Genomic DNA, 57,671 nt, shown 5'->3' with positions numbered 1-57,671 from the left:
CCCAGGGGCACCGCGAGAACAATGGTGATGAACGCGGCGACGAGGACCAGCGACAGCGTGTCCATCGCGTCGCCCCACAGCCCGAGGGAATCGATCAGGGCCAGGCCGACGAAGGCCAGGACGCCGGGCAGCAGGCCACGCAGCCAGCACGCGATCACCGCGAAGATGCCGGCCATCAGCAGTGGCGCCCCGCCGCCGAGGACGGCGTCGACGCCCTCGTACATCGCGCCGAGCACAGCCTTGACGATGTCGAACACCCAGGTCAGGTGGGACTGCAGCCAGTTCACCAAATCCTCGACCCAGTCGCCGAAGTGGACCCTAGGCACGGGCGATCACCTTCTTCCCGCCGTCGCGCGGGTTGTCGCACGGCGCGGGCTCCCCGGTCTCCTCGCCGAGGAAACCGACCAGCCGCTGCCTCGGTACCACGCCGATGAGGCGGTTGCCGTCGTCGACCACCGCGACCGGGTGGGACAGCCGGGCGCTGATCGCGCACAGTTCCGCGAACGAGGTGTCCGCGGTGGCGGTCTCGCAGCCGCAGCCGGGGGCGTCGCCCGTGACCGACGCGTCCATGACCGCGCCCGTGGTGAGGACGCGGGAGCGGTCGACGTCCTGGATGAAGGAGGCGACGTAGTCGTTCGCGGGCCGCAGCAGGATGTCCTCGGCCGTGCCGGTCTGGACGATGCGGCCGTCGCGCATGACGGCGATGCGGTCGCCCAGGCGCATGGCCTCGTTGAGGTCGTGGGTGATGAAGACGATGGTCTTCTTCAGGCTCCGCTGGAGTTCGAGCAGCTGGTCCTGCATGTCGCGGCGGATCAGCGGGTCCAGGGCGCTGAACGACTCGTCCATCAGGAGCAGGTCGGCGTCGGTGGCGAGAGCGCGGGCGAGGCCGACGCGCTGCTGCATGCCGCCGGAGAGCTCGTCGGGCCAGGACTTCTCCCAGCCTGCGAGGCCGCACAGGGCCAGCGCCTCGCCGGCGCGCTGCTCGCGCTCGGCGCGGGGCACGCCCTGCACGGCCAGGCCGTAGGCGGCGTTCTCCAGGACGCTGCGGTGCGGGAACAGCGCGAAGTGCTGGAAGACCATGCTGATCTTCGTTGCCCGGACCGCGCGCAGCTCCCGGTCGCCGAGCGCGGTCAGATCCTGGCCGTCGAAGCGGACCTGTCCGGCGGTCGGCTCCAGCAGGCCGTTGAGCATGCGCAGCAGCGTGGACTTGCCGGATCCGGACAGACCCATGACGACGAAGATCTGGCCGGGTTCCACGGTGAAGGAGGCGTCGATCACAGCGGCTGTGGTGCCGTCGGCACGCAGCGCCTCGCGGTCGGCGCCCTGCCTCAGCCGCTCGACCGCGTCGTCCGGTCGTCTGCCGAACACCTTGTAGAGCTGTGCGGCCTCAAGTCTGGCTGACACGCGTGCCTCTCGTCGTGTGGGGGTGAGGGAACGAGGCCGCGCCTGCCCTCGGCCGACCAGCGCAAACGCGGGAGTGGTTCAGTTCACAACCAGTGCGTAGGATCGCCGCCGGTGCTTCACATCGGTGGGGGGGGACGACTGTGGAACGACCGGACGACGGACGCGCGTCGGTGCTGCGCTTCGCGACGGAGCTGGTGGCCTGGATCGCGACGCCCTGGGCGCTGTGGTCGTACTCCTGGCCGCTCGCCGTGCTCGCGGTGCTGGTGCTGATCGGTCTGCCGACCGTCTTCTCCACTCCGGGTGACAAGGCGAACGTGATCGTGCCGGTTCCGGGCCCGGTCACGATCCTGCTCGTGCTGCTCCAGCTCGCCGCGGCCCTGGTGTCGGCGTGGTGGGTCTGGCCCGTGTGGGCGGCCGTCCCGGTCTCCCTGCTGGCGGCCGCTGCCCTCGTCACGGAACGCTCGCGCTGGCGCTGGCTGCTCGCCGGGGGGTGACTGTCAGTGCCGTACGGCATGATGCGAGGCGTGACCGGACGACTGATGCTCCTCGACACCGCCTCGCTCTATTTCCGCGCCTACTTCGGCGTGCCGGAGTCCGTGAAGGCCCCGGACGGCACCCCGGTGAACGCCGTGCGCGGGCTCCTCGAATTCATCGACCGCCTGGTCAAGGACCACCGCCCCGAACACCTGGTGGCGTGCATGGACGCCGACTGGCGCCCTCAGTGGCGGGTCGACCTGATCCCCTCCTACAAGGCGCACCGCGTCGCAGAGGAGCACGAGGTGGGCCCGGACGAGGAGGAGGTGCCGGACACGCTCTCCCCGCAGGTGCCCGTCATCGAGGCCGTCCTCGACGCCCTCGGCATCGCGCGCGTGGGCGTCGAGCCGTACGAGGCGGACGACGTGATCGGCACGTTCACCGCGCGGGCGAAGGGCCCGGTCGACATCGTCACCGGGGACCGCGACCTGTACCAGCTGGTGGACGACGCGCGCGGGGTGCGCGTGCTCTACCCGCTCAAGGGCGTCGGCACGCTGCAGCTCACCGACGAGGCATGGCTGCGCGAGAAGTATGGGGTGGACGGCGCGGGGTACGCGGATCTGGCGCTGCTGCGCGGCGACCCGAGCGACGGCCTGCCCGGCGTGCCGGGCATCGGTGAGAAGACGGCCGCCAAGCTGCTCGCCGAGTTCGGGGACCTAGCCGGGATCATGGCCGCGGTCGAGGACCCGAAGGCGAAGCTCACACCGTCGCAGCGCAAGCGGCTCGACGAGGCGCGGCCGTACGTCGCCGTGGCCCCGAAGGTCGTCAAGGTCGCCGACGACGTCCCGCTGCCGGACGTGGACACGGCCCTGCCGCACGCCCCGCGCGACTCGGCGGCGCTGGACGAGCTGGCGGTCCGCTGGGGACTGGGCGGCTCACTGCAGCGTCTGCTGACGACACTCGGGATGTGACGATTCCGGCGACGCGCACTCGTCAGGTCTTTATGGGAGAGGTGTTGACCGGGAGAAGATGCTAACTTAGGTAAACCTAAGCTTGGGAACAGGGAGGCCGCCATGGCAGAACGCCCGGCACGGAAGCCGCGGAAGGCCCAGTCCGCGCAGGTCGTCCGCACGGAACGGCTGACTCCGCACATGCAGCGCGTGGTCCTCGGTGGCGAGGGTCTGGCCGAGTTCGCGGCGGACACCTGCACCGACCACTACGTGAAACTGCTGTTCCCGCCGACCGAGGGCGTTGCCTACCCCGAGCCCTTCGACCTGGAGCGCATCCGCGAGGAACTCCCGCGCGAACAGTGGCCGGTGACCCGGACGTACACCGTGCGGGCCTGGGACCCGGTCCACCGTGAGATGGCGCTGGACTTCGTGATCCATGGCGACGAGGGCCTGGCCGGCCCCTGGGCGGCGCGTGTCCAGCCGGGCGAGACCGTGCACTTCATGGGCCCAGGCGGTGCCTACGCCCCGGACGTCAGCGCCGACTGGCATCTGCTCGTCGGCGACGAGAGCGCCCTGCCCGCGATCGCCCGCTCCCTGGAGTCGCTGCCCGCCGGCGCCACGGCGCACGCCTTCGTGGAGGTCTCCGGCCCCGAGGAGGAGCAGAAGATCGAGTCCGACGTGGAGGTCGTCTGGCTGCACCGCGGGGGCCGGCCCGTCGGCGAGGCGCTGATCGAGGCCGTACGGTCGCTGCAGTTCCCGGAGGGCCGGATGCATGCGTTCGTGCACGGAGAGGCGCACTTCGTGAAGGAGCTGCGTCAGCTGCTGCGTTGCGACCTGGCGATCCCGCGCGAGGACCTGTCGATCTCCGGCTACTGGCGGCTCGGTCACAACGAGGACGGCTGGCAGGCCTCCAAGCGGGAGTGGAACGCGCGCATCGAGGCGGAGCAGGAGAGCGCGGCGCCCGCCGCGTGAGACGTCCGAAGGGGCGGCACCTCGCCGAGGTGCCGCCCCTTCGCCGTTGCCGTCGCGGCGACGGATGTGCTCACACCGACCGCTGGTACGACCGGAACGTCCGGATCGACAGCCACACCGCCGCCACCGCTAGGGCCAGCAGCGCCCCGCCGCGGCTGAGCACGTCACCCCAGTCGGGGTGCTCGGACAGTGCCGAACGACCTGCGACCATCGCCCAGTTGAGCGGGTTGAAGTCGGCGATGTGCCGCATCCAGGACGGCATCTGGGAAGGCGCCATGAAGGCACTCGAGAGGAACGTCAGCGGCAGCAGCAGGAAGGTGTTGATGCCGATGATCGACTCCCGCTCCTGCACCAGCATGCCCAGAGCGTTGGACAGCGCCCCGAAGACGGTGCCGAGCAGCACGGAGGCGAGGACCAGGATGGCGATGCCGCCGATGCCGCCCGGGTAGTCGGCGCCGCCCGCCAGTGCGAGCAGCACGATGACGACCGACTGGAACGCGGTGATCAGGCCGTTGTTGACGACGTTCCCGTTCATCAGCGCGGCCCGGCTGACCGGAGTGGTCAGGAAGCGGTTGAGGGTGCCCCGCTGGATCTCCTCCAGAGTGCCCATCCCGGCCCACATGTTGGAGCTGAGGGCGCTCATCACGACCACGCCCGGCACGAGGTAGTCGAGGTACGTCGTCGTCCCGAAGCCGCCCAGCTCGACGACCTTCTTGAAGAGGTTGCCGAACAGGAACAGCCAGATCACCGGCTGGATCAGCGTGATGACCGCGTACGCGGGCTGCCGGGTGAACACCATGAGCTGACGCTGTGTCATGTACCAGGTCTGGGAGACGGCCGTGCTCATCGCGCACCTCCGGCGAGGACGGGGTTGTCGGTGGCTTCGGCGTCGGCCTCGGAGTAACGGCGGCCGGCGTAACGGAGGTAGACGTCGTCGAGGGAGGGCCGGGCGACGGTCGCGGCGGCGACCCTGACCCCCGCTCGCTCCAGCGCCCCGAGCAGTGCGGGTACGGCGGCCGCCCCGTCGTCGGCGCGGACGCTGACGCGGCGTCCGTCGATCAGTACCTCGTGCATGCCGGGCAGACCGCCGAGGGCGCCTTTGAGGAGCGTACGGCCGGCCTCGCCGACTGGCTCCCGCAGCTCCAAGTGCACGGCGTCGCCGCGGAGTTCGCCCTTGAGGGAGTCCGGGGTGCCCTCGACGACGACCCGGCCGCGGTCGACGATGGCGATGCGCTCGGCGAGCCGGTCGGCCTCCTCCAGGTAGTGCGTTGTCAGCAGGATCGTCAGACCCTCCTCCCCCGCCAGCCGGTCGATCTCGTCCCACATCGCCGTGCGGGCCTCCGGATCCAGGCCGGTGGTGGGTTCGTCGAGGAAGAGCACCTCGGGCCGGTGCACCAGGCCGAGGGCGACGTCGAGCCGGCGGCGCATACCGCCGGAGTAGCCCTTGACCGGACGCTTCGCGGCGTCGGCGAGACTGAAGCGGTCGAGCAGTTCGTCCACCCGCCTGGCGAGGGCGGCGCCCTTCAACCCGTAAAGCCTGCCCTGCAGTTGGAGGTTCTCACGGCCGGTGGCGACCGGATCGGCGCCGGAGCTCTGGGCGACCACGCCGATCGCGCGGCGCACCCGGTCCGGGTGGCGCAGCACATCGTGCCCGGCGACGGTGGCGGTGCCCGAGTCGGGCTTCGCGAGGGTGGTGAGGATCTTGACGGTGGTGGACTTGCCGGCGCCGTTGGGTCCGAGGAGTCCGAAGACGGTGCCCGGTTCGACGGTGACGTCCATGCCGGACAGGGCGGTGACCTCACGGGCGTAGGTCTTGATCAACTGGCGCGCCTCCACTGCGGGCGCACGGGTAGCACTCACGGCTGCTCTCCTGAATGAGCGGATGACAAACAAGCGGATGACAACTGATCCGTCCGCATGAAGAGCGCCGGGCTATCCTGGGTGTGCCGCACCTCGATCGCCTGGAGCCGCTTCACGGCGGATTCAGTTCGGGGTTCGAGACCCCGGCCCAGCTGCTGCAACAGCCCGGCCGGGGTCTGTTTCGTCAGGTGAACTCCGGTGACAGCTCCCCCGTTTCGTGGAAGTGGCGCCACCCGTCGACGCCCGGCAGTGAGCCCTTCTCGATCTCCTCCAGGAAACCGCGGACCCATTCCGCCTGCGCCTCGACCATGTGCAACTGGTACTCGACCTCGACGAGGAAGAGCCGCGGGAGCGTCTCGCACAGCTTCTCCAGCGCCGCGCGGCCGCTCGCCACCTCCACCTCCAGGTTCTGCAGCCGCTCTTCGAGCAGCCGCACCACGTCGTCGGGGGGCAGAGCCCCGAGCAGTGACAGCGCGGTCTCGAAGATCGGGTACTCCTTGGCCGGGACGGCCAGCAGATCGGACAGCCAGTCGGCCATCTCCTCCCGCCCCGCCTCGGTGAGCCCGTAGACCGTGCGCTCGGGCCGGTTTCCCTGCCGCTCGACGTCCGCGACCTCGACGAAGCCGTGCTTCTGGAGGTTCTGCACGACCGTGTAGAGCGAGCCGTACTTGATCTTCGTGCTGACGTCCTTGCCACGTTGGCGCAGGGTCTGGGCGATCTCGTACGGATGCATCGGCTTCTGCCAGAGCGTGACCATCACGGCGAGCGCCAGCGGGTTGCTGAGCTTGCGACGCTTCATCGCCACGACCGATCACCTCGCTTACGAATATCCGTGACCGAACATATCGCGACTCTCGGACAGACGTCAATACACACGATGTATCGCGTTTCGATGCGCACAGCAAGGGCGTGAGGACTTGGGCCCGTCGCGGACATGACCGCGTGACACGCACGAAACAGCCCGTCCCTAATTTCTGTCGCCTGACAGGAACCCGCACCACTCTCCGCTCCCCGCGCCGAAGGCAGGTGCCGCCGTGACGACAACCACCCCCTCCGACGTACGCCCCGACCCGCCGCACCCGCCCGACGACGGCTCGCTCGCAGAGTTCGGCTACCGCCAGGAACTGCACCGCAGCCTGGGCAGGTACGCCTCCTTCGCGGCCGGATTCTCCTTCATCTCCGTCCTGACCACCGTCTTCCAGTTCTTCGCCTTCGGGTACGCGTTCGGCGGCCCCGTCTTCTTCTGGGCCTGGCCGGTGGTGCTGGTCGGGCAGCTGCTGGTGGCCGCCTGCTTCGCGGAGCTGGCCGCCCGCTACCCGATCTCCGGCGCGATCTACCAGTGGTCCTCGCGCCTGTCCAACCTCACCTTCGGCTGGTTCGCCGGCTGGATCATGGTGATCGGGCAGATCGTGGTGGTCGCGGCGGCGGCGCTGGCCCTGCAGATGGTGCTCCCGGCGATCTGGTCGGGCTTCCAGCTGGTGGGCACCGACCCTGCGGTGACGTCTCAGGACGGCGCGGCGAACGCGGCGGTCCTCGGAGTGCTCCTGCTGGTGCTGACCACGCTCGTGAACATCGTGGACAACCGGGTGATGTCCCTGATCAACCGGGTCGGCGTGACAGCCGAGATCATCGGCGCGGTCCTCATCGTCGTGCTGCTGCTCACCCACTCGGAGCGCTCCCCCGGTATCACCTTCCACACCACGGGCGCGGCAAGTTCCGGCCTGTTCGGGGCACTTGCCGTGGGTTCCTTCACGGCGGCGTACGTGATGATCGGCTTCGACAGCGCGGGCGAGATGAGCGAGGAGACACATCACCCCCGGCGTACGGCGCCCCGCACGATCCTCACGGCACTCGGCGCCGCGGGCCTGCTCGGCGGCCTGGTCATCCTCGGCGGTCTGCTCGCCGCGCCCAGCCTGACCGACGGCCACCTGGGAGTCGACGGACTGAGCTACGTCCTCACCAGCAGCCTCGGCGACGGCGTCGGCAAGGTGCTGCTGGCCGACGTGGTGGTGGCGATCGCGGTGGCCACGCTCGCCATCCAGACCGCTGCCTGCCGGATGCTGTTCTCCATGGCCCGCGACGGCCAGCTCCCCTTCTCCCGCCGTCTCGCCCGCGTCAACCCGAGCACGGGCATGCCGAACGCCCCCGCCCTCGTCGTCGGTGTCCTCGCCGCGGCCCTGCTCCTGCTCAACTTCGTCTCCCCGGACGCCTTCCTGGCCATCGGCACCACCTGCATCGTGATGCTGTACCTCGCGTACGCGATGGTGACGGGCCCGCTTCTGATCCGCCGCCTGCGCGGCGAGTTCACCGTCGAAGGCACCGACGAGACGGGCGGCCGACTCTTCTCCCTCGGCCGCTGGGGCATCCCGGTCAACGCCCTCGCCCTCCTCTACGGCCTCCTCATGACGGTCAACCTGGCCTGGCCGAGGGCAGCGGTGTACGACCCGGCGGGCGGGCACTGGTACTTCCAGTGGTTCACGGTGCTGTTCCTCGCGGTGACCGTGGCGGCGGGCGCGGTGTACCGGGCGTACCGGCGGCGGACGGGGCCCCGGAGTGCCGTACGGGATGCGAGTGTTCAGGAGGCCGCCGCTTAGAGCGGGCACCCAGCACGCGCGCGTACGGTCAGTCGCCCTGCACGCGCGCGTGCAGGTGCATGTCGTGCCAGCCGTCCTGGTGCCAGCCTGCACTGCGCTTGGTGCCCTCCAGGGCGAAGCCGGCCTTGGCGGCCACCCGGCAGGACGCCCCGTTCGCCGTGGCATGCGTCAGCTCCAGGCGATGGAGGCCGATCTCGTCCAGGGCCCAGCGGGTAAGAGTGCTCGTGGCACGGGCGGCGACGCCACGGCCACGAGCCGCCGCCGCGGTCCAGTAGGCGACCGCGGCCAGACCCTCGTCCAGCCGGATGTCGCGCAGCGCCACGCGCCCCAGCAAGCCGTCGGTGTCAGCGTCGGTGACGGCCCACTGGGCATCCCGCTCACCGCCCCAGCTGTTCTGCCACTCCACGATCCAGCCGGCGACCTCCTGCACGGAGTCGGCGGACCTGACGTGCCACTGGTGCATCAGCGGATCCTGGAAGGCCGCATGGACGGCAGGCGCGTCCGCCGCCCGCCACGGACGCAGGAGTAGACCGTCACCGGTCGACAACACTGGCTGAGGGGCGTCGGCGAAGCTTCCGGCGGGCACGACGGGGGCGGCGGTGAAAGGCATGATCCGCATCCTGCCAACGGGCAGCGAGGAGCCCAACGGATTTTCCGACGGCTACCGGCCCACGGCTCCTCTCTCCAGACACTCCACCCGGACAAGGACCTTGTCGGGGTTCAGGGTCATCCGGGGTTCGACGCGCGGCAGTTGAAGGTCGCTCTGCGAGAGCCGCCAGCGGGCCACGATCGTGGACAGCGCCAATGTCGCCATGGTCATCGCATAGTTGTCGCCGATGCACTTGCGCGCGCCTCCCCCGAACGGAACGAAGGCACCGCGCACATGCTGCTGCTCCGGAAGCCACCGGTCGGGATCGAAGCTGCTGGGGTGCGGATTGAACCGGGCGTCGTGGTGCATGAGATACGCGCTGTAGACGAGCGTGGTTCCGGGGGGAATCACGGCATCCCCCAGCCGGGCTTCGGTGGTGGTCATCCGGGTGAAGATCCATCCGGGCGGGTAGAGACGCAATGTCTCCGTGATGACCCGGCGTGCCAGGTCGAGCCGGGGGAGATCGTCCCAGGTGGCCGTTCGGGTGCCGAGGACTTCATCGGTCTCGGCGCGCAAACGCTCCTGGAGATCGGGGTGTTGGCACAGGAGATGGGCAGCCCAGGTGAGGGCCACCGCAGTGGTGTCGATACCGGCGACGAGCAGGGTCATGATCTGAGCATGGATCTCGGCGTCGCCCAGGGCCCGTCCCTCGTCGTCACGGGTCTCGAGAAGCATCGACAGCACATCGCCGTGGGATTTCTCGTCCTGCCGGTACAGACCGATCGTCTTGCTCACTTCGGCCCACGCCCGGTCGCGAGCACGCTCGTAGCGCACGTTCGAGCGGAGGGGCAGGCGGCGCAGCAGAGGCGGGAGGACGGCCTGCTGGTAGATGCCCCGGAAGATGTCCGGAAGGCATTCCGTGACGGTCTCCACGGCGGGCCCGGCAGCGTCGGCCGTGAACAATGTCCGAGCAATTGTGCCGCTCGCGAGAGAGTACATCTCCGCGCCCGCGTCGATGGCCCGTCCATCGCTCCAGCCGACCGTGAGCGCGTCTATCTGCTCGGTCATGATGGCGGCATATTTCTGCAGGCTGGAACGAGAGAAGGCCGGCTGCAACGTGCGTCGCTGTCGCCGGTGCGCGCTGTGCGGGCACGAGGCTATGCCGTCCCCGAGCGCGTTTCCGACCCGCTCGATGATGGGTCCGCCCTTGTCGTACACCCGGTCGTTCAGGAGCACTTCCTGGACGAGCTCGGGCCGGCAGACGACGACCGCCTTTTGCGGACCTAACCGTATCTCCACCAGGTCACCGTAGGAGGAGAGGTTTTTCAGGAATTGCAGCGGGTCCCGGAGCAGGGGAACCAGATGCCCGACGAGTGGCAGTGCCCCTGGAGCAGGGGTGATGCCTTCATGGTTCGTTGCCATGACATACCAGCCTTCCTGGGCCGATCCAGATATCTCTCACCGAACGACCGCGACTACGCCGGGATGTACAGCCCTGGGCTCGGGAGCAGCACCTGAAGGTAGGCGTGCTGTTGATCCGACTCGTCCGAGGCGCCGGGAATGGTGTAGCGACTGGTGTTCCCGTACCACTGCAGGCATCCGTTGGTCCACTGCCGCATTCCGGCAGTGACCTTCAGAATCGCTTCACGGGTGGCGGGCGGCACGCCACGACTCGCCAGGAAGGGCGAGAGCTGTTCTTCGGCGGCCAGGAAGTCGGCCACCCGCGCCTCGACCTTGGCAACGGCCCGGTCGATGGCTTCCTGCAACGAGATTCCGGCGGCGTGCTGCATCACTATGACAACGTTGTGGAAGTCTCCACGCGCGTTGTCCAGGTGAACTGAATGCAGGTCGTTCTGCCAGGCGACCACATCGCTCGCGGCTTCGATCATCCTCCTGAACAGACCTGTCCCGTATATACTTTCGGGAACCTCTGTGTCCTGACTGAGTTCCACCAGATCGAACCCGAACTCCATGCCTACGGACAACCGCCTGGTCTGGGTGAAACTCTCGATGCCGGGAGGCGTGCCGCGGAACCGGTTCTCTGATTCCTCGGCGAATCCCTGGAAGAACAGATCAAGATGCCGGTTGAGCCGTCCATGAAGCGTCGGCGAAAGCCTTTCGCCGGTACGCACGGCCAAATCCGAGAGGGCCCTGGTGAGGGGCGTGCGCTCTCGCGCAGGGGCAGGGTCTTCTCCCGTATTGATGATGTCCATCAGGCGCTGCTGAACCGGAGCCCATGCTTCCGGTGCGTCATAGACCTTCAACGTGTGCAGGTCGTCCAGGATGAAGGTGAAGAAAAGCCATTCCGCACAGAGACAGAGATCACTGAACGATGCCTCTGGATAGGTCCAGGCGACGAAGCGCCCGTAGCCTGCCCGCATCCGCTCCTGGCCGCCTCCCGTCTCTGCGAGTCCAAGGCTCTCCCCGAGTGAGCGGACGTACTCCTCGATCCTCTGCAGGTGTGGACTGACAGCCGGCGGGGTGGGCTCCGCAAACGTCGGGATCATGGCGAGCACGAGGACCTCCATGTCTGGGCGTGTGATGGCGCGAACAGGACGCTCTGCCTTCGGCGGTACGCCCTTCAATCACATCGCAGTTCGGTTCACATCGGAAGTGGGCGTCCCTGATCCAGCCGCGAACGAACCGAACACACAACTGAACGTTCGACGATCGAAACTGACGTTTCCCCATCTCAAGCTGGGTGCTTGAGCAACAGCCCTCCAACGGCCGGACCAGCCAGAGCCAGCTCACCGAGGGGGCGAGCAAGGTGACGCCTCTCAGTAGACGTAGGCCAGCCAACGGGAACAAGTGATCACAGGGGGGCGCACTGGGGCGCAAAAGTGGTCACGTAAGCGCATTGGATGGGCGATAGTGCACAGGCACTGGTGAACGCGCTCGTGCGCCGGAGCCTGGCATCGCAATCCGGCGCGCAGGAGAGCGCCCGGCGGCTTTGCGACTGCACCTCGCCCCGCTGTCGGCGCCGTCTCGTACGCTTGATCGCGATGAGACGCCGTACCCCGCCCCCGCCTTCTCCCCTGCCGCAGCGCGACGGGGTGGACCCCGTGCGCGTGCGGTTGCCGCCCGGGGACGAGTGGGCGACCGTACGGGATCATCTCGTGGCGCGGCTCGCGGCCGGGGCCGGGGTGATCGACGCGATGCTGGATGCGGGGCGGATCGTGGACGCCTCCGGGCATCCCGTGTCGCGGGCCTCGGCGTATGTGCCGGGGATGTTCGTGTGGTTCCACCGGGATCTGCCCGATGAGGAGCGGGTGCCGTTCACCCTTGACGTCGTGTACCGGGACGAGCACGTGGTCGTGGCGGACAAGCCGCACTTCCTGGCCACGACCCCGCGCGGCAGCCATGTCGCCGAGACGGCCCTGGCACGGCTGCGACGGCAGTTGGGCATCCCGGCGCTGGGCGCGGCGCACCGGCTGGACCGGCTGACGGCCGGGCTGGTGCTGTTCACCGTGCGGTCCGAGGAGCGCGGCGCCTACCAGTCACTCTTCCGCGACAGGCGGGTCGCGAAGGAGTACGAGGCGGTGGCCCCGTACGACGCCTCGCTGGACCTCCCGCGCACCGTGCGCAGCCGGATCGTCAAGGAGCGCGGGGTTCTCGCGGCCCGCGAGGTCGACGGTGAGCCCAATGCCATCAGCCACGTCGAGCTGATCGAGCACCGGGCCGACGGGCTGGGGCGGTACCGGCTGGTTCCGAGCACCGGGCAGACCCATCAGCTGCGCGTCCATATGAGCGCGCTCGGCGTGCCCGTCCTCGGCGATCCGCTCTACCCCGTGGTGACCGATCCCGTGCCGGCCGGCGACTTCCGGCGCCCGCTCCAACTGCTGGCGCGGGCGCTGGAGTTCACCGATCCGGTCACGGGGGTGGAGCACCGGTTCCGCAGTGCGCGAACCCTCGGTGCCTGGAGCTCCTACGGCGACTGGGCCGGTCAGTAGCCGCGCCACCAGCGCAGGAAGCGGCGCCAGGCGCCCTTCGGGCGGGCCGGTTCCTCAGGCGCGGGAGCCGCCGCCTCCGGCGGAGCGACCGGCTGGGGCTCCGGGGCAGCGGTGGCCGGCTCGGGCTGCTTGGTGCCGATCTCCCAGTCCGTGCGCTGCGACGGGACGGAGGCGAGACCGGGCAACGCCTTGATGTCCTGCTTGCCCTTCGGCTCGAAGTGGACCGGCAGCTCCACCAGGTGGCGGTTCGAGATGGACGCCCGCCAGCGCAGCTCGTTCTCCTCACAGGCGAGTTGCACGTCCGGAAGGCGGCTGAGCAGCGCGTCGACACCGACGTCGGCGATGGCACGGCCGATGTCCTGGCCGGGGCATTCGTGAGGACCACCGCTGAAGGCGAGGTGGGACCGGTTGCCCATCATGTGGGCCGACGGGTCGGGGCGTACCCGGGGGTCGACGTTGCCCGGCGCGATGCCCAGGAGCAGGCCGTCGCCCTTGCGGATGCGCTGACCGCCCAGCTCGGTGTCCTGCTTTGCGAAGTAGCCCAGGATGGTGCTGAACGGCGGCTCGTCCCACAGGGACTGCTCGACCGCCTGCGGCACGGTCATCTGGCCGCCGTTGAGCTGGGCACGGAACCCGGGGTCGGTGAGCACCACTCGCAGTACGTTGGCGAGGAGGTTGGCGGTGGATTCGAACGCGACGATCAGCACGACGCGCAGGTGCTGGCCGACCTCCTCGTCGGTGAGCCCCGCCGGGTGGTTGATCAGATGGCTGGTGAAGTCGTCCTCGGGTGCGGCACGGCGGCGGGCCGTGAGCCGCATCAGGGTTTCCATGATGTACGCGTTGCTGGCGATGGCGGTCTCGGTGCCCTTGAGCATGTCGCGGGCGGCCTGCACGAGCCGGTCGTTGTACTCCTCTGGCATGCCGAGGATCTCGCACATCACCGCCATCGGCAGGTGCTCGGCGAACTGACCGACCAGGTCGGCGCGGCCCTCCTCGCAGAACTGGTTGACGAGGTGCTGGGTCGCGCGGTTGATGTGGCGGCGGATGCCCCGGTGGTCGATGGTCGACATGGCGCCGGTGACCGCGCCGCGCAGCCGCAGGTGCTCGTCGCCCTCGGCGTGGCAGCAGATGGGCTGCCAGGCGAGGTGCGGCATGAGCGGGTGGTCCGGCTTGCATGTGCCGTCCTGCAGCGCGGTCCACAGCCGGGTGTCACGGCTGAACAGCGAGGGGCTGCTCACCATCTGCAGGTTCTCGCTGTGGCCGAGCGCCACCCAGATCGGCACGTCGTCGTGCAGCAGCGCGGGAGCCACTGCGCCGTGCTCGGCGCGCAGCTTCTCGTACACGGCTCCGAGGTCCTCGGCCTCGGGGCCGTACAGCCGTCGCAGGCCACCGAGGCCGATGCCGTGCGCGGGGCAGCCGGGGGGTGGGCCGACCATGGACTCGTCCGTACCGGTCGGGGAGAAGGGATCAAGCGTCACGATGATCGCTCCGAAGCAGAAGTGAATCCGGTGTACAGGAGGTGGTGGAGGCCCCCGGTCCGGTGGTTCGGACGGAGCCGCACCCCTGGGGGAGGTGGTGCGGATGGACGGGGGCGGGGCCGTACGGCTCGGGGACGGGACGGGGTGACGTACGGCCCTGCTGGATCGGTGCGTGGCTCATGTGGAGGCCTTCGCCCTGGCCAGCGCGTGCAGGAAGCGCAGCAGCGTCATCAGGACGTCCCGGCTGGAGGCCCGACGGCGTGCGTCGCAGTCGATGATCGGGATCTCCTCGGCCAGGTCGAGCGCGGCGCGCAGCTCGGCGATGGGGTAACGGGGCGCGTCCGGAAAGGAGTTGACGGCGACCACGAAGGGCACGCCGCGCTCCTCCAGGCGCCCTATGACGTCGAAGCTGACTTCGAGCCGCCGGGTGTCGATCAGTACGACCGCGCCCAGCGCGCCCTCGAACAGCCCGTTCCACAGGAACCAGAAGCGTTCCTGGCCGGGGGTGCCGAAAAGGTAGAGCACCAGCTGTTCGGTGATGCTGATGCGGCCGAAGTCCATGGCCACGGTGGTGGCCGTCTTGGACTCGGAGCCGTAGTTGTCGTCGACCCCGACGCCGGCCTGCGTCATGGTCTCCTCGGTGGTCAGCGGCCTGATCTCGCTGACCGAGCCGACCATCGTCGTCTTGCCGACTCCGAAGCCGCCCACGATCACGATCTTCACCGCGGCCTGGGCCGTGTGCGGCAGATGATCCTCTGTTCGTGGTCCGGGGATGGTGTCAGAGCCTTTGAAGTCCATGCATCACCGCTTCGAGAAGGGAACGGTCGGGGAGCGCCTGCCGGACGATCGGGGCGCGCGCCTGCACCAGTTCTGCCGTCAGCATCTCGGTCAGCAGTACGGTCACCACGCTGAACGGCAGACTCAGATAGGCCGAGAGCTCGGCCACCGAGAGGGGGGCCGTGCACAGCCGGAGCATCGCTGTCTGCTCCGGGGTGGCGGAAGGCGGCGGGTCGGCGCGCGCCACGATTAACGTGACCAGGTCGATGTCGGCGCGTTCCCCGTCCGGCCCGGCGACGACGTAGAGCCGCTCGGGGGCCTTCGTTTCACCCTCTTGGCCTTCCTTGGAGGGTGTCGGGGGAGGTTCTGCGGTTTCCTGACTGGGATATCGCCGTCGGCGTTGCGGAGGAGTCATACGGTCTGCCCGTTGCGCCGGGGCGGGCTGGTGAGATGGGCCCCGATGCGGACGACGAGATCGCGCATGCGGTTGCTCATCAGACCGGGTTCGGCGACCACGTCGGAGAGCACCGCGAGGTAGGCGTTGGCTCCGGCGGCCATCAGATAGAAGTAGCCGCCGTTGATCTCGATGATGACCAGCTTCATCCGGCCGTCGCTGCCCGGGATCTCATGGGCGACGGCGCCCGCCAGGCTCTGCAGTCCCGCGCAGGCCGCGGCGACGCGGTCGGCGGCGTCCGGATCGCCCCCGTAGCGAGCGATGCGCAGGCCGTCGGCGGAGAGCACCACGATCATCTCGATGCCCGGTACTCCGTCGGCGAGATCCTTGAGCATCCAGTCGAAGTTGGCTCGCTGCTGGATCACTTGTGGTCCCTCTCGTCGTCGGCCTCGATACGGGCCGGCTCGTTGGTCGGCTGGGTGAATGCGGTCGGGTCCGGGTCGCCCTTGAGGCCCTCCCAGAACGCCTCGACCCACAGCCCGGGTTCGGTTTCCTTGGTCTCCGGCTCCGGTTCGGGCACGGGCGCCGCCCAGGCGGGCCTGCTCGCCCGGGCCGCCCGCTCGGCCTCTTCGGCGGCGGCCTGTTCGGCGAGCCGCTGGCTGAGCGGGATCTTGACCCGGCTGCGGCGCTGCGGCAGACCGCCCGCGGTCCACTCGGTGACCTCGGGGATCTCGTCCTCCATGGACACGCCGGCCGGGATGCGCGGGCTGGTGGGACGCCGCCTCTTCGGTGCGCGCTTGGGACCTTCGAGCGCACCGAGTTCGAGCTTGGGCGCCGCGGTGGCGCCGATGCCGTGGGCGAGGCCGGGCGCCTCGTCGCCGGTCACCATCACGCGCGGAATGACGAGTACTGCGCGGACACCGCCGTACGCGGAGGCGCGCAGCGAGATCTGCATGTCGAACGCCTTGCACAGGCGGCCCACGACGGCCAGGCCGAGTCGCGGGGCGTCGCCGAGTTCCTGGAGGTCGACGCCGGCCTGGGCGCGCTCCAGCATGGTCTCGGCCTTGGCGCGGGCCTCCTCGCTGAGGCTGACGCCGGCGTCCTCGATCTCGATGGCGATGCCGGTCTGCACCTCGGTCGCGATGACATGCACCTTGGTCTGCGGCGGCGAGTAGCGCGTGGCGTTGTCGAGGAGTTCGGCGCAGGCGTGGATGACCGGCTCGACGGAGATGCCGCGGATGTTGACCTTGGCGATGTTGTCGAGCGAGATGCGCTTGTACTCCAGGATCCGGGACATGGCGCCGCGCAGCACGCTGTACAGCGGTACGGGCTGCGGCCACTGGCGTCCGGGGCGGCCGCCGCCGAGCACCGCGATGGAGTCGGCGAGGCGGCCGATCAGCGCGGTGCCGTGGTCGATGCGCAGCAGGTCGTCGAAGACCTCGGGGTTGCGGCCGTGGTCCTCCTCCATCTCCCGGAGTTCCTTGGCCTGTTGGTGCACGATCGCCTGGACGCGTCGGGCGATGTTGACGAAGGAGCGCGCCGAGGAGTCCCGCAGGGCTTCCTCGGTGTCGATGATGTCGAGCATCCGCCTGACCAACGCCACCTGGGCCTTGGGCAGATCGCGATAGGAGGGGTCGATGTCGCCGAGCAGACGGACCACGTCTCTGGGCGTGTGCCCGCCGCGCAGGTACTCGATGGCGGTGGGGACGATCTCGTGCGAGAGGCGGTGGACCTCCTGTTCATGGCCGGCGATACGCCGCTCCAGGTACGCACGGTGACGGGCGCTCTCCTCGTGCAGGGCGCGCAGGGCGCGGCCGCGGCGTACCGCTTCTGCCGTCGTCGCGATCACCAGGAGCGTGGCGACGGCGCCGCACCACACGACGGCCGCGCGGGCCGGCACGGCCACCAGGGCGACGGCGGCTCCGGTCGCTGCGGCCATCACTATGGCGGGCAGCAACAGCACGCGCGCGTAAGGAAGTTCACGGCGCCCGGGAGGGGATTGAACACTCACCATGTAGGCCCTCTGAAAAAGATCGGCTGGGTGTCTGGGGAGCTTGCAAGTGGGGTACGCATGGGACTGCGTTGGATCTTCGGTATTTTTGGGAACAAGCGCACGAATACACCTCAACTCGGTGCGCTGCGGGCGAGCTTAGTCCGACCGGATCATCGCCGTGTCATATTCAGCAAGCACCTGAAATGGGACCGGACCAAGGGGTACTCTCGGCTCCATTTACACACTCAGCGGCTGCTCGAACACGATGCGTCACGGCGTTCGGGCGTACGAAAAACACCCACTGTGACGAGTGAAGATCAGCTTCCGCGATGACCGGTCAGACGCCGGCGATCCGCAGCGCCGCGTCCGCCGTGGCCTCGGCGAACACCGACACGGGGCGCTCGGGGTCGGAGCGGTGCACGAGGATCACGCCCTCGATCAGACCGAACAACAGGTCCGTACGGAGATCGAGCTCGTTCTTGGCGAGCGCGCTCCCGGCGGCCGTACCCGCGAGCAACTGCCGGTAGGCGTCCTTGAGTTCGGCGCGCACGGCATGGAAGCCGGCGAACCGCTCGGCCCGCACCTCGGGCAGCAGATAGAGACCGCCGAGGTTGTGCGGGCCGCCGCACAACAGCTCCACGTCCGTCCGGCACAGCTCCCACAGCCGGCCCTCGGGCGGGGTCGCGTCGTCGGCGAGGAGCTGTCGGGCGTAGGCCAGCGAGGGCGTGACGGTGGACTCCAGCAGCTCGGCGAGGAGCTCCTCCTTGCCGGAGACGTAGTGGTACATGGAGGCCTGCCGCATACCCGCGCGCTCGGCGACCGCGCGGGTGGTGGTGGCCGCGTACCCACGGGTGGTGAACAACTCGGCGGCTGCCGCGAGCAGTTCGTCGCGCGGCTGCAGCCCGCTGTCCGGCCGTTGCGCGGCCCGCGGCCTGCCGACCCGGCGGCCGCCTCCTCCACCCGGCGTTCCCATGCGTTCGATCCTCGCACACGGCCGGGCAGGACGATCTCCCGTGGGCCCGCCGCAGATCCGCGGGCGACCCTGGGACGGTCTCCGGGCGAGCCCCGGTCGACATTCGGGCACCTCCGGGCGCCCCCCATCCGCCTCCAGGGTCCACGGGCGTCCCAGGCCCAGCGCCAAGATCCCCCAGCAACACCGGGCCCGCCTCCGGGATCCCCGGGCACCCGAGCCTCCGGCAACAACAGGCCCGCCTCCAGCATCCCCGGGCACCCGACCCCACCTCCGGGCAACCCCACCCACCGCCAGGGCCGGGCGACCAGGGCCCACCTCCGGAGACCCCGGGCAACACCCCGGCTCGCCTCCGGGCAACCCAGGCCCCACCGCTAGGGCCGGGCGACCCGGGCCCCGCCTCCGGGCGACCAGGCCCGCCGCCAGGCCCCCGAGCACACAAGCCCCCCGGGCCCCCAGGCAACACCAGGCCCGCCTCCAGCCGCTCCGCGCCCCCGGCCCACCGCCAAGCGGCCCCAGGAAACCCGCGGTCCCCGGGTGATCCACCGATGGCTCCCGTGAGGGCTCGGTAACCCGCCGGCAACGCGCGGGCAACGCCCGCGACCCGTCCGGCTCCTAATTTCTGTCGGGCGACAGAAACCACCTCGGAAGAGACCACACCGGAGCCGGAGGTCCCGCGATGGCGACAGCGACCACATACGGAGCCCGCGATCACGCACGCGCCCAGGAGGGCACACACGCCGAGGCCATGCCCGTCGTCCCGGCCGCCGCCTGGCCCGACCCGCCGTGCGCGGCGGGCCATCTCGTCTGGGCCGAGACGGTGGCGGGCGGCAACTACACCCACCGGGTGCTGGCCCGCGGCACGGAGCTGCGCCTGACAGACCTGAACGGCGACGCCTGCGCCCATCTGCTGCTGTTCGTGGCCGACCGGCCCTGGGAGCGGCTGAATGTCGCCGACACGGTGAAGGTCCAGTGGAACGCCTACCTCGGCGAGGGCCGGCTCCTCCTGTCCGACCAGGGGCGCGTGCTCGCGAGTGTCGTCACCGACACCTCCGGACGGCACGACGCGCTGTGCGGCACCTCCAGCCTCGTACGCAACACGCAGCGGTACGGCGACGGCACCCCGCAGTCCGCCTCCCCCGCGGGCCGCGAGCTGTTCAAGCTGGCGGCCGCGAAGAACGGCCTGCAGCCGCGCGACCTGCCGCCGTCTCTCTCGTTCTTCCAGGGCGTGGAGGTGCGTGAGGACGGCGCCCTGGACTTCACCGGCTCCACCGGCCCCGGCGGCAGCGTGACGCTCCGCGCCGAACAGGACGTCACCGTACTGATCGCCAATGTGCCGCACCCCGCCGACCCGCGCCCCGACTACGTCAGCACCCCGCTGGAGGTCCTCGCCTGGCGCGCCGCGCCGACCCCGCCGGGCGACCCGCTGTGGGAGGCCACGCCCGAGGGCCGCCGCGCCTTCCTCAACACCGTCGAATTCCTTGCCGCGAGGGGGCTCGCATGAGCACGAAGACCGTGGTTCCCGCCCGCGCCGCCTGGTCGTCCATGATCCGCACGGGCCAGACGCTGACCATCACCGACCTGCACGGCAACCAGGCCGTCGACTTCCTCGTCTACGACGCCCACGACACCTCGGTCCGCTACAGCGCCCCCGACACCATCCACGCCCAGGGGAACATCTTCCTGACCACGGGCAGCGTGCTGATGTCCAACGAGCACACCCCGCTGATGACGCTGACCGCCGACGACGTGGGCCGCCACGACACGGTCGGCGGCGCCTGCTCCAAGGAGTCGAACACCCTCCGCTACGGCCACCACACCTGGTCCCAGCACGCGTGCGTGGACAACTTCCTCGCGGAGGGCGCCAAACACGGCCTCGGCAAGCGCGACCTCGTCTCCAACATCAACTGGTACATGAACGTGCCCGTCGAGAAGGACGGCACGCTCGGCATCGTCGACGGTCTCTCGGCGCCGGGCCTGAAGCTGACCCTGCGCGCCGAGCGCGACGTCCTCGTCCTGGTCTCCAACTGCCCCCAGATCAACAACCCGTGCAACGGCTTCGAGCCGACGGCGGTGGAGATGACGATCGGGGAAGCCGGATGAGCTTCGACACGCTGCTGGTCGCCAACCGGGGCGAGATCGCGGTCCGGATCATCCGCACCGCCCGCGAACTCGGCCTGCGCACGGTCGCCGTCTACTCCGATCCGGACCGCTCCGCCCCCCACGTCCGGCTCGCCGACGAGGCGGTACGGCTCGGCCCGGCGCCCGCGAAGGAGTCGTATCTCGACGCCGATCTGGTGCTGAAGGCGGCCAAGGACACCGGCGCGGGCGCGATCCACCCCGGCTACGGCTTCCTCTCCGAGGACGCGGCCTTCGCGCGCCGCTGCGAGGACGCCGGGATCGTGTTCGTCGGCCCGACGCCCGAGCAACTGCAGCTGTTCGGCGCCAAGCACACGGCGCGAGCCGCGGCCGAGGCGGCGGGGGTGCCGCTGGCGCCGGGAACGGGCCTGCTGGCCTCTGTGGACGAGGCGCTCGCGCACGCCGCGGTGATCGGCTACCCGGTCATGCTCAAGGCGACCGGCGGTGGTGGCGGCATCGGTATGTCGGCATGTCGCTCCGCCGACGAACTGACCGACGCCTGGGAGCGGGTGCAGCGCGTCGCCGCCGCCTCCTTCTCCTCGGCCGGTGTCTTCCTGGAGCGGCTCGTCGAGCACGCCCGCCATGTCGAGGTGCAGGTCTTCGGCGACGGCGAGGGCCGGGTCGTCACCTTCGGCGACCGCGACTGCTCCCTCCAGCGCCGCAACCAGAAGGTACTGGAAGAGGCCCCCGCCCCCGGCCTCCCGGACCGCGTGCGCGAGCAACTCGCGGCAAGTGCAGGCGATTTGTGCGCGTCGGTCGGCTACCGCTCCGCCGGCACCGTCGAGTTCGTCTACGACGCCGCCCGCGAGGAGGCGTACTTCCTCGAGGTCAACACCCGCCTCCAGGTGGAACATCCGGTCACGGAGGAGATCTACGGCGTCGACCTCGTCGCCTGGATGCTGCGCCTGGCCCGCGGCGAGTCCGATGTCGTACGCGAACCGGGCGCACCCCGCGGCCACGCCGTGGAGGCCCGCCTCTACGCCGAGGACCCCTCGCGCGAACACCGGCCCAGCGCGGGCCTGTTGACCCGGGTCGAGTTCCCGCCGGGCGTCCGCGTCGACGGCTGGGTGGAGACCGGCACCGAGGTGACGACGTCGTACGACCCCATGCTCGCCAAGGTCATCGCCTACGGCCCCGACCGCGCCCACGCGCTCCGGCGACTGGACGAGGCGCTGGCCCGCACCCGCGTCGACGGCATCGAGACCAACCTGGGCCTGGTGCGGGCGGCGCTGGACCACCCCGACTTCAGGGCCGCAGGTCACTCCACGGCGACGCTGGCATCCGTGACCGACCCGACACCGCGCATCGAGGTCGTCTCCGGCGGCACCCTCACCACCGTGCAGGACTGGCCGGGCCGCACCGGCTACTGGCAGGTGGGTGTGCCGCCGTGCGGTCCGATGGACGACCTGTCCTTCCGGCTCGGCAACCGGGCGCTCGGCAACCAGGAGGGCGCCCCGGGCCTCGAATGCACACTCCAGGGGCCGTCGTTGAGGTTCACACACCCGACGACGGTGTGCGTGACCGGCGCTCCGGCGGCCGTGAGCGTCGACGGGACGGCGGTCCCCCAGTGGCAGCCGGTGACGGTGCCCGCAGGTGCCGTACTGGAGATCGGCGCGCCGGCACGGCACGGCCTGCGCACGTATGTGCTCTTCGCCGGCGGCCTGGAGGTACCGGCCTTCCTCGGCAGCGCGAGCACCTTCACTCTGGGCCGGTTCGGCGGGCACGGCGGCCGGGCGCTGCGCACGGGCGACGTCCTGCACGGCGGTACGGTCACCGACGGCGCCCCGGTGCCTCCCGCGGACCGCCCGTCCTTCACCGCCGAATGGCACATACGCGCGGTCGAAGGCCCCCATGCGGCACCGGAGTTCTTCACCGAGGACGACATCCGCGACTTCTACGCCGCCGGCTGGAAGGTGCACTTCAACTCGGCCCGCACGGGCGTACGACTGGTCGGCCCCAAGCCGCGCTGGGCGCGTACCGACGGCGGCGAGGCGGGTCTGCACCCGTCCAACATCCATGACACCCCGTACTCCGTCGGCGCCGTCGACTACACCGGCGACATGCCGGTCCTGCTGGGCCCGGACGGCCCGTCCCTGGGCGGGTTCGTCTGCCCGGCGACCGTTCTCAGCACCGAGCGCTGGAAGCTGGGCCAGCTGCGCCCGGGCGACACGGTGCGCTTCGCACCGGTGACCGTCGACGGCTCGCCCCGCCCGGTCATCGTGGACGGCGGCGTACTGGCCCGTGACGGCGACATCACCTACCGCCGCAGCGGCGACGACAACCTGCTGGTGGAATTCGGGCCCATGCAGCTCGACCTGGCGCTGCGCATGCGCGTCCACGCGCTGATGGAGGCAGTGGCCGATCAGGGCCCCGAGGGCATCACGGACCTCACACCGGGCATCCGCTCGCTACAGATCCAGACCGACCCGAGCCGCCTGCCCCAGCACGAACTCCTGACCGCCGTACGGCAGATCACCGCGACACTCCCGCCCACGGACGAACTCGTCGTCCCCTCCCGCACCGTTCACCTCCCCCTCTCCTGGGACGACCCCGCGACCCGCGAGGCCATCGCCCGCTACATGGCGGGCGTCCGCGACGACGCCCCCTGGTGCCCGTGGAACATCGAGTTCATCCGCCGCGTCAACGGCCTGGACTCGGTGAACGACGTGTACGACACGGTCTTCGACGCCGAGTACCTCGTACTCGGCCTGGGCGACGTGTACCTGGGCGCCCCGGTGGCCACCCCGCTCGACCCCCGCCACCGCCTGGTGACCACGAAGTACAACCCGGCGCGCACCTGGACCGCCGAGAACTCGGTCGGCATCGGCGGGGCCTACCTGTGCATCTACGGGATGGAGGGCCCGGGCGGCTACCAGTTCGTGGGCCGTACGACGCAGGTGTGGTCGGGGTGGCAGCAGCGCGGTGCGTTCGAGCCGGGCTCGCCCTGGCTGCTGCGCTTCTTCGACCGCATCCGGTGGTACCCGGTGGACGCGGACGAACTCCTCGCCCTGCGCGCCGACATCACCTCCGGCCGCTTCGTGCCGCGCATCGAGGAGGGCACCTTCTCGCTCGCGGAGTACCAAGCCTTTCTGGACGAGAACGCCGAGTCGATCGGTGAGTTCCGGGCCCGGCAGCAGAAGGCCTTCGCCGCGGAGCGCGATGCGTGGGAGGCCGCCGGAGAGTTCGCCCGGGCCGAGGCGGCGACCGCACCGGCGGCCTCTCCGGCCGAAGTGACCGTCCCGGCGGGCGGCCGTCTCGTGGAGGCCGAATTCGCGGCGTCCGTATGGCAGTTGAACGTGGAGCCGGGCGACGAGGTGAGCGCCGGACAGCCTCTCCTCGCCCTGGAGGCGATGAAGATGGAGTCCAGGGTGCACGCGCCGGTGGACGGCGTGGTGGCGGAGATCCTGGCAAGGCCGGGCGACCAGGTGGAGGCGGGGACGGCACTTGTCGTCCTGGCCCCGGCGGCGCACTGAACGACCCCGAGGAGCAAGAGATGTCCGCTGTGAACCGTGTCCGTGCCGCCTACGCCCGTATCGAGGCGGTGGACCGTCCCGAGATCTGGATCGACCTGCGCCCGCAGGCGGATGTGGAGGCAGAGGCCCGCGCGATCGACGCCCGCGTGGCGGCAGGCGACCGACTCCCGCTCGCCGGGCGCCTGTTCGCGGCGAAGGGCAACATCGACGTGGCCGGTCTGCCCACCACCGCGGGCTGCCCGGCGTACGCCTACGAGCCCGAGGCGGACGCGCCGGTCGTCGCCCGACTGCGCGCGGCGGGCGCGATCGTGCTGGGCACGACGAACCTGGACCAGTTCGCGACGGGCTTGGTGGGCACGCGCTCACCCCACGGCGCCGTGCGCAACGCCCATGACCCTTCCCGCATCAGCGGCGGCTCCAGCTCCGGCTCGGCCGTCGCCGTGGCCCTGGGCATCGTCGACCTCGCGCTGGGCACGGACACCGCGGGCTCGGGCCGGGTCCCGGCCGCGTTCAACGGCATCGTCGGCCTCAAGCCGACCAGAGGCCTGGTCCCGACCACAGGTGTGGTCCCCGCCTGCGCCTCCATCGACTGCGTGACGGTGTTCGCCCGCACCCTCCCGGAGGCCGAACAGGCGCTGTCCTTCATGACCTCCCCACCGGACCGCGAGCTCCCGCCGCTCCCCCAGCGCGCCCCCGGCCCATGGCGCATCGCCATCCCGCCACGTGAACAGCTCGGCGAACTGGACGACGGCTGGGCACAGGCGTACGACGCGGCGGTACGGCAACTCGAAGGCGCCGGGGCCGACATCCGCACCCTCGACCTGACCCCCTTCACCGAGGCTGCCGCGATGCTCTACGAAGGGGCGTTCGTCGCCGAGCGCTACACGGCAGTCGGCACCTTCGTCGACAAGGCGATCGCGGACGGCACCGCAGGCCTCGACCCGACCGTCGCCGGCATCATCATCCGCGCCCGCGACCTCCCGGCCCACCAGCTCTACGCCGACACCGACCGCCTGGCCACTCTCCGCTCCCGCGCCTTGACCGAACTGGCAGACGCGGACGCCCTGCTGCTGCCCACCACCCCGGGCCATCCGACCCTCGCCGAGGTGGCCGCCGACCCCCTGGGCGCCAACGCCCGCCTGGGCCGCTTCACCAACTCCACCAACCTCTTCGACCTGGCGGCGGCCGCCGTCCCGGCGGGCGAGGTGAACGGACTGCCGTTCGGCGTGATGCTGATCGGCCCGGCGTTCACGGACGACCGCCTGGCACGGATCGCCGCACTGCTCCAGCCGGACACCCAGGTGGCCGTGGTGGGCGCACACCTGACGGGCCAGCCCCTCAACCCCCAACTCCTCGCCCTGGGCGCCCGTTTGGACCGTACGACCACGACCGCCCCCGCCTACCGCCTGCACGCCCTGAGCACGACACCCCCCAAGCCGGGCCTCGTCCACGTGGGCGAGGGCGGCACAGCGATCGAGGCGGAGGTCTGGACCCTCCCCGCGGAGGGCCTGGGCCGCCTGCTGACAGCACTTCCCCGCCCGATGACCCTGGGCAGCGTGCAACTCGCGGACGGCACCCACGTCCCCGGCTTCCTGTGCGAACCGTCCGCCCTCACGGACGCCGAGGACATCACGTCGTACGGCGGCTGGCGGGCATATCTCAGCCGCTAGACGAAGACAGGCGTCAGCCCGGCGCACCCCCGCGGTCCCGCAAGCCGCGTACGGCGGGAAGGGGACGTGTCGGGGGGTGCCCGCCCGCAGCGGCGGGCGTCCACCCCCGAGCACAACCCCACCGGACAGCACCGCCCGACCGAGGACGGACACCCCCCGGCGCGGCCCCGACCCCCAACACACCCGCAGGCGCTACGCGCACCCCATCAAAGCCGCAGATGCGCCGCAGGCATCAGGGGCGCGAGGCTGTATCGACATGCGACTCCGTCGCGTGAGCGCGACCAGCCAGAGACGACACGCAGCCGCCCGACAACCTCACCCCACCGACGAGTAGGCCACAACCCCCCGCAGCAACAGATCAACCGCCTTGCGGGCGTTCTTCGCGACCGTGGAGCCCTCTCCTCCGGACACGGGAGCCGCCGCCGAAATCTGCCCCAAGACGTCGATCACCTGCTTGCACCACCGCACGAAGTCCCCGGCCGGCATCTCGGCCTCCCGCAGCACCTCGTCGAGACCCTTGCCGCTGGCCCACATGTACGCGGCCCAGGCGAACCCGAGGTCCGGCTCCCGCTGTCCCACGCCCTCGGTCTGCGTGATCCGGAAGTCCTCCTCCAGGGCGTCCAGCCGCCCCCAGATCCGCACCATCTCGCCCAGCGCGGCCTTCGCCTTGCCGGAGGGCAGCTTCGGCGCCATGGCGTCGTCACCCACCCGCGCCTCGTACACCAACGCCGAGACACAGGCTGCCAGTTCGGCAGGACCGAGCCCCTCCCACACCCCGGCCCGCAGGCACTCACTGGCCAGCAGATCGAGCTCGCCGTACAACCGCGCCAGCCGCTTCCCGTGCTCGGTGACCTCGTCGCCGCGCAGGTAGTCCAGCTCGGTCAACAGCGCCACGATCCGGTCAAACGTCCGCGCGATCGTGTTCGTGCGGCCCTCGATACGGCGCTCCAACTGCGAGGTGTCCCGCAGCAGCCGGTGGTACCGCTCCGCCCAACGCGCATGGTCCTCACGCTCGTTGCACCCATGGCAGGGATGCGCCCGAATCGCGGTCCGCAGCCGCGCGATCTCACGGTCGTCGGCCGCCTGAGACCGCTTCTTGCGGGCCCGCTCCGGCGGAATGTGCCCGGCCTTGGTGCGCAGCGCGGAAGCGAGGTCCCGACGCGACTGCGGCGACCGCGGGTTGAAGGACTTCGGAATCCGCATCCGCTCCAACGCCTCGACCGGCACCGGGAAGTCCATCGCAGCCAGCCGCTTGACCTGCCGTTCCGCAGTCAGCACCAGCGGCCTCGGCCCGTCATGGTGCTCAAAGCCACGATGCCCGTTCGACCGCCCGGCCGGCAGCCCCGGATCCAGCACCAGCGCCAGACCGGCGTACTTGCCCGTCGGCACATGGATGACGTCACCCGGCTTGAGCTTCTCCAGCGCGACGGCGGCCTCGGCACGCCGCTCGGACGCACCCTGCCGGGCCAGCTCGGTCTCCCGGTCCTTGAGCTCGCGGCGCAGCCGCGCGTACTCCTCGAAGTCGCCCAGGTGGCAGGTCATGGAGGCCTTGTAGCCCTCCAGTCCCTCCTCGTTGCGCTGCACCTGCCGGGAGATCCCGACGACCGACTTGTCGGCCTGGAACTGCGCGAACGAGGTCTCCAGCAGCTCACGCGACCGGTGCCGCCCGAACTGCTCCACCAGGTTGACCGCCATGTTGTACGACGGCTTGAAGCTGGACCGCAGCGGGTAGGTACGCGTGCCCGCCAGCCCGGCGAGGTGCTCGGGGCTCATCCCGCGCTGCCACAGGACGACGGCATGCCCCTCGACGTCGATACCCCGACGCCCCGCACGCCCCGTCAGCTGTGTGTACTCACCGGGTGTGATGTCGGCGTGCTGCTCGCCGTTCCACTTGACGAGCTTCTCCAACACCACCGAGCGGGCGGGCATGTTGATGCCGAGCGCGAGGGTCTCGGTGGCGAACACGGCCTTGACCAGCCCCCGCACGAACAGCTCCTCGACGACCTCCTTGAACGTCGGCAGCATGCCCGCGTGGTGGGCCGCGATACCGCGCTCCAGGCCCTCCAGCCACTCGTAGTATCCGAGGACGTGCAGGTCCTCGGTGGGGATGGCGGCGGTGCGCTCCTCGACGAGGGCGCGCACCTTCTCCCGCGCCTCGTCGTCGTTGAGCCGCAGCCCGGCGTACAGACACTGCTGTACGGCGGCCTCGCAGGCGGCACGGCTGAAGATGAAGGTGATGGCGGGCAGCAGCCCCTCGGCGTCGAGCCGCTCGATGACCTCGGGGCGCCCCGGGGTCCACACCCGCGAACGCTGTCTGCGCTCCCGCTCCCGGTCGGCCTCGCGCATCGCCCGGCCCCGTCTGCGGTCCTGGTACGACGGCCGCTGCGCCTCCATCCGGGCCAGACGCGTGAGGTCGGGGTTGACGGCCTTCTTGTGGCCCTCGCCCTCCTCGAACAGGTCGTACATCCGCCGCCCGGCGAGCACGTGCTGGAACAGCGGCACGGGCCGGTGTTCGGAGACGATCACCTCGGTGTCGCCGCGGACGGTGTCGAGCCAGTCGCCGAACTCCTCGGCGTTGGACACGGTCGCCGACAGTGACACGAGCGTGACCGACTCCGGAAGGTGGATGATCACCTCCTCCCACACAGCCCCCCGGAAGCGGTCGGAGAGGTAGTGCACCTCGTCCATGACCACGTATCCGAGGCCGAGGAGGGTCTGCGAGCCCGCGTACAGCATGTTCCGCAGGACCTCGGTGGTCATCACGACCACCGGGGCGTCGGGGTTGATGCTGTTGTCGCCGGTGAGCAGTCCGACCATGCCGTCCCCGTAACGACGGCACAGGTCGGCGTACTTCTGGTTCGACAGCGCCTTGATGGGTGTCGTGTAGAAGCACTTCTTGCCCTGCATCAGGGCGAGGTGGACGGCGAACTCGCCCACGATCGTCTTGCCGGAGCCGGTGGGCGCGGCAACCAGCACACCCTTGCCCGCTTGGAGCGCCTGGCAGGCCTCTATCTGGAACGGGTCGAGGCCGAAGTCGTACATCTCGCGGAAGGAGGCGAGCGCGGTGGCCTGCTCGGCAGCGCGCCTGCGAGCAGCCGCGTACCGCTCAGCCGGGGAGAGGTCCTCTGTCATCGTGCTTTCGAGCGTACCGGGCCGCACTGACAACAGGACGATCATTATCCGTTCCGGCCCCCTGGGGACTGTCCGCGCACAGCACAAGGGCCGGACGGTTCTTCCGTCCGGCCCTTGCTCATGCCGTTGCCTCGGGGTGGGGCTCAGGTGACGTCGTCGTAGCCGTTGACCCGCTCGGTGCTCGACTGCTCGGGCAGCGCCCGGCTGGCGGACACCGTCTCCACCTCGCCGATGTCCTCGGGGGTGAGGTCAAGGTCGGACGCCTCGTCGTCGGCGGGGCCCTCGGCCTCGCGCCGGGCCTTGCGCCGGTCGTTGAGCAGCGAGAACGCCGCCGCTCCGAAGTACAGGACCCAGATCGGCCCGGCCAGCGCCAGCATGGTCAGCGGGTCGGTACTGGGCGTGGCCACAGCCGCAAAGATCGTGATGCCCATGATCATGCCGCGCCACCAGCCGATCATCCGCTTCCCGCTGAGCACCCCGGTGAGGTTCAGCATCACCAGCAGCAGAGGTAGCTCGAAGGAGAGTCCGAAGACGAGCACCATGCGGACGATCAGGTCCAGCAGGTCGTCGAGCGGCAGCTGGTTGTCGAGATCCGCGGGCGAGAAGTCGAGGAGCACCTTCGCCATCGTCGGCAGCGTCTTGTACGCGAAGAAGGCGCCACCGAGGAAGAGCGGGACTCCCGTCCCGACGAACGCGTAGGCGTACTTCCGCTCGTGCTTGTGCAGTCCCGGGGCGACGAAGGCCCACAGCTGGTACAGCCAGATCGGCGACGCGAAGATCACGCCGGCCATCAGGGAAACCTTCAGGGCGAGCGTGAAGGGGGTCAGCAGGCCGTTCAGCACGATGCGGGCACAGGTGCCGCTGCGCTGTTGCGCCAGCTGAGACAGGGTGGACTTGCAACCCACCGAGTCCAGGATCGGGTTCGTGAAGAACTCGATGATGTTCTTGTAGTAGAAGGCAGCGACGATCGTGACGACGACGATCGCCAGCATCGCCTTCGCGAGCCGGTTGCGGAGCTCACGAAGGTGATCCACGAGCGGCATCCGCCCCTCGGGATCCTTCTCCTTCTTGCGGGCAGACTTGAGCAACCCACATCCTCATCTCGTGCGGCGGGCCGGGGGTGTCCGGCCCTGCTTCAGCGCTTGGTGGTGTCCGTCGGCTCGCTGACCGGACGCGAGCTGGTCACGTCGCCGGGGGCGGCCTGGATGGTGCGCTGAGCCGGGGGCTGCTCGTCGTTGGGCGGGCCGGCCGGGGTGGCCGTGCTGCTGCCCTCTTCCTTCATCGCCTTGGCCTCGCTCTTGAGGATGCGAGCGGACTTGCCGAGCGAGCGCGCCATGTCGGGAAGCTTCTTCGCGCCGAAAAGCAGGACGACGACGATGAGGATGAGAATGATCTCGGGGGCGCCGAGCCTTCCGAACATAAGTCTTTACCTTCTCACCGAGGCGGCTGGGGTGGGATGCTGTCCGGCCGGTCGGACAAGTGTCCGATCGACCGTGCTGGCAGCGATCGTAACGCTCAGGGGTAAACGTGAGGCAATCCCCGTGCGTACTCCCGGTCAGCGGTCCGGGCCTCGTTCTCCGGGCCGCGACCAGCAGCGTACCCGCCAGGGTGGCCCCGGTGACAGGTCGAAGTGACCCAAACCGCCTGGGGCACACCACTCACATGCCCCGCACAGCAGTACTCAGAGGGAGTCCACGGCGCGGGCGGTGCTCACGGCCGCCCGCTCGAGGTCCTCGGCGGCCTGGTTGATACGGCGCGCGGAGTCCGTGACCTGCCGGCCGAGGCGCTGTGCCTCGACGAACACCCGCACGGCGAACACCCCGAGCACGGCGAGACCCAGGAAACCCACAGCTACCGCGAACATCGGCCAGAACATGACGCCGAGCCTAGACGGTCCGCAAGGTCCTCACCCCGCCGCCGGTCAGCAGCTCGACGATCCGCTCCCCCGCCGGCTTGCGGACCGAGGCGCCGCAGTCGGGGCAGGTGAAGGAGTAGAAGGTGGAGCGGCTGGTGGCGCCGATCGCCAGGCGCAGGGCCGCGGCGGCGAGCTCGAAGCTGCCGCGGCAGTCCGGGCAGCCCGCCCTGAACGTCACCGGGGTCACGCTTCTCATCCCGGCGAAGGCGGCCGCCACCGACATGCCCCCCGCACCAGACACCGACGACTCGCTCAAAGCCCCTGCTCCTCTTCCCTAGGTCGATCGCCTCCGGGGCCCCGCGGCCGACGCCCCTTCCGGCTCACTCCCGCCTGCCGGACTACCCGTCCTGAACCGCATGCCCTTCGTGCGGGCCCTGCGCGTCGACGCCGTCGTACGCCGCCAGCGCCTCACGGGCCGCCCGGCGGGCGCTGTCGGCGAGCTCGGGCGGCGAGACGATCCGGCCGTCCCGCCCTAGCCGCAGCGCCAGCCGCCGCAGAGACGCCGGATCCGGGGTCCGCAGGGTGATACGCAGCCCACCGTCCGCAAGCTCATCCGCGCTGTCGTGCGGGTAGTACTCGGCGACCCAGCGGCCGCCCGGGCCGACCTCGACGACGACCTCCGGGTCCTCGGCGGCCGGTTGCACCAGCGCCTCCGACAGGTCCCGCAGCTCGATCTCCGGGGGTGCGGACGGCTCGTCCAGGATCCTGATCTCGGCGACCCGGTCGAGCCGGAAGGTACGGCGCGCCTCGGAGCGCCGGCACCACGCCTCCACGTACGTGTGCCCGACGCTGACCAGCCGGATGGGGTCGATCTCCCGCTCGGTGAGCTCGTCCCGCGCGGGCGAGTAGTAGCGGATCCACAGCCGGCGGCGCTCCGAGATCGCACGGTCGACGTCGGCGAAGACACCGCCCTCGGACTCGAAGGTCACCGACAGCCGGGAACTGGCGCCCGCCGCCTCACCGGCCGCGGCCTCCAGCTTGGCGTTGGCCCGCAGCAGCGCCTGCCGGTCGCTCTCCCGCAGCCCGGGCAGAGTGGACACCGCGCGGGCGGCCACCAGCAGCGCCGTCGCCTCGTCGGCGGCCAGCCGCAGCGGCTCCGCTGTTTCTTCGCCGAGGGCAGCAGGGTTGTGCCACCAGATGCGCTCGCCGTCGGTGTCGATGTCGAGCAGGTCGCCGCCGCGGAAGCTGGTGCCGCACATGGGCAGCACGTCCAGGTCGGAGACCAGCTCGTCCTCACTGATGCCGAAGGCGCGCGCGACGTCCTCCACGCGGGCCCCGGGACGCTCCTTCAGATACGTCACCAAGGAGAGCATCCGCCGGGTCTGGTCGATGGCGTTCACGGGCCTGACCGGTTTGCCTGCCACTGTCCTGCTCGCTCCCCCTCAGCCCTTGGCCACGGCACGCAGCCGGTCCACCACGTCCGCGCGCAGCTCGGCCGGCTCGAGGACCACCACGTCCGGCCCGAACTCCACCAGCCAGGCGTCCAGCCCGTGCCCGTACGGAATCTCCAACTCGTCCCAGCCGTCGCCGAGTTCCCGCACCGCGATGGCCTTCGCCCGAAGGGGGTACCCGGCGCCCGAGCGCAGCCGGATCAGGGCGGAGCGGTCGGCGGTCTCCCCGGCCCAGCTCGCCACGGTCTCCCGGACGGTGACGACATCGGGAATCTCAGCGGTGAACCGGCCGCTGCGGCTGCGCACCTTGCCGGTGATCCGCGACAGCCTGAAGACCCGCTCCGCGCCCCGGTCGCGGTCCCAGCCGGCCAGGTACCAGTGGCCACGCCAGCACTCCAGCGCCCACGGCTCCACATGCCGGGGCTCGGGATGGGCGGCGGTGGCCTTGCGGTAGTCGAAGACCACCGGACGGCGATCGCGGCAGGCCAGCATCAGCGGCTCGAACGCGACCTCGTGCACAGGGATACGGGGCTCCAGGGCGCCGTGCGCCTCATACGGGTCGACGTCCTCGGGCAGCCCCGCCGCGCGCAGCTTCTGCAGGGCGCCGCTGGCCGCACCCGCCAGCCGGGCCTGCTGCCACACCTTGGCGGCGAGACCGAGAGCGGCGGCCTCCTCGGCGTCGAGCGTGATGGGCGGCAGGCGGTTGCTGTCACGGCGGGCCAGATAGCCCACCTCGCCGTCGAGGTTCTCCACCGTCTCGATGACCAGGCCGAGTTCGCGCAGATCGTCCTTGTCCCGCTCGAACATCCGGCTGAAGGAGTCGTCACTGCCTGCTTCGAGGTAGGCCTCGATGGACTCCCGAAGCTCGCGCTTGCTGAGCGGCCGCCGCGTCCCGAGCAGACACAGCGCCAGGTTCATCAGCCGCTCCGCCTTGGCAATGGCCATCGACGCCCTTCGCCTCCCTATGGTGCTTACGGACGATGACCGTACCGCCCCCGGGTGGCGTGGCAAAAGCCGAGGGCCCATGCCCGAGCAGGCATGGGCCCCAGGTGATCGGGTCCGGTCGCGTCGGCGATCAGACCGCGACGAGGTCGACCACGAAGATCAGGGTCTCGCCCGGCTTGATCGCCGGGGTCGGGCTCTGGTTGCCGTAGGCGAGGTGGGCGGGGATGGTCAGCTGGCGACGGCCACCGACCTTCATGCCCTGCACGCCCTGGTCCCAGCCCTTGATGACCCGGCCGCCGCCGAGCGGGAAGCGGAACGGCGTCCCGCGGTTCCAGCTCGCGTCGAACTCCTCACCGGTGCTGAAGGCGACGCCCACGTAGTGGACGGTGACGGTCTGGCCCGCCTGCGCAACAGCGCCGTCGCCCTCCCAGATGTCCTTGATCTCGAGGTCCGCCGGGGGCTCGCCGCCCGGGAAGTCGATCTCGGGCTTCTCGATGCTCACGTCTCTAGCTCCTGCTTGTCTGCGGAAAGGCAACACGCACAGTCTTACATCACCGAGCCGTTACATCTTGGCCAGGATGTCGACCGAGAAGACCAGCACGGAGTCCTTCTTGATGCCGCTGTTCGGCGGCGGCCGGTCGCCGTAGCCCAGCTTCGGCGGGATGACGATGAGCACCCTGCTGCCCACCTTCTTGCCGGTCAGGCCCTCCCCCCAGCCCTTGACGACCTGCTGGATCCCGAAGGACTGCAGTGCCCCCCGGCTGTACGTCGAGTCGAACTCCTTGCCGGAGTCCCAGAACACGCCCTTGTACTGCACCAGCACCGTGTCCTGCGCACCGACCACGGGGCCGTCGCCCTCGATGACGTAGTTCGCCACCAGCTTGGTGGGAGCGGCCTTCTTGGGTACGTCGAGGGAAGGCGCCGCACCGTCGGTGTTGGTGCCGACCTTGGGCAGCGCCGCGTCCTTCTGCGCCACCTCCGTGCCCTTGGCGGAGCTCTTGGCGTTGAACGTGGCCTGCACGTCCACCACGAACACCAGCGTGTCGGTGCCCTTGATGCCCGCCTGCGCATTGCCCGAGGTGCCGTATCCCCAGGTGGGCGGGACGGCCATCTGGACGCGGCTGCCGGTCTTCTTGCCCGTCAGGCCGTACCGCCAGCCGTCGATGATGCTGCCCTCGGCGAGCTGGATGATCAGGGGCGTCTTGCGGTCGTAGGAGTTGTCGAAGACCTTCGCCGTGTTCCAGATCTGGCCGAGGTAATGCGCCTGCACATAGTCGTTCTCCGCGACCGTCTGACCGCCACCCGCGATGAGCGTCTTGACCGCGAGGTTCTTCGACGGATCGCCCGTGCCCTTGGCAACGGTCGGCTTCTCACCGAACTTCGTGCCCGCCGTGATCGCCGGCAGCGGTCCGTCGACGATCTTCGGCGGCGGCGCGGCGGACGTGGCCGATGCGGAGGGCGACGGACTCGCTTCGGCCTTGCTCGAGGCGGACTTGTCGTCACCGCATCCGGCGAGTGTGACCAGTCCTGCGGGTACGGCGATGAGAAGTGAGCGTCGGCGCACGGTAAAGGCCTCGTATCGGTCGATCTTGTGGATGGCGTGCGCGCAACTCTACGGCGTGAGAAGGGCGCCGTACGGGAAACGTACGGCGCCCGTGTTGCGTTCCGGCCTTTCACCGGAACGCATTGTTCACATAGCTCACATTCCTGCGATCAGCTTCTCCACCCGGTCGTCCACGGAACGGAACGGGTCCTTGCACAACACCGTGCGCTGCGCCTGGTCGTTGAGCTTCAGATGGACCCAGTCGACCGTGAAGTCCCGACGCTGTTCCTGGGCCCTGCGGATGAAGTCACCACGCAGCCGGGCCCGAGTGGTCTGCGGCGGAACGGACTTGCCCTCGAAGATCTTCAAGTCGTTGCAGATCCGCGCCGCTTGGCCCTTCCTCTCCAGCAGGTAGTAAAGGCCACGACGGCGGTGAATGTCGTGGTAGGCGAGGTCTATCTGCGCGACCCTCGGGTGCGACATCGTCATGTTGTGCTTGGCCCGGTACCGCTCGATGAGCTTGTACTTCATCACCCAGTCGATCTCGGTGCCGATCCGGTCGAGGTCCTCGGCCTCGATAGCGTCCAGCGTGCGGCCCCACAACTCCAGGACCTGCTCGACGGTGCCGGTGCGGATACCGCGGCGCTCGCAGAAGTCCACGGCCTTCTCGTAGTACTCGCGCTGCACCTCGAGGGCGGACGCCTCGCGGCCGCTGGCCAGACGCACCTTGCGCCGGCCCGTGATGTCATGGCTGACCTCACGGATCGCCCGGATCGGGTTCTCCAGGGTCAGGTCCCGCATCACCGTGCCCGCCTCGATCATGCGCAGCACCAGGTCGGTCGCCCCGACCTTGAGCAGCATGGTCGTCTCGGACATGTTCGAGTCGCCCACGATGACATGCAGACGGCGGTAGCGCTCGGCGTCCGCGTGCGGCTCGTCGCGGGTGTTGATGATGGGCCTCGATCGGGTCGTCGCCGAGGAGACGCCCTCCCAGATGTGCTCGGCCCGCTGGCTGACGCAGTACACCGCGCCCCGCGGAGTCTGCAGCACCTTGCCGGCACCGCACAGAAGCTGCCTCGTGACGAGGAACGGGATGAGAATGTCCGCGAGCCGGGAGAACTCCCCATGACGTGCGACGAGATAGTTCTCGTGGCAGCCGTAGGAGTTGCCCGCCGAGTCGGTGTTGTTCTTGAAGAGGTAGACGTCGCCCGCGATTCCCTCCTCGTGCAGGCGTCGTTCGGCGTCCACCAGGAGTCCTTCGAGAATGCGCTCGCCCGCTTTGTCGTGGGTGACCAGCTCGGTCACGTTGTCACATTCCGGTGTCGCGTATTCCGGATGTGAGCCCACGTCGAGATAGAGGCGGGCGCCGTTTCGCAGAAAGACATTGCTGCTGCGGCCCCATGACACGACACGGCGGAAGAGGTACCGCGCCACCTCGTCGGGAGACAGGCGCCGCTGTCCCCTGAACGTACACGTGACGCCGTACTCGTTCTCCAGCCCGAAAATGCGGCGGTCCATGACTGAACATTACGCCCGATCCCCTGAGCTGAAACGGGGTTCGACGGCACGGTTTGGATCATTTTCCGATGAAGCCGCAACCACCGCACTCCCCACGGGAGCTGCAAGGACCCGCCCGGTGGCCAGCAGAACCAGCAACGACACCGCCCCCGCGACACCCGGCACGGCGAAGCCCCACACCGCGCCGCCCCACTCGACAACCGGGCCCGCCAGGCCCGTTCCCACCGAGGAACCCACTGTGAACGTCGTCACAATCCACGAGAACGCCTCGGTGACCGTACCCCGCGGCGCATGCCGGTCGACCAGGACGAACGCACACGCGAGACACGGCGCAAGAAACAGCCCCGCAACCCCCGCGAGCACCGTCATCACCACCGGACCCGGCATCAGAGTGAGCGGCACATAACACACCGCCAGAAGCGCCACCAGCACCCGCAGTCGCCGCTCCGGCGCACCACTCCACTGCCGCGCACCGTACGCCGTACCGCCTACGAGCGCGCCCAGACCGATCGCCGCCATCAGCCAGCCGTACACCGCGTCCCCGCCGTGACCGTCGGCATACGCCACAGCCGCGACCGCGATGGAACCGAGCGCGATCCCCACCGCCAGGAACGCACCCAGCAGCACCAGCAGTCCCGGCGAGCGCAGCGCGCCCAGCCAGTGCGCCTCACGCGGCGCCGAACGCCACGCACGCGAAGGCGGCGACACGACCACCGACAGCGCACCCAGCACACCGACGACATTGACGAGCACCAGCGCCACCTGCGCCGACCACAGCGACACGCACAGCGTCACCAGCAACGGGCCGACGGTGAACATGACTTCCTGGGCGACGGCATCCATCGCATACGCCGTCTGGACCTGGCCCTCGCCGCGCAGCACCGACGACCACAGCGCCCGCAGCCCACCCTCCAGGGGAGGCGTGAACAGCCCGGCGAGCGCCACGCACGCGTACGCAAGCGCCGGCGGATCGATGCCGGCGAAGGCGAACCCGGACATCGCCACCGCGGAGCCGAGCGCGGCGGGCAGCTGGACCCGCGGCTGCCCGTACAGATCCACCAGCCGCCCCAGCAGCGGCTGCCCCACGGCATTGGCGACGCCGTACACCGCCGCGAGCCCACCCGCCAGGCTGTACGTTCCGCCCTCCGCCCGCACGAACAGCACGACGGCGATCGCGGCGACCGCGCACGGCAGCCGGCCCACGAGCGTGCCCGCGAGCAGACGCGCGGCGTGCCGAGTCCTGAGGATCTCCACGTACCCCGCAGCCATGTCCGCTTCCCCTCACCCGGACCCACGCCCGAAGTTTTACGTATAACGTCCGCTCCCATACGTACCATGTGCGCTGTTCACGAGTCCAGACGAAGGAGCAGGCCCACGGTGGCACCCGGCAGCACCCGACCCACCAGCCGCGACGTCGCCCAGGCCGCCGGCGTCTCCCAGGCCGCGGTCTCCCTCGTACTCGGCGACAAATGGCGCGGCCGCGTCTCGGCAACGACCGCCGAACGCGTACGAGAAGCCGCCCGCGACCTCGGCTACCGGCCCAACCTCGCCGCCCGCAACCTCCGCCTCGGCCGCACCCGCACCGTCCTCCTCGTCGTCCCGGCACTGACGACGGAGTTCTTCGCGGGCGTCTACACCGGCGCGGCCCGGGTGGCCGCCGACCACGGCTTCGGCGTCGTCCTCTACCCCTCCCCCGAAGGCATCGGCCCCGCCCGCGACCCCTTCGCCTCCGCCCAGGCCGCCCTCGACGGCGTCATCGCCTCCTCCATGGCCGCCGACGCCCTCACCGCCATCCGCGGCGACCAGCTCCCCCTGGTCATGCTCGACAGCGACCCGCAGGGCAGTCTGGGCGCGGCCACGGTCAACCTCGACATCGCGGATGGCGTCAGGCAGATCGCCGAGCACCTGCTGGGCCAGGGCCACCGCCACTTCCTGCACCTGGCGGCGGACGTGGCCTCCTGGACCTTCGAGGTACGCGCACGGGAACTGGCCGCACGGGTCGGTGCAGTCCCGGGCACCTCGGTACGGACGGTTCGGGCACCGATCTCCATCGAAGGCGCCCTGACAGCCGCCGAAGCAGCCCTCTCCGCCCCCGGCCCCCGACCCACCGCCCTGGTCTGCGACGACGACAAACTCGCCGCCGGCGCCTACAAAGCAGCCCGTCGCCTCGGCCTGCACATCCCCGACGACCTCTCCGTCACCGGCCTCGACGACCTCGCCCTCGCCACCGCCCTCGACCCCGAACTCACGACCGTCCGCCTGGACGCCGAACTCTTCGGCGAGCGCGGCATGAAGGCCCTGCTGGCGGTCCTGGACGGGCGCGTGCCCGAGGCGGGCGACATCCCCGTCGAACTGGTCGTACGAGGCTCGACAGCACCGCCTGGCCCCTCCTGAACGCCCTGTGCCCCGGCCGCATCGACGACCGGGGCACACAGGAGCGGGATGGGGTGAGGCGGCCTACTGGCCTACTCCTCGTCCGAGCCCTCCTCCGAGCTGCTCTCGGCTTCGGTGGACGCTCCGCCAACCTCCAGGAGCCGAGACAGCTGACGACCCACGATCCGCTTGAACTTCCTCGCCTGCGGCCGCGTACGGTCCAGCACCGCGACCTCCAGACGCTCGGCGGGAATCTCCCGCTGCGTGCCGTTCGTGTCACGGGACAGCGCCTGCACGGCCAGCTTCAGCCCCTCAGCCAGGGACATGCCCTCACGGTGCTGCTGATCGAGATAGGTACTGATCTGCTCAGAATTGCCACCGACCGCAACAGAACCGTGCTCGTCCACGATCGACCCGTCATGCGGCAACCGATAGATCTGGTCACCCTCGGGCGTCTCACCGACCTCGGCAACGACCAGCTCCACCTCGTACGGCTTCTCGGCCGCGCTGGAGAAGATCGTGCCCAGCGTCTGGGCGTACACGTTGGCAAGACCGCGGGCAGTCACGTCATCACGGTCATAGGTGTAACCACGAAGATCGGCGTACCGCACACCGCCGATCCGCAGATTCTCGTACTCGTTGTACTTGCCGGCGGCCGCAAAACCGATCCGGTCATAGATCTCGCTGAACTTGTGCAGCGCACGGGACGGGTTCTCGCCGACGAACACGATGCCGTCGGCATACTGCAACACGACCAGGCTGCGACCACGGGCGATGCCCTTGCGGGCGTACTCCGCCCGGTCGGCCATGGCCTGCTGGGGTGAGACATAGAACGGCGTCGACACCGGTTATCCGTCCCTTTCTGTCGAAGTCACGCGATCACCTTCGTAAGAGCCGGTCACCCGACTACAGCAGCGCGGCCCGCGGACCGTCGGGCTGCTCCAGCCGCCGCTCCAGAATCGAACGGGCGATCTCGGAGGACTCATCCTCCGTCAGCCGACGGAAACCGTCCTCGGTGATCACAGTCACGATCGGATAGATCCGGCGGGCGACATCGGGACCACCGGTCGCCGAGTCGTCATCAGCCGCGTCGTACAACGCCTGCACCACGAGCGTGGTGGCCTCGGCCTCGGTCAGGCCGTCATGGAAGAGCTTCTTCATGGCACCGCGCGCGAAGATCGAACCGGAGCCCGTGGCCGCATACCCGTGCTCCTCGGAACGGCCACCCGTCACGTCATAGGAGAAGATGCGCCCCTTCCCGCGGTCCACGTCATAACCGGCGAAGAGGGGAACCACGGCCAGACCCTGCATGGCCATGCCCAAGTTGGAACGAATCATGGTCGACAGCCGGTTCGCCTTGCCCTCCAGCGAGAGCTGCGCCCCCTCGACCTTCTCGAAGTGCTCCAGCTCCAGCTGGAACAGCTTGACCATCTCGACGGCGAGGCCCGCCGTACCGGCGATACCGACGGCGGAGTACTCATCGGCCGGGAACACCTTCTCGATGTCCCGCTGCGCGATGACGTTGCCCATCGTGGCGCGACGGTCACCGGCCAGCACCACACCACCCGGGAACGTCACGGCCACGATGGTCGTGCCGTGCGGCGCCTCGATGACGCCCTGCGTCGGGGGCAGCTGCCGGTTGCCCGGCAGCATCTCCGGCTGGTGCTCGGACAGGAAGTCCATGAAGGACGACGACCCAGGCGTCAGGAAGGCAGCTGGTAGACGCCCGGTGCTACGAGTGTTGGCTTCCACGCGATTCCTTCCACGTAAGCAGCAGCCCGCCTTATGGCATCGGGCCGATCCTTGAACTGCCCCAGTGCGGCATTGCAGCTGAAGCACAGTACGCCTCGGACCCTACCCGTCTTGTGGCAGTGATCCACATGCTCGGGCACAGCCGCCAAACATATGCAGCAGACGCCTCCTTGAGAGGCGATCAACTCGTCACGCTCGGCTTCGGTGATGCCGTACTTGCGCCTCAGATGGTCTTGTCGCCCACGCTCGGCCCGGCATGCCTTGCAGCGCGTGGAGAGGCCATCTGACGCCGTCGCGTTGCGATGCCATTCGCTGTGAGGCTTGACCTCGCCGCACGTCCGGCAGAGCTTATGGCCGGCCGGGACATCCACGTGTTCCCGGACCGACTTCCCCATGGCCTCCCGGCGACGCCGGTAGTGCGCGGCGCTGTACTCCGCCACGCACTCCCGGCAGTGCACCTGAAGGCCGTCTCGCCGATTCTTATCCCTCGCGAACGCAGCCAGTGGCAGGTCTCGCTCGCACTTCCTGCATTCCTTCGCGTTCGGGTCGCCGGTCACACCCATCCCCCGCAGGCTTCGATTCGAAGGCTAGATGCTCAATTGACCTTTACTGGCCACCTTTTTGCACGAAGGACCTCACGAAATCCTCGGCGTTCTCCTCGAGTACGTCATCGATTTCGTCCAGGACGGAGTCCACGTCATCGCTGAGCTTCTCCTGGCGCTCCTTGAGGTCCTCGGAGGCCTGCGCATCCTGCGCCTGCTCCTCGACCTCCTCCGTGGAGCGCGTCGCCTTCTGCTGGCCGCCGCCGGTGTCCTTGGTCGCCATAACCCCTCACCCCGCTCGGTTCGACGTTCTTGATCAGACCCTACAAGCAGGGTCCGACATCGGCCCCGCAGTTGCTACAACGTACGGGGGCCACCTCGATGATTCCCGGACGTCGGGTTTTCCACCCTGCCGGGACGGGACGGTCCCGTGCGCTCCCTCAGCCGCCGGACAGCACCCTGACCAGGTCTTCCGCCGTGCGGCAGCGGTCCAGGAGTTCCTTGACGTGATTTCGCGTTCCGCGAAGCGGTTCCAGGGTTGGGACGCGTTGGAGTGAGTCCCGGCCCGGGAGGTCGAAGATCACGGAGTCCCAGGAGGCCGCGGCGACGTCGTCCGCGTACTGCTCCAGGCAGCGGCCGCGGAAGTAGGCGCGGGTGTCCTCCGGCGGCTTCGTACGGGCCCTCTCGACCTCGTTCTCGTCCAGGAGGCGCTTCATGCGGCCGCGGGCCGCGAGACGGTTGTAGAGGCCCTTTTCGGGGCGTACGTCGGCGTACTGGAGGTCGAGGAGGTGGAGCTTCGCGGCGTCCCAGTCGAGGCCGTCGCGGCGCCGGTAGCCCTCCATGAGTTCACGCTTGGCGACCCAGTCGAGTTCGCCGGCGAGGCTCATGGGGTCGTTCTCCAGGCGGTTGAGGGTGTCCTCCCAGCGGGCGAGGACGTCCTTGGTCTGGTCGTCGGCGTCCGCGCCGAAGCGTTCCTCGACGTATTTGCGGGAGAGCTCGAAGTACTCCATCTGGAGCTGGACGGCGGTGAGCGTGCGGCCGCTGCGGAGGGTGACGAGGCGCTTGAGCGTGGGGTCGTGGGAGACCTGGTGGAGGGTGCGGACGGGCTGGTCCACGGCGAGGTCGACGGCGATGAAGCCGTCTTCGATCATGGACAGGACGAGCGCTGTCGTGCCCAGTTTGAGGTAGGTGGAGATCTCCGAGAGGTTGGCGTCGCCGATGATCACGTGCAGGCGGCGGTACTTCTCGGCGTCGGCGTGCGGTTCGTCGCGGGTGTTGATGATGGGGCGCTTGAGGGTGGTTTCGAGGCCGACCTCGACCTCGAAGTAGTCGGCGCGCTGGCTGAGCTGGAAGCCGTGCTCGTGGCCGTCCTGGCCGATGCCGACGCGGCCTGCTCCGGTGACGACCTGGCGGGAGACGAAGAAGGGCGTGAGGTGGCGCACGATGTCCGAGAAGGGGGTTTCCCGCTTCATCAGGTAGTTCTCGTGTGTGCCGTAGGAGGCGCCCTTGTTGTCGGTGTTGTTCTTGTAGAGGTGGATCGGCTGGGCGCCGGGGAGGGCGGCGGCGCGTTCGGCGGCCTCGGCCATGATGCGTTCGCCGGCTTTGTCCCAGAGGACCGCGTCGCGGGGGTTGGTGACCTCGGGGGCGCTGTATTCGGGGTGTGCGTGGTCGACGTAGAGTCGTGCGCCGTTGGTGAGGATCACGTTGGCGAGGCCGATGTCCTCGTCGGTGAGCTGGCTGGCGTCGGCGGCCTCGCGGGCGAGGTCGAAGCCTCGCGCGTCGCGCAGCGGGTTCTCCTCCTCGAAGTCCCAGCGGGCCCGGCGGGCCCGGTGCATCGCCGCCGCGTAGGCGTTGACGATCTGGGACGAGGTGAGCATGGCATTGGCGTTGGGGTGGCCGGGGACGGAGATGCCGTACTCCGTCTCGATTCCCATTACTCGCCGTACGGTCATGCGGCCCTCCTTGCCCGGCGGCGCCCTCGGTCGGGGACGCTGCTCAAGTACCGCTGGCGCTCCGGTGCGTGTGCGGTGCCCGTCCCCGCACTGCGCGACTCGGCGGTACCGAAGAGCCTAGAACGGCTTTGCGCTGGTGGGGAGATCATTTGCGTCATTGCCTTGCGCGCCTCTTGTTGCGGTCTTGGCCTGAAAAACAGTCGACTGCGGGTACCCGGTGAGGGCACCCGCAGCCGCCCTGTTTTTTACAGGTACTGACCGGTGTTCGCCACCGTGTCGATGGAGCGTCCGGTGTCGGCGCCCTGCTTTCCGGTGATGAGGGTGCGGATGTAGACGATCCGTTCGCCCTTCTTTCCGGAGATTCGGGCCCAGTCGTCCGGGTTGGTGGTGTTGGGGAGGTCTTCGTTCTCCTTGAACTCGTCCACGCATGCCTGGAGGAGGTGGGAGACGCGGAGGCCCTTCTGGTTGTGGTCGAGGAAGTCCTTGATCGCCATTTTCTTGGCGCGGCCGACGATGTTTTCGATCATGGCGCCGGAGTTGAAGTCCTTGAAGTAGAGGACTTCCTTGTCGCCGTTGGCGTAGGTGACTTCCAGGAAGCGGTTTTCCTCGGATTCCGCGTACATGTGCTCGACGGCCGTCTGGATCATGCTTTCGACGGTGGTCGTCTTGCTGCCGCCGTGTTCGCCGAGGTCGTCGGCGTGCAGGGGGAGGCGTTCGGTGAGGTACTTGCCGAAGATGTCCTTGGCGGCTTCGGCGTCGGGGCGCTCGATCTTGATTTTCACATCGAGGCGGCCGGGGCGCAGGATGGCGGGGTCGATCATGTCCTCGCGGTTGGAGGCGCCGATCACGACCACGTTCTGCAGGCCCTCCACGCCGTCGATCTCGGCGAGCAGCTGGGGGACGATGGTGTTCTCCACGTCCGAGCTGACGCCGGAGCCACGGGTGCGGAAGAGGGATTCCATCTCGTCGAAGAAGACGATGACGGGTGTGCCCTCGCTGGCCTTTTCCCGAGCACGCTGGAAGACGAGGCGGATCTGCCGCTCGGTCTCGCCGACGTACTTGTTGAGGAGCTCGGGGCCCTTGATGTTGAGGAAGAAGCTCTTGCCGGCGGCCTGGCCGGTCACTTCGGCGACCTTCTTGGCCAGCGAGTTGGCGACGGCCTTGGCGATGAGCGTCTTTCCGCATCCGGGGGGCCCGTACAGCAGGACGCCCTTGGGCGGCCGCAGTTCGTGCTCCTTGAACAGGTCCGGGTAGAGGTACGGGAGCTCGACGGCGTCGCGGATGGCCTCGATCTGGCCGCCGAGTCCGCCGATCTGCTCGTAACCGATGTCGGGAACCTCTTCGAGGACGAGTTCCTCGACTTCGCTCTTCGGAACGATCTCGTAGACATAGCCGGATCGGGGTTCGAGCAGCAGGGCGTCACCGGGGCGGATGTTCACGTCCAGCAGTGGCTCGGCGAGCCGTACCACCCGCTCCTCATCGGTGTGCCCGAGCACCAGGGCGCGTTCGCCGTCCTCGAGGATCTCCTTGAGGGTGACGATGTCCCCGACGCGCTCGAACTCCATGGCCTCGACCACGTTGAGCGCTTCGTTGAGCATTACTTCCTGGCCGCGCCGCAGGTCTTCGAGGTCGACGCTGGGGCTGACGTTCACGCGGAGTTTGCGGCCTCCGGTGAAGATGTCGGCCGTGCCGTCCTCGTTCGCCGTGAGGAAGACTCCGAAGCCGGCCGGCGGCTGTGCGAGCCGGTCGACTTCTTCCTTGAGGGCCACGATCTGGTCGCGGGCCTCGCGGAGCGTGTTGGCGAGTCGCTCGTTCTGGGCGGACACGCCGGCCAGGTTGGTCTGCAGCTCGACGATCCGCTCTTCGAGAATCCTCGTGTGTCGCGGAGAGTCGGCGAGCTTGCGTCGCAGGACGGCGATCTCCTGCTCAAGGTAGGCAATCTGCCCGGCCGGGTCGTCGGACCCTCGTCCCGGGCGGATGCCGCGGTTCATGTCGTCGTCGTGGGCTGCCACGGTCCTCACCTCCTCCAAGGGGAGCTGGACGCTTCCAGACCCTACCTGGGTGGGTGTCGATTGAAACCCCTAGATCACAAAGACGGTAGGGGCGTGTCCGATCTTGCCCCTTGCGCCGTTCCTCACGCCAGGGGAATACCCATTCAGCAACCTTCGAAAGCAGGCAGTAATCGGCGATGAGGTGTTCAACACCCATCGGTGTCGAGCCTAGTTGTAAACGCCGCGCACCTGCGAACAGGAGCGCGGTGGCTTGGTGCATGGCGCGCGGCGGGTCGTGGGGCTGCGCCGTGCGCCGCCGGTGGGGTGCGGTCGCCAGGACAGGCTCGTACAGCGTTTTTCGGCCATGCATGGCTTGCGCGCCGGGCCGGAGGGCTCGCTTCAGTCGGTGTGGTCTACGTCTCGCGCATCACGCAGGGACCGCCGACGCCCCGGACGGTCGTGGCGGTCGAGAGGATCAACCCTCAGGCGAAGAGGTGTTCGAGGTGCGCGGTCAGACGATACCTGCGCGGGCGTTGATTGAAAGCCGGAATACCCGGCGAACATGATGGGGAAGCCTCCGGAGGTAGGGTCGAAGCGGTCAACACCCGTCAGAGCCGGCCCGGTTTTCGGGGGCTCGACAGCCGAACGGCAGGAGACATGAGCGTGCAGCAGGAGGTCGTGACCGGCGGCGAGGAGCTGGAGGTCTGGATCGACCAGGACCTGTGTACCGGCGACGGCATCTGTGCCCAGTACGCGCCGGAGGTGTTCGAGTTGGACATCGACGGTCTGGCCTATGTGAAGGGCTCGGACGACGAGCTGCTGCAGGCTCAGGGCGCCACGACGCCTGTGCCGCTGCCGCTTCTCATGGATGTGGTGGACTCCGCCAAGGAGTGTCCGGGCGACTGCATCCATGTGCGTCGGGTTTCGGACAAGGTCGAGGTCTACGGCCCCGACGCCGAGTGACCCGGCGGACACGAGCCGTCATGGTTGTCTGTTTTCTCACACGCGCCGGTGGCCCGCGTCAGACGCTGTGCGTCCCGGCGGGTGTGGAGCGCTTGAACGCGCCGTTCTTCCACTGCCACATGGCGCTCTGCGTCACGTCCGGGCAGCAGCGGGGCACGTCGTCGGACGAGTAGCCGAGCAGGGTCGCCGCGACGGCTCCGTCGCGTACGGCGAAGTCGCTGACGGTGTCGCCGGTCTTCGGGTCGAGCAGGGTCGCGACCACGCGCGGCCTGCCGCTGTCCGCGGCGCGGGTGAGGACGTACACGCCGTCGGGCGGGGTGCCCATGGGGGCGTCGCAGTGCACGACGGCCACGGTTTCGGGGTTTCCGTCGCCGTCGAGGTCCCCGGTGGCCTTCTTCTGTACGACTGCTTTGACCGGGCCGCAGGCGAGGGGGAACTGGACTCCCGTGGTGCTGGGTGCGGTCGCCGTGCGGGCGGTGCCGGCCCGGGCTTCGGGCGTCTGGGCTGCTGTCGCGGAGTTGGGCTGCAGGAGCGAGGAGAGGGCCATGACGCCTGAGACGGCTGTGGCGGTGGCGACCCAGTGGATGGGGCGGGTGTGCGTGTGTGCCAGTTCCGGGACGGCGGGTTGCTGCACTAGGAGTGTCTCCTGTGAGGGCTGTGCCGGTGGGGGTGGCCTGCATCGTGCCACACGTCACAGTGCGGGGGAACGGCGGGGTGTTCGGTTCCTCGAATGAATGGCGCCGGGTTTGTTCGGTTTGACGCGTGGTGTCAACAGAAGGGCGCTGCGGTCGAGTTGCGGATGATGTCCGGGAACTCGGCCGCAGCGCCCTTTCGTTGGGTGCGGTGTGCGGCCGCGTCAGCGGCCGCCTCCGTCGGCGTTGGGGCCGGCGTAGTCCTCGCCGTAGGCGCCCTTGGCGGGGCGGCGGCGGCGCATGGGGGGCTCGACGCCGTCGGCGAGGCGGCGGGCGGTGAGCAGGAAGCCGGTGTGGCCGATCATCCGGTGGTCCGGGCGGACGGCGAGGCCCTCGATGTGCCAGTTGCGGATCATCGTCTCCCAGGCGGTCGGCTCGTTGAAGGAGCCGATCTCGCGGATGGACTCGACGGTCCGGGCGAGCTGGGTGGTGGTGGCGACGTAGCAGCAGAGGATGCCGCCGGGGACGAGCGCCTTGGAGACGGCTTCCAGGCATTCCCAGGGGGCGAGCATGTCGAGGATGACGCGGTCGACGTCCGTGTCGCTCAGGTTGTCCTGGAGGTCGCCGACGGTGAGCTGCCAGGCGGGGTGGGGGCCGCCGAAGTAGCGCTCCACGTTCTGCTGGGCGATCTCGGCGAAGTCCTCGCGGCGCTCGTAGCTGTGCAGCATGCCCTGGTCGCCGATGGCGCGCAGCAGGAAGCTGCTGAGCGAGCCGGAGCCGACGCCGGCCTCGACGACGCGCGCGCCGGGGAAGATGTCGGCGAAGGCGAGGATCTGCCCGGCGTCCTTGGGGTAGACGACGGCAGCGCCGCGGGGCATGGACAGGACGTAGTCGGGGAGCAGGGGGCGCAGCGCGAGGTAGGCGACGTTCCCGGTGGTGCGGACAACGCTGCCCTCGGGAGCGCCGATCAGTTCGTCGTGCGGGAAGGAACCCTTGTGGGTGTGGAAGTTCTTCCCGTCCTCGAGCGTGAACGTGTAGTGGCGGCCCTTGGGGTCGGTCAGCTGAACCTGGTCCCCGACCTTGAAGGGCCCGCGCCTGCGGGCGGCACCGGTCGGTTCGGACATGTGAACAGCCTACCGGGGTTTGCGGGGGCCGCCGACCACTAGGACGAGGGCCTGGCCATGGCCTTCACGAAGGCGCGCTCGACGTCGGCGGCGGACAGGACGCCGTAGATCTCGCCGGTCTCCTCGACCACCAGGTATTCGGTGGCGGGGGTGGCGCGAAGGACGTCGAGGAGGTCCTCGCCGGCGAGTTCCGCGGAGACGCGCATGCCGTCGGTGAGGTCCTGGGCGAGGCCGCTGACCGCGACCCAGGGGCGGCGGTGCTCGGGTACGCCGACGATGGCGGCCTCGCGGACGAGGGAGAGCGGGTTGCCGTCGGGGTCGACGACGACGAGTGCGCGGGCGCCGGCGGCATTCGCGCGGCGCAGGGCCTCGGACAGGGGGGTGTCGGTCTCGACGGGGACGGCGCGGCGGGTGAGGTTGCGGGCGCGCAGTTCCGGCAGGTGTTCCCTGAGGCGGGCCATGCGGAGGCTGTTGCCGGCGCCGGTCCAGATGATGGCGGCGAGGATGGCAGCGAGCAGGGCGTCGGTGACGGTGTCCATGCCGACGCTGTCCTCGGCGGTGGTGCCGAGGGCGCCGGACTGGGTGAGCAGGGGGAGGCCGATGAGGACGGAGACGGCGAGGGCGCGGCCGACCCAGGCGGCGGCGATGGTGCCGCTCATGGGCCTGCCGGTGATCTTCCAGACGACGGCGCGGAGCATGCGGCCGCCGTCGAGAGGCAGGCCGGGCAGGAGGTTGAAGCCGGCCACGATGAGGTTGGAGATCATCAGGCCGGCGAGCAGGACGCCGGGGACGGTGCCGGGCTCGACGGGCAGCAGGGCGACGTAGAAGAGGCCGGCGAGGACGAGGGAGAAGAGAGGGCCGACGAAGGCGAGGACGAATTCGCGGCCGGGGGTCTCGGCCTCTTTCTCGATCTCGGAGACGCCGCCGAAGAACTGGAGCTGGATGCGGCGCACGGGGAGTTTGAAGCGGAGGGCGGCGACGGTGTGGGCGAGTTCGTGGACGAGTACGGAGGCGTAGAAGGCGACGGCGAAGAAGAGGGAGACGAGGTAACGGGCGGCGCCGAGTTCGGGCAGGACGCGGTCGAGCTGGCCGCCGAAGACCCAGGTGATCAGGGCGGCGACGAGGAACCAGCTGGGGGCCACGTACACGGGCACGCCGAAGGGGCGGCCCATGAGGAGGCCGCCGCCGGGTTCCCGGGGGCGCTTGGGCGGACGGTTCTTGGCGGTGCCGGAGTGGGCGAAGGGGCGCTCGTCCGCCGGGTGGTGCGCGGCGGGGCCGTCCGTGGGGCTCGTTTCGGGGGCGGGCGCGTCGTCTGCGGTGGGCCGGTTCTCGTGCTCGCCGGTGGCCGGGGGGTCGGTGCCGTTGTCCGGTGCGGGGCTGTCCTCGGCGGGCGTCGGGGGCTGTTGGTCGGCCGGGGTGGGCACGGGGGCGGCCGGGGTCGCTGACCCTGCGTGGTGCTCGGCCGGCTCGTCGGTGCCGGACCGCGGCTGCCCGCTCCCGCGGCTCTCGTCCACGATGTCCCCTCGTTCGAAGCGTCTTCCGCGCCTGCCGGGCGGAAGGGTCTCGGGTCGATGGTATGCGGCCGTCGGGAGGCGTTCCGCCCCGGCACCCCCTCTCTTTCCCCAGGCGTCACAGCTGTGACGGCCGCGGGCGGGTCACTGTCAGTGGCGGGCCGTATGGTCTGGGGCATGGAGACGAGTGCGGAGGGCGGGGCGGAGGCCCCCAGCAGCGATGTGGCGCAGGCTGATGCGCCGGTGGCGGTGGCGGCAGCGGCGCCACCGGTCGACACGGCGGGCACGAGCCCGCGCGTCGCCATAGCGCCCGCCAGTCTGTCGCCCTCGCGGGCCAGTGACTTCATGCAGTGCCCTCTGCTCTACCGGTTCCGCGTCATCGACCGGCTGCCCGAGAAGCCGAGCGAGGCGGCGACCCGGGGCACGCTGGTGCATGCGGTGCTGGAACGGCTCTTCGACGCCCCGGCCGCGGAGCGGACGGCGCCGAAGGCCAAGTCCCTGATCCCCGGGCAGTGGGACCGGCTGCGGGAGAGCCGGCCGGAAGTGGTGGAGCTGTTCGAGGACGATCCGCAGGGCGAGCGGCTGGCGCGCTGGCTGGGCGAGGCGGAGCAGCTCGTCGAGCGCTGGTTCACGCTGGAGGACCCGACCCGGCTGGAGCCGGCCGAGCGGGAGCTGTTCGTGCAGGCCGAGCTGGACTCGGGGCTGATGCTGCGCGGGATCATCGACCGGGTCGACGTGGCGCCCACGGGTGAGGTGCGGATCGTCGACTACAAGACGGGCAAGGCGCCGCGGCCTGAGTACGCCGAAGGGGCGCTGTTCCAGATGAAGTTCTACGCCCTGGTGGTGTGGCGTCTGAAGAACGTGGTGCCGAGGCGGCTGCAGCTCGTGTATCTCGGCAGCGGGGACGTCTTGACCTACGACCCGGTCCTCGCCGACCTGGAGCGTGTCGAGCGCAAGCTGCTCGCCCTGTGGGAGGCGATCCGGCAGGCGACGGAGTCGGGCGACTGGCGCCCACGGCCGACCAAGCTGTGCGGCTGGTGCGACCACCAGGCGCACTGCCCGGAATTCGGCGGGACTCCCCCGCCGTATCCGCTGCCGGTCAGAGCCGGCGAGTAGCCCGCCAGTCGCCCCAAAGGCGGGACCGGCGGGGCGGCATGTCCGGCGGTGCCGCGGCTGTGACGGCGGCTCCCCGGCGAGCCGCGGCGCCGACCACTCGGCCTTGCCCTCGCCGAGAGCGCCGGTCTGCTCGGGCGCGCCGTTCGAGGCGACCCGAGGCGTGCGGCGCCGCCGGGGAGGGCGGGTTTGTCCGCCTGCTCGGAGGGCGGCCGAGTCCGCGGACGTCCCGCAGGGCAGAATGGGGCCGGACTACCGAAGGAGACTTACGTGGCCATCCGCGTCCTACTGGTCGACGACCAGCCGCTGCTGCGTACCGGCTTCCGGATGATCCTGGAGGCCGAGCAGGACATCGCGGTCGTCGGCGAGGCCGGAGACGGCCTCCAGGCTCTCGACCAGGTGCGGGCGCTGCAGCCCGATGTGGTCCTGATGGACATCCGTATGCCCCGCATGGACGGGGTGGAGGCGACCCGGCAGATCACCGGGCCCGGGCGGGACGGCCCGGCGAAGGTGCTGGTGCTGACCACGTTCGACCTCGACGAGTACGTGGTGGAGGCGCTGCGGGCGGGTGCCAGTGGCTTTCTGCTGAAGGACGCGCCGGCGAACGAGCTGGTGCAGGCGATCCGGGTGGTGGCCGGCGGTGAGGCCATGCTGGCGCCGAGCATCACCCGGCGGCTGCTCGACAAGTACGCCACGCATCTGCCCTCCGGGGACGAGCCGGTGCCGGACACGCTGCACACGCTGACCGAGCGCGAGGTGGAGGTGCTGAAGCTGGTGGCCCGCGGGCTGTCCAACGCGGAGATCGCCGCCGATCTGTTCGTCAGCGAGACCACCGTCAAGACGCACGTCGGGCACGTGCTGACGAAGCTGGGGCTGCGTGACCGGGTGCAGGCCGCGGTGTACGCGTACGAGAGCGGGCTGGTGCGGCCCGGCGCGCAGTAGCGGCAGCTGTACGACACGAAGGGCGCCCTCTCGCGCAGAGAGGGCGCCCTTTCGTCTTCGTAGGGCCGTCGCTCAGTCCTTGCTGAGTTCCCAGAAGCGGAAGACCGTCGAGGCGTCGAGGCAGTACTCGAGGCCGTAGACGTTCTGGCGGGTGACCGCGTACTGCTTGGCCTGCCAGACCGGGAGGACGGGCAGCTGGTCGGCGACGATGTCCTGCAGCCTGCCGTAGTCGTTGTCGGTCGCGGCGCGGTCGCTCTCGGCGGCGGTGCGCGGGATGAGGGTGCCGGTGATCGTGCTGTTGCTGTAGTTGTTGCTCAGCACGTTGCCCTTGCCGAAGAAGGGGGCCGTGAAGTTGTCGGCGTCCGGGTAGTCGGGCACCCAGCCCTTCACGTACACGCCGTACTTGCCCTTGGCGATGTCCTTCTCGTACTGGTCGAAGGCGACGGACTTGACGTCGGCGGCGAAGAGGCCGCTGGCGTTCAGCTGCCCCGCGATCGCCTTCAGCTCCTGGTCGGTTGCCGGGCCGTAGCGGGAGGGGGTGGACCAGAGGGTCAGCTTGACCTTGCCGGTGATACCCTCGTTCCTCAGGGCTGCGGCGGCCTTGGCCCGTGAGGGGCTGGCGCCGTAGGTGTCGAAGAAGGCCGTGTTGTGGCCGGCGATGCCCGCCGGGATGATCGAGTACAGCGGGGTGGCCGTGCCCTGGTAGACATCCTTGATGAGGGCGTCGCGGTCGAGCAGGTAGGCGATGGCCTTGCGCACGCCGAGCTTTCCGGCGACCCGGTCCTTCATGTTGAAGACCAGGTGCTGGACCTCGGCGCTGCTGCCCTCGACGACCTCGGCCTTGGAGCTGTTGTCGGCGTTCTGGATGTCGGCGATGTCGCCCGCGCCAAGACCCCGGTAGGCGATGTCGACCGTGCCGTCGAGCAGCGCCGTCTTCAGGGCGGAGGAGTCGCCGTGGAAGAACTTCAGCGTCACGCCGGAGTTCTTCGTCTTCGCGGTGCCCTTGTAGTTCTCGTTGACCGAGAAGACGGCCTTGTCGTCGCCGAACGAGTCCAGCTTGTACGGGCCGGAGCCGACCGCCTTGCCGTCCTTGCGCAGCCCGCTCGCCTCGTACTGGGTGTGGTCGACGATGGAGCCGGCGCCGGAGGCGATCTTGCTCGGGAAAGTGGCGTCGGGCACCTTCAGCCGGAAGCGGACGGTCTTGGCGTCCGGCGCCTCGACCTTGTCCAGCATGGGGAACATGATCGCCGGACCGGCCGCGTCGTTGATCTTGAGCATGCGGTCGAAGGAGAACTTGACGTCCTCGGAGGTGAGCGGGTCACCGTTGCTGAACTTGAGGCCGTCCTTGAGCGTGCACTCGTAGACCTTGGTGGACGCGTCGGTGAAGGTGCACGACTTGGCGGCTTCCGGCTCGGGCTCCGTGCCTCCGTCGGGGAAGCTGAGCAGCGACTGGAAGACGTTGTTGAACAACAGCCACGAACCCGGGTCGTAACCGGAGGCGGGGTCGGTCGCCAGGACGGCGTCCGACATCCCCATGACGATGGACGAGCCGGTCCCCCCGGAATCTGAGCTTCCTGTTCCGCAGCCGGTCAACAGGCCGGAGGCCAGCCCCGCCACTACGGGCAGGACCGGCCACTGGTTACGCATGTTCACTGCTTGTGCCTTCTCGTCGGGTTCGGAACCCCGGGGCCACACTCCCCGGGCCCCGGGGACGAGAGAGATCAGCCGCTCACGCCACGGCCGAGCTCCCACAGCTGAAGGGTCGAGGAGGAGTTGAGCGCGTACGCGGTCCCCGTGACGTCGCCGCGGGCGGCGACGTACTGCTTGCCCTGCCACAGGGGCAGGATCGGGACGTCGTCGGCGACGGTGTCCTGGATCTCGGTCAGGTTGGAGGACGCTGCGAGGCGGTCGGCCTCGCGGCGGGATGCCGGGATCAGCGTGTTGATGATCTTGCTGTTGCGGTAGGGCAACTTGAGGAAGTTGTCCGTGTCGAGGAACGGCGCGAGGTAGTTGTCGGCGTCCGGGAAGTCCGGGAACCAGCCCATGCCCCAGACGTCGTACTTGCCCTTGCGCTCGGCCGGGACGAAGGTCGACCAGGGGGAGCCCTGGATGTCGACGTCGAACAGTCCGCTGTCGTTGAGCTGCTTCTGAAGGACCTCGAACTCCTTCTTGGTGGCCGAGCCGTAGTGGTCGGTCGTGTAGTGCAGCGTCAGCTTGACGGGGGTGCTGATGTTGGCGGCGGTCAGCAGGGCCTTGGCCTTGGTGGTGCTGGGGTCGCCGTACTTGTTGAAGAACGAGTTGGAGTGGCCGGTGATGCTCGCCGGGACCAGCGAGTACAGCGGCTCGGCCTGGGTGCCGTACACCTTGGCAACGAGCTCACCGCGGTTGACCAGCTGGGCCATCGCCTGGCGGACGGCCTTGGCCTTCACCGTCGGCGCGTTGGTGTTGAAGGCGAGGTAGCGGATCTCCAGACCCGACATCTCGACCAGGTCCTCGTTGCTGTCCGTGCCGGCGGACAGCTTCTGGATCTGCTCCGGTGCCATGGTGCGGGTCATGACGTCGAGGTCGCCCTTGTCGAGCGCCTTGCCCATCGCGTCGGCGTCCGCGTAGGAGATCATGTCGACCTTGGAGTTCTTCACCGTCAGCGTCCCCTTGTAGTTGGGGTTCTTGGTGAACGTGGCCTTGACGATCTCGTCGTTCTTGACGTCGGCGGAGAGGGTGTACGGGCCGGATCCGTCGACGTCGAAGCCGTCGCGCAGCTTGTTCTTCTCGTAGTCGTCGGGGTTGATGATGCCCGCGACCGGAGTGGACAGCTTGTACGGGAAGGTGGCGTCCGCGGTCTTGAGGTGGAAGATGACCTGGTTGTCGCCCTGCGTCTCGACGGTGTCGATGGTGTTCAGCAGGGCGGAGACGCCGGAGTCGGCCTTGATGGCGCGGGCGCGGTCGATGGAGTACTTCACATCGGCCGCGGTGATCTTGTCGCCGTTGGAGAACTTCAGGCCCTCGCGCAGGGTGCAGGCGTAGCGCTCGTTGCCGGAGTCGGTGAAACCGCAGCTCTGCGCGGCCTCGGGCACGGGGTCGCCCTCACCCTTCGGCTGGATCATCAGGGTCTGCACGGTCTGGCGCAGGATGTTCCAGGTGCCGACGTCGTACGCGTACGCCGGATCGAGCGGCGCGGGTGCGTCCTTCGTGGCGGTGAACCGGTCCGTGGTGCCGACGGCGATGGCGTCCCCGCTGCTGCCGCTGCCGTTGGAACTGCCGCAGGCGGCGAGCACGGGTGCGAGCAGGCCGACCACGGCCGGCAGCACCAGAGTCTTGCGGTTCATGCTCGTGTTTCTCCAGAGCTGTTCAGGTCCGTGTATCCGACATGCAGGGGTGTCGCGGCGGATCACGGGGGTAGAGGGGATGGTTCTCGCAACGAGATTAGTCCGCACCAGCACGGCGGCTCGCAGTCACCGGAGTTGAGCCCCCATCACGCAGCGGAACCGGTCGCGGACAGACCGAAAAACCGGCCGGGGAAGGATTCGTGCAGCGTTCCATCAATCGGGACACAAGGGCACGTCCTCGCACCCCGAAAAGGGGCGAAGAGCACAGCCTGGACGACCTGTCGAGGCCCGGGTGAGTGGGGAACCTCACATTCCAAACGGCAGAGATCGCTCCCGGAATTCGACCATCCCCCGCCCTTCGAATTTGCTCGGACACCTGCGCTGGGAATTCATGTCCTATCACCCTTGCACGCTGGGTGAACGCTCAGCGCATTTCCGTCATCAAGTACCGATCAGTGGATGATCAGAGGGTGATCAGTCCGCGCAGAAATGCCAGGTCGACGTCTTCGAGAGAGGTGACGACGGTGCGCCGGTCGGCGGGAGCGATCGGGGCGACGGAGGGCACCGCCACCACATGGCAGCCCGCGGCCTCGGCCGACGCGACACCGGTCGCGGTGTCCTCGACGACCGCGCATCTGGCCGGCTCCACGCCGAGTCCGGCGGCCGCGGTCAGATACGGGTCGGGGTGCGGCTTGGTGCGCGGCACCTCGTCTCCCGCCACCGACAGGGCGAAGTGCTGGGGGCCCAACGAGGTGAGCACGCGGTCGATGATGCGCCGGTGGGAGGCGGAGACCAGGGCGGTGGGGATCTCGTACTCGGAGAGCTCGGCTAGCAGCCTGGCGGCGCCCGGCATCAGCGGCAGGGCGCGGTCGATGCGCTCCTCGAAGCCCTGGTTGAGCAGCACCGTGAGCTCGGCGAGGGTGATGTCGGCGCCGGTGGCCTCGATCAGGAACCCCGCGCTGCGGGTCATGGGACCGCCGACCACGACATGACGCCAGGTGTCGTCCAGGGTGTGGCCGAGGCCGGCGAAGACCTCGACCTCGACGTCCCACCAGAAGCCCTCGGTGTCCACGAGGGTTCCGTCCATGTCGAGGAGCACGGCCTGCAGGGCTGAGCCTTCGGCCGTACGGGTTCCGAGCGCGGGGACCGTACTGGTCATCCGGGCGCACCTCCTTGAGGGGCGAGCAGGCCGGTTCCCGCGCGGGGAACCGGCCTGCAGTGGACCGACCAGTGTACGTCGGTCGCGGCCGAAGCGCCTCGTTTATCCGACGTGGTCCGGGGCACACCGTGTATACCGCCGGGGGCCGCTGCGACGTGCGCCGATGTGCCGGCGGACGTCTTTTCGGCGGCCTTCTCAGCGGGCGTTGAAGTACTTCGCCTCGGGGTGGTGGATCACGATCGCGTCGGTGGACTGCTCGGGGTGCAGCTGGAACTCCTCGGAGAGGTGGACGCCGATGCGCTCCGGCTGCAGCAGGTCGGCGATCTTGGCGCGGTCCTCCAGGTCGGGGCAGGCGCCGTAGCCGAGGGAGAAACGGGCGCCGCGGTACTTCAGGGCGAACATGTCCTCGATCTCGCTCGGGTCCTCGCCTGCGAAGCCCAGCTCCGAACGCACGCGGGCGTGCCAGTACTCGGCGAGCGCCTCCGCCAACTGGACGGACAGACCGTGCAGTTCGAGGTAGTCGCGGTAGGCGTTGGCCTCGAACATACGGGCCGTCTCCTCACCGATCCGCGAGCCGACGGTGACGACCTGCAGGCCGACGACGTCGGTCTCCCCCGCCTCCTCCGGGCGGAAGAAGTCCGCCAGGCACAGCCGGCGCCCGCGGCGCTGGCGCGGGAAGGTGAAGCGGGTGCGCTCGTTGCCCTGTTCGTCCAGGATGATCAGGTCGTCGTCCTTGGAGACGCACGGGAAGTAGCCGTAGACCACGGCGGCTTCCAGCAGGTTGTCGGTCTGCAGCCGGTCCAGCAGACCGCGCAGCCGCGGCCGGCCGTCGGTCTCGACGAGCTCCTCGTACGTCGGTCCCTCACCGGTGCGGGCCTGCTTGAGGCCCCACTGGCCCTTGAACAGGGCGCCCTCGTCCAGCCAGGACGCGTACTCCTTGAGCTGGATGCCCCTGATGACGCGGGTGCCCCAGAACGGCGGGGCGGGGACGGGGTTGTCGGTGGCGACATCCGAGCGGACGTGGCCCTCCTGCGGGCGCTCCTCCACCGCGACGGCCGTAGTCGCCCGCACCCGGCGCTGCTTGAGCTCGGGCAGTTTCGCGCCGGGCACGCCGCGCTTGACGCCGATCAGCGCGTCCATCAGGCGCAGGCCCTCGAACGCGTCGCGGGCGTAGCGGACCTCGCCCTCGTAGATCTCGTGCAGGTCCTGCTCGACATAGGCGCGGGTGAGGGCCGCGCCGCCGAGGATGACCGGGAAGTCGGCCGCGAGGCCGCGCTGGTTGAGCTCCTCCAGGTTCTCCTTCATGATCACCGTGGATTTGACCAGCAGCCCGGACATGCCGATGACGTCGGCTTTGTGCTCGGCGGCGGCGTCCAGGATCGCGGAGACCGGCTGCTTGATGCCGAGGTTGACCACGTTGTAGCCGTTGTTGGACAGGATGATGTCGACGAGGTTCTTGCCGATGTCGTGCACGTCGCCGCGCACCGTGGCCAGCACGATGGTGCCCTTGCCGGCCTCGTCGCCCTCGACCTTCTCCATGTGCGGTTCCAGGTGGGCGACCGCGGTCTTCATGACCTCCGCGGACTGCAGCACGAACGGCAGCTGCATCTGGCCCGAGCCGAACAGCTCGCCGACGACCTTCATGCCGTCCAGGAGGGTGTCGTTGACGATGTCCAGGGCGGGGCGCTCCTGGAGGGCGTCGTCGAGGTCGGCCTCCAGGCCGTTGCGCTCGCCGTCGATGATGCGCCGCTTGAGGCGCTCCTCCAGCGGCAGGGCCGCCAGCTCCTCGGCCTTGCCGGCCTTCAGCGACTTCGCGGTGGCGCCCTCGAACAGGGCCATCAGCTTCTGCAGCGGGTCGTAGCCCTCGGCGCGCCGGTCGTAGATCAGGTCGAGAGCGGTCTGCACTTCCTCCTCGCTGAACCGGGCGATCGGCAGGATCTTCGAGGCGTGCACGATCGCCGAGTCCAGGCCCGCCTTCACACACTCGTCCAGGAAGACGGAGTTGAGCAGGATCCGCGCGGCCGGGTTGAGGCCGAAGGAGATGTTCGACAGGCCCAGCGTGGTCTGCACGTCCGGGTGGCGGCGCTTGAGCTCGCGGATCGCCTCGATGGTGGCGATGCCGTCCCCCCTCGACTCCTCCTGGCCGGTACAGATGGTGAA

50 protein-coding genes and 1 pseudogene (1 of these 51 running past the window's edge) are annotated in these 57,671 nt (G+C 69.4%); 13 read left to right on the top strand and 38 right to left on the bottom strand.

Annotated elements, in window-relative coordinates; translation table 11 throughout:
* A pseudogene (locus ACWDAG_RS22290) lies at positions 1–326 on the bottom strand (ABC transporter permease/substrate binding protein); it reaches 2,303 nt to the left of the window's first position.
* On the bottom strand, positions 319–1,404 hold the full coding sequence (locus ACWDAG_RS22285; RefSeq protein ID WP_450697297.1) for a quaternary amine ABC transporter ATP-binding protein: 1,086 nt from the start codon (positions 1,402–1,404) through the stop codon (positions 319–321). The pseudogene ACWDAG_RS22290 and the gene ACWDAG_RS22285 overlap by 8 nt, the downstream one beginning before the upstream one ends.
* 140 nt (positions 1,405–1,544) lie before the next feature.
* Here ACWDAG_RS22285 and ACWDAG_RS22280 point away from each other — a divergent pair, with 140 nt between their 5' ends.
* From ACWDAG_RS22280 to ACWDAG_RS22270, 3 genes are all read left to right on the top strand, one after another.
* Positions 1,545–1,898 carry a hypothetical protein gene (locus ACWDAG_RS22280; protein ID WP_450697296.1) on the top strand — a complete coding sequence of 118 codons (354 nt, stop codon included), beginning with the start codon at positions 1,545–1,547 and terminating at the stop codon, positions 1,896–1,898.
* 21 nt (positions 1,899–1,919) lie between these two features.
* Positions 1,920–2,849: a 5'-3' exonuclease gene (locus tag ACWDAG_RS22275; protein WP_450697441.1), complete on the top strand. Its 930-nt coding sequence runs from the start codon at positions 1,920–1,922 to the stop codon at positions 2,847–2,849.
* 102 nt (positions 2,850–2,951) lie between these two features.
* On the top strand, positions 2,952–3,800 hold the full coding sequence (locus ACWDAG_RS22270) for a siderophore-interacting protein (RefSeq protein ID WP_450697295.1): 849 nt from the start codon (positions 2,952–2,954) through the stop codon (positions 3,798–3,800).
* A gap of 70 nt (positions 3,801–3,870) precedes the next feature.
* Here the strand turns inward: ACWDAG_RS22270 and ACWDAG_RS22265 are convergent, their stop codons facing one another.
* The 3 genes from ACWDAG_RS22265 to ACWDAG_RS22255 all read right to left on the bottom strand — a co-directional run bounded on the left by ACWDAG_RS22265 (position 3,871) and on the right by ACWDAG_RS22255 (position 6,459).
* Positions 3,871–4,647, bottom strand: coding sequence for an ABC transporter permease (locus ACWDAG_RS22265; protein ID WP_450697294.1), 777 nt, complete (start codon positions 4,645–4,647; stop codon positions 3,871–3,873).
* Complete coding sequence (locus tag ACWDAG_RS22260) at positions 4,644–5,660, bottom strand: ATP-binding cassette domain-containing protein (protein WP_450697293.1); 1,017 nt, start codon at positions 5,658–5,660, stop codon at positions 4,644–4,646. Before ACWDAG_RS22260 ends, ACWDAG_RS22265 begins: the two co-directional genes overlap by 4 nt.
* A 184-nt stretch (positions 5,661–5,844) precedes the next feature.
* Complete coding sequence (locus tag ACWDAG_RS22255; RefSeq protein WP_450697440.1) at positions 5,845–6,459, bottom strand: PadR family transcriptional regulator; 615 nt, start codon at positions 6,457–6,459, stop codon at positions 5,845–5,847.
* A gap of 235 nt (positions 6,460–6,694) precedes the next feature.
* Here ACWDAG_RS22255 and ACWDAG_RS22250 point away from each other — a divergent pair, with 235 nt between their 5' ends.
* Positions 6,695–8,254, top strand: a complete 1,560-nt coding sequence (locus ACWDAG_RS22250; protein ID WP_450697292.1) for an amino acid permease — start codon at positions 6,695–6,697, stop codon at positions 8,252–8,254.
* 28 nt (positions 8,255–8,282) lie between these two features.
* Here the strand turns inward: ACWDAG_RS22250 and ACWDAG_RS22245 are convergent, their stop codons facing one another.
* Genes ACWDAG_RS22245 through ACWDAG_RS22235 form a run of 3 tightly spaced genes read right to left on the bottom strand, consistent with a single transcriptional unit; the run spans position 8,283 to position 11,350 of the window.
* Positions 8,283–8,864: a GNAT family N-acetyltransferase gene (locus tag ACWDAG_RS22245; RefSeq protein WP_450697291.1), complete on the bottom strand. Its 582-nt coding sequence runs from the start codon at positions 8,862–8,864 to the stop codon at positions 8,283–8,285.
* Positions 8,865–8,915: 51 nt separating this feature from the next.
* Complete coding sequence (locus ACWDAG_RS22240) at positions 8,916–10,265, bottom strand: cytochrome P450 (protein WP_450697290.1); 1,350 nt, start codon at positions 10,263–10,265, stop codon at positions 8,916–8,918.
* A gap of 53 nt (positions 10,266–10,318) precedes the next feature.
* Positions 10,319–11,350 carry a terpene synthase family protein gene (locus ACWDAG_RS22235; protein WP_450697439.1) on the bottom strand — a complete coding sequence of 344 codons (1,032 nt, stop codon included), beginning with the start codon at positions 11,348–11,350 and terminating at the stop codon, positions 10,319–10,321.
* Between the two features lie 495 nt (positions 11,351–11,845).
* Between ACWDAG_RS22235 and ACWDAG_RS22230 the strand changes: the two genes are divergently transcribed.
* Entirely contained in the window at positions 11,846–12,793 is a 948-nt protein-coding gene (locus tag ACWDAG_RS22230) for an RluA family pseudouridine synthase (RefSeq protein WP_450697289.1), read from the top strand.
* Here the strand turns inward: ACWDAG_RS22230 and ACWDAG_RS22225 are convergent.
* The 6 genes from ACWDAG_RS22225 to ACWDAG_RS22200 all read right to left on the bottom strand — a co-directional run bounded on the left by ACWDAG_RS22225 (position 12,787) and on the right by ACWDAG_RS22200 (position 18,408).
* A complete protein-coding gene (locus ACWDAG_RS22225) occupies positions 12,787–14,271 on the bottom strand; it encodes a cytochrome P450 (protein ID WP_450697288.1) in 1,485 nt (494 codons plus the stop codon). The genes ACWDAG_RS22230 and ACWDAG_RS22225 overlap by 7 nt on opposite strands.
* 177 nt (positions 14,272–14,448) lie before the next feature.
* Positions 14,449–15,069, bottom strand: coding sequence for a GTP-binding protein (locus ACWDAG_RS22220; protein WP_450697287.1), 621 nt, complete (start codon positions 15,067–15,069; stop codon positions 14,449–14,451).
* The gene (locus ACWDAG_RS22215; RefSeq protein ID WP_450697286.1) at positions 15,050–15,463 is read right to left on the bottom strand and encodes a DUF742 domain-containing protein; all 414 of its coding nucleotides are present in this window, start codon (positions 15,461–15,463) and stop codon (positions 15,050–15,052) included. The genes ACWDAG_RS22220 and ACWDAG_RS22215 overlap by 20 nt, the downstream gene beginning before the upstream one ends.
* Positions 15,460–15,867, bottom strand: a complete 408-nt coding sequence (locus tag ACWDAG_RS22210) for a roadblock/LC7 domain-containing protein (protein WP_016434374.1) — start codon at positions 15,865–15,867, stop codon at positions 15,460–15,462. The genes ACWDAG_RS22215 and ACWDAG_RS22210 overlap by 4 nt, the downstream gene beginning before the upstream one ends.
* Positions 15,864–17,456, bottom strand: a complete 1,593-nt coding sequence (locus ACWDAG_RS22205) for a sensor histidine kinase (protein WP_450697285.1) — start codon at positions 17,454–17,456, stop codon at positions 15,864–15,866. The genes ACWDAG_RS22210 and ACWDAG_RS22205 overlap by 4 nt, the downstream gene beginning before the upstream one ends.
* Before the next feature lie 316 nt (positions 17,457–17,772).
* The gene (locus tag ACWDAG_RS22200) at positions 17,773–18,408 is read right to left on the bottom strand and encodes a TetR/AcrR family transcriptional regulator (RefSeq protein ID WP_344405601.1); all 636 of its coding nucleotides are present in this window, start codon (positions 18,406–18,408) and stop codon (positions 17,773–17,775) included.
* A 676-nt stretch (positions 18,409–19,084) separates the two neighbouring features.
* On the opposite strand from ACWDAG_RS22200, the gene ACWDAG_RS22195 reads away from it, so the two are divergent.
* Genes ACWDAG_RS22195 through atzF form a run of 4 tightly spaced genes read left to right on the top strand, consistent with a single transcriptional unit; the run spans position 19,085 to position 25,687 of the window.
* The gene (locus tag ACWDAG_RS22195; RefSeq protein WP_450697284.1) at positions 19,085–19,909 is read left to right on the top strand and encodes an urea amidolyase associated protein UAAP1; all 825 of its coding nucleotides are present in this window, start codon (positions 19,085–19,087) and stop codon (positions 19,907–19,909) included.
* A complete protein-coding gene (locus tag ACWDAG_RS22190) occupies positions 19,906–20,508 on the top strand; it encodes an urea amidolyase associated protein UAAP2 (protein ID WP_450697283.1) in 603 nt (200 codons plus the stop codon). Before ACWDAG_RS22195 ends, ACWDAG_RS22190 begins: the two co-directional genes overlap by 4 nt.
* Positions 20,505–24,017, top strand: a complete 3,513-nt coding sequence (locus ACWDAG_RS22185) for a 5-oxoprolinase/urea amidolyase family protein (protein WP_450697282.1) — start codon at positions 20,505–20,507, stop codon at positions 24,015–24,017. The genes ACWDAG_RS22190 and ACWDAG_RS22185 overlap by 4 nt, the downstream gene beginning before the upstream one ends.
* Positions 24,018–24,037: 20 nt before the next feature.
* Positions 24,038–25,687 (top strand): allophanate hydrolase, encoded by a 1,650-nt coding sequence (gene atzF / locus ACWDAG_RS22180; RefSeq protein WP_450697281.1) that lies wholly within the window; start codon positions 24,038–24,040, stop codon positions 25,685–25,687.
* 315 nt (positions 25,688–26,002) lie between these two features.
* Here the strand turns inward: atzF and ACWDAG_RS22175 are convergent, their stop codons facing one another.
* From ACWDAG_RS22175 to ACWDAG_RS22125, 11 genes are all read right to left on the bottom strand, one after another.
* Positions 26,003–28,864 carry a DEAD/DEAH box helicase gene (locus ACWDAG_RS22175; RefSeq protein ID WP_450697280.1) on the bottom strand — a complete coding sequence of 954 codons (2,862 nt, stop codon included), beginning with the start codon at positions 28,862–28,864 and terminating at the stop codon, positions 26,003–26,005.
* A 98-nt stretch (positions 28,865–28,962) separates the two neighbouring features.
* Positions 28,963–29,907, bottom strand: a complete 945-nt coding sequence (tatC, locus tag ACWDAG_RS22170) for a twin-arginine translocase subunit TatC (RefSeq protein ID WP_450697279.1) — start codon at positions 29,905–29,907, stop codon at positions 28,963–28,965.
* A 47-nt stretch (positions 29,908–29,954) separates the two neighbouring features.
* Positions 29,955–30,239, bottom strand: a complete 285-nt coding sequence (tatA, locus tag ACWDAG_RS22165) for a Sec-independent protein translocase subunit TatA (protein WP_450697278.1) — start codon at positions 30,237–30,239, stop codon at positions 29,955–29,957.
* Between the two features lie 261 nt (positions 30,240–30,500).
* Positions 30,501–30,695 (bottom strand): hypothetical protein, encoded by a 195-nt coding sequence (locus tag ACWDAG_RS22160; RefSeq protein WP_115909189.1) that lies wholly within the window; start codon positions 30,693–30,695, stop codon positions 30,501–30,503.
* Between the two features lie 10 nt (positions 30,696–30,705).
* Entirely contained in the window at positions 30,706–30,990 is a 285-nt protein-coding gene (locus tag ACWDAG_RS22155; protein WP_450697277.1) for a hypothetical protein, read from the bottom strand.
* A gap of 82 nt (positions 30,991–31,072) precedes the next feature.
* Positions 31,073–32,098, bottom strand: coding sequence for a helix-turn-helix transcriptional regulator (locus tag ACWDAG_RS22150; RefSeq protein WP_450697276.1), 1,026 nt, complete (start codon positions 32,096–32,098; stop codon positions 31,073–31,075).
* An 18-nt stretch (positions 32,099–32,116) separates the two neighbouring features.
* On the bottom strand, positions 32,117–33,070 hold the full coding sequence (locus ACWDAG_RS22145; RefSeq protein WP_450697275.1) for a helix-turn-helix transcriptional regulator: 954 nt from the start codon (positions 33,068–33,070) through the stop codon (positions 32,117–32,119).
* A 130-nt stretch (positions 33,071–33,200) separates the two neighbouring features.
* Positions 33,201–33,572, bottom strand: a complete 372-nt coding sequence (locus ACWDAG_RS22140; RefSeq protein WP_232654253.1) for an FKBP-type peptidyl-prolyl cis-trans isomerase — start codon at positions 33,570–33,572, stop codon at positions 33,201–33,203.
* 60 nt (positions 33,573–33,632) lie between these two features.
* On the bottom strand, positions 33,633–34,634 hold the full coding sequence (locus ACWDAG_RS22135) for an FKBP-type peptidyl-prolyl cis-trans isomerase (RefSeq protein WP_450697274.1): 1,002 nt from the start codon (positions 34,632–34,634) through the stop codon (positions 33,633–33,635).
* Positions 34,635–34,769: 135 nt separating this feature from the next.
* Positions 34,770–36,131 carry a Pup--protein ligase gene (pafA, locus tag ACWDAG_RS22130; protein WP_059196529.1) on the bottom strand — a complete coding sequence of 454 codons (1,362 nt, stop codon included), beginning with the start codon at positions 36,129–36,131 and terminating at the stop codon, positions 34,770–34,772.
* Positions 36,132–36,140: 9 nt separating this feature from the next.
* Entirely contained in the window at positions 36,141–37,400 is a 1,260-nt protein-coding gene (locus ACWDAG_RS22125; protein ID WP_450697273.1) for an MFS transporter, read from the bottom strand.
* A gap of 108 nt (positions 37,401–37,508) precedes the next feature.
* Between ACWDAG_RS22125 and ACWDAG_RS22120 the strand changes: the two genes are divergently transcribed.
* Positions 37,509–38,525 (top strand): LacI family DNA-binding transcriptional regulator, encoded by a 1,017-nt coding sequence (locus tag ACWDAG_RS22120; protein ID WP_450697272.1) that lies wholly within the window; start codon positions 37,509–37,511, stop codon positions 38,523–38,525.
* 71 nt (positions 38,526–38,596) lie between these two features.
* Here the strand turns inward: ACWDAG_RS22120 and prcA are convergent, their stop codons facing one another.
* The 6 genes from prcA to arc form a co-directional block, all read right to left on the bottom strand.
* Complete coding sequence (gene prcA, locus ACWDAG_RS22115; RefSeq protein ID WP_450697271.1) at positions 38,597–39,349, bottom strand: proteasome subunit alpha; 753 nt, start codon at positions 39,347–39,349, stop codon at positions 38,597–38,599.
* 61 nt (positions 39,350–39,410) lie between these two features.
* On the bottom strand, positions 39,411–40,256 hold the full coding sequence (gene prcB, locus ACWDAG_RS22110; protein WP_450697270.1) for a proteasome subunit beta: 846 nt from the start codon (positions 40,254–40,256) through the stop codon (positions 39,411–39,413).
* A complete protein-coding gene (locus ACWDAG_RS22105; protein ID WP_450697269.1) occupies positions 40,208–40,819 on the bottom strand; it encodes an endonuclease VII domain-containing protein in 612 nt (203 codons plus the stop codon). The genes prcB and ACWDAG_RS22105 overlap by 49 nt, the downstream gene beginning before the upstream one ends.
* Before the next feature lie 43 nt (positions 40,820–40,862).
* Entirely contained in the window at positions 40,863–41,081 is a 219-nt protein-coding gene (locus tag ACWDAG_RS22100) for a ubiquitin-like protein Pup (protein WP_016325855.1), read from the bottom strand.
* Between the two features lie 157 nt (positions 41,082–41,238).
* Positions 41,239–42,750 carry a depupylase/deamidase Dop gene (gene dop, locus ACWDAG_RS22095; RefSeq protein ID WP_351466190.1) on the bottom strand — a complete coding sequence of 504 codons (1,512 nt, stop codon included), beginning with the start codon at positions 42,748–42,750 and terminating at the stop codon, positions 41,239–41,241.
* A gap of 245 nt (positions 42,751–42,995) precedes the next feature.
* Positions 42,996–44,762, bottom strand: a complete 1,767-nt coding sequence (gene arc, locus ACWDAG_RS22090; RefSeq protein WP_450697268.1) for a proteasome ATPase — start codon at positions 44,760–44,762, stop codon at positions 42,996–42,998.
* Positions 44,763–45,398: 636 nt separating this feature from the next.
* Between arc and ACWDAG_RS22085 the strand changes: the two genes are divergently transcribed.
* The gene (locus ACWDAG_RS22085) at positions 45,399–45,704 is read left to right on the top strand and encodes a ferredoxin (RefSeq protein ID WP_450697267.1); all 306 of its coding nucleotides are present in this window, start codon (positions 45,399–45,401) and stop codon (positions 45,702–45,704) included.
* Between the two features lie 58 nt (positions 45,705–45,762).
* On the opposite strand, the gene ACWDAG_RS22080 is transcribed toward ACWDAG_RS22085, so the two are convergent.
* The 3 genes from ACWDAG_RS22080 to ACWDAG_RS22070 all read right to left on the bottom strand — a co-directional run bounded on the left by ACWDAG_RS22080 (position 45,763) and on the right by ACWDAG_RS22070 (position 48,974).
* Complete coding sequence (locus ACWDAG_RS22080) at positions 45,763–46,338, bottom strand: hypothetical protein (RefSeq protein WP_450697266.1); 576 nt, start codon at positions 46,336–46,338, stop codon at positions 45,763–45,765.
* Positions 46,339–46,560: 222 nt separating this feature from the next.
* Positions 46,561–47,460, bottom strand: coding sequence for a tRNA (adenine-N1)-methyltransferase (locus ACWDAG_RS22075; RefSeq protein ID WP_351466181.1), 900 nt, complete (start codon positions 47,458–47,460; stop codon positions 46,561–46,563).
* Positions 47,461–47,498: 38 nt separating this feature from the next.
* Positions 47,499–48,974: a site-2 protease family protein gene (locus ACWDAG_RS22070; protein ID WP_450697265.1), complete on the bottom strand. Its 1,476-nt coding sequence runs from the start codon at positions 48,972–48,974 to the stop codon at positions 47,499–47,501.
* Between the two features lie 174 nt (positions 48,975–49,148).
* On the opposite strand from ACWDAG_RS22070, the gene ACWDAG_RS22065 reads away from it, so the two are divergent.
* Both ACWDAG_RS22065 and ACWDAG_RS22060 read left to right on the top strand, forming a co-directional pair.
* Positions 49,149–50,087: a RecB family exonuclease gene (locus tag ACWDAG_RS22065; protein ID WP_450697264.1), complete on the top strand. Its 939-nt coding sequence runs from the start codon at positions 49,149–49,151 to the stop codon at positions 50,085–50,087.
* A 267-nt stretch (positions 50,088–50,354) separates the two neighbouring features.
* Positions 50,355–51,026: a response regulator gene (locus ACWDAG_RS22060; protein WP_099927643.1), complete on the top strand. Its 672-nt coding sequence runs from the start codon at positions 50,355–50,357 to the stop codon at positions 51,024–51,026.
* A 72-nt stretch (positions 51,027–51,098) separates the two neighbouring features.
* On the opposite strand, the gene ACWDAG_RS22055 is transcribed toward ACWDAG_RS22060, so the two are convergent.
* From ACWDAG_RS22055 to ACWDAG_RS22040, 4 genes are all read right to left on the bottom strand, one after another.
* On the bottom strand, positions 51,099–52,679 hold the full coding sequence (locus ACWDAG_RS22055) for an ABC transporter substrate-binding protein (RefSeq protein ID WP_450697263.1): 1,581 nt from the start codon (positions 52,677–52,679) through the stop codon (positions 51,099–51,101).
* 68 nt (positions 52,680–52,747) lie between these two features.
* Positions 52,748–54,352, bottom strand: coding sequence for an ABC transporter substrate-binding protein (locus ACWDAG_RS22050; RefSeq protein WP_450697262.1), 1,605 nt, complete (start codon positions 54,350–54,352; stop codon positions 52,748–52,750).
* A gap of 463 nt (positions 54,353–54,815) precedes the next feature.
* The gene (locus tag ACWDAG_RS22045) at positions 54,816–55,511 is read right to left on the bottom strand and encodes an HAD family hydrolase (RefSeq protein ID WP_450697261.1); all 696 of its coding nucleotides are present in this window, start codon (positions 55,509–55,511) and stop codon (positions 54,816–54,818) included.
* 195 nt (positions 55,512–55,706) lie between these two features.
* The coding region (locus ACWDAG_RS22040; protein WP_450697260.1) for a vitamin B12 dependent-methionine synthase activation domain-containing protein at positions 55,707–57,671 on the bottom strand (1,965 nt) is incomplete at its 5' end.

The organism is Streptomyces sp. NPDC001157, from assembly GCF_053598255.1.
This window is presented reverse-complemented; position numbering and strand designations above follow the sequence as displayed.

Coding starts and splice junctions, on each gene's coding strand:
- ACWDAG_RS22275 (WP_450697441.1), top strand. CDS start 1,920: ATGCGAGGCGTGACCGGACGACTGATGCTCCTCGACACCGCCTCGCTC.
- ACWDAG_RS22270 (WP_450697295.1), top strand. CDS start 2,952: ATGGCAGAACGCCCGGCACGGAAGCCGCGGAAGGCCCAGTCCGCGCAG.
- ACWDAG_RS22265 (WP_450697294.1), bottom strand. CDS start 4,647: ATGAGCACGGCCGTCTCCCAGACCTGGTACATGACACAGCGTCAGCTC.
- ACWDAG_RS22255 (WP_450697440.1), bottom strand. CDS start 6,459: ATGAAGCGTCGCAAGCTCAGCAACCCGCTGGCGCTCGCCGTGATGGTC.
- ACWDAG_RS22245 (WP_450697291.1), bottom strand. CDS start 8,864: ATGCCTTTCACCGCCGCCCCCGTCGTGCCCGCCGGAAGCTTCGCCGAC.
- ACWDAG_RS22240 (WP_450697290.1), bottom strand. CDS start 10,265: ATGGCAACGAACCATGAAGGCATCACCCCTGCTCCAGGGGCACTGCCA.
- ACWDAG_RS22235 (WP_450697439.1), bottom strand. CDS start 11,350: ATGATCCCGACGTTTGCGGAGCCCACCCCGCCGGCTGTCAGTCCACAC.
- ACWDAG_RS22230 (WP_450697289.1), top strand. CDS start 11,846: ATGAGACGCCGTACCCCGCCCCCGCCTTCTCCCCTGCCGCAGCGCGAC.
- ACWDAG_RS22220 (WP_450697287.1), bottom strand. CDS start 15,069: ATGGACTTCAAAGGCTCTGACACCATCCCCGGACCACGAACAGAGGAT.
- ACWDAG_RS22215 (WP_450697286.1), bottom strand. CDS start 15,463: ATGACTCCTCCGCAACGCCGACGGCGATATCCCAGTCAGGAAACCGCA.
- ACWDAG_RS22205 (WP_450697285.1), bottom strand. CDS start 17,456: ATGGTGAGTGTTCAATCCCCTCCCGGGCGCCGTGAACTTCCTTACGCG.
- ACWDAG_RS22200 (WP_344405601.1), bottom strand. CDS start 18,408: ATGGGAACGCCGGGTGGAGGAGGCGGCCGCCGGGTCGGCAGGCCGCGG.
- ACWDAG_RS22195 (WP_450697284.1), top strand. CDS start 19,085: ATGGCGACAGCGACCACATACGGAGCCCGCGATCACGCACGCGCCCAG.
- ACWDAG_RS22190 (WP_450697283.1), top strand. CDS start 19,906: ATGAGCACGAAGACCGTGGTTCCCGCCCGCGCCGCCTGGTCGTCCATG.
- ACWDAG_RS22185 (WP_450697282.1), top strand. CDS start 20,505: ATGAGCTTCGACACGCTGCTGGTCGCCAACCGGGGCGAGATCGCGGTC.
- atzF (WP_450697281.1), top strand. CDS start 24,038: ATGTCCGCTGTGAACCGTGTCCGTGCCGCCTACGCCCGTATCGAGGCG.
- ACWDAG_RS22175 (WP_450697280.1), bottom strand. CDS start 28,864: ATGATCGTCCTGTTGTCAGTGCGGCCCGGTACGCTCGAAAGCACGATG.
- tatA (WP_450697278.1), bottom strand. CDS start 30,239: ATGTTCGGAAGGCTCGGCGCCCCCGAGATCATTCTCATCCTCATCGTC.
- ACWDAG_RS22160 (WP_115909189.1), bottom strand. CDS start 30,695: ATGTTCTGGCCGATGTTCGCGGTAGCTGTGGGTTTCCTGGGTCTCGCC.
- ACWDAG_RS22145 (WP_450697275.1), bottom strand. CDS start 33,070: ATGGCCATTGCCAAGGCGGAGCGGCTGATGAACCTGGCGCTGTGTCTG.
- pafA (WP_059196529.1), bottom strand. CDS start 36,131: ATGGACCGCCGCATTTTCGGGCTGGAGAACGAGTACGGCGTCACGTGT.
- ACWDAG_RS22125 (WP_450697273.1), bottom strand. CDS start 37,400: ATGGCTGCGGGGTACGTGGAGATCCTCAGGACTCGGCACGCCGCGCGT.
- ACWDAG_RS22105 (WP_450697269.1), bottom strand. CDS start 40,819: ATGGGTGTGACCGGCGACCCGAACGCGAAGGAATGCAGGAAGTGCGAG.
- ACWDAG_RS22100 (WP_016325855.1), bottom strand. CDS start 41,081: ATGGCGACCAAGGACACCGGCGGCGGCCAGCAGAAGGCGACGCGCTCC.
- dop (WP_351466190.1), bottom strand. CDS start 42,750: ATGACCGTACGGCGAGTAATGGGAATCGAGACGGAGTACGGCATCTCC.
- ACWDAG_RS22085 (WP_450697267.1), top strand. CDS start 45,399: ATGAGCGTGCAGCAGGAGGTCGTGACCGGCGGCGAGGAGCTGGAGGTC.
- ACWDAG_RS22075 (WP_351466181.1), bottom strand. CDS start 47,460: ATGTCCGAACCGACCGGTGCCGCCCGCAGGCGCGGGCCCTTCAAGGTC.
- ACWDAG_RS22065 (WP_450697264.1), top strand. CDS start 49,149: ATGGAGACGAGTGCGGAGGGCGGGGCGGAGGCCCCCAGCAGCGATGTG.
- ACWDAG_RS22050 (WP_450697262.1), bottom strand. CDS start 54,352: ATGAACCGCAAGACTCTGGTGCTGCCGGCCGTGGTCGGCCTGCTCGCA.
- ACWDAG_RS22045 (WP_450697261.1), bottom strand. CDS start 55,511: ATGACCAGTACGGTCCCCGCGCTCGGAACCCGTACGGCCGAAGGCTCA.